The organism is Aeromonas hydrophila subsp. hydrophila ATCC 7966 (assembly GCF_000014805.1).
GTDB classification, from domain to species: Bacteria; Pseudomonadota; Gammaproteobacteria; order Enterobacterales; family Aeromonadaceae; genus Aeromonas; species Aeromonas hydrophila.
In genome coordinates this window covers 275,172-331,107 of sequence record NC_008570.1, presented here as the reverse complement: position 1 = coordinate 331,107, position 55,936 = coordinate 275,172, and the positions used below count along the sequence as shown (strand labels likewise).

Here is a 55,936-nt window from a genome sequence, read left to right as displayed (position 1 = left end):
CCGCCCGGAACAGGTGCAGGCCGCCGTTCGCCTGCTGGACGAAGGCGCTACCGTCCCCTTCATCGCCCGTTACCGCAAAGAGGTGACCGGCGGTCTGGATGACAGCCAGCTGCGTACCCTGGAGAGTCGCCTCGGCTACCTGCGCGAACTGGCGGATCGCCGCCAGGTGATCCTGCGCTCCATCGAAGAGCAGGGCAAACTGACCCCGGAACTGGCCCGCGAGCTGAACGACGCCGACAGCAAGACCCGGCTGGAAGACCTCTACCTCCCCTACAAGCCCAAGCGGCGCACCAAGGGGCAGATGGCCATCGAGGCGGGATTGGAGCCACTGGCCGACCTGCTGCTGAGCGACCCGCTGAAAGATCCCGAGCAGGAGGCGGTTCGCTTCCTCAATGCCGAGCAGGGGATCACCGACGGCAAGGCCGCCCTCGACGGTGCCCGCTACATCCTGATGGAGCGCTTCGCCGAGCAGGCCGACCTGCTGGAGAAGCTGCGCGACTACCTGTGGCACAACGCCACCCTGCGTGCTCGCGTGGTGACCGGCAAGGAGCAGGAAGGGGCCAAGTTCAAGGACTACTTCGAGCATGACGAACCGCTGCACAAGGCCCCCTCCCACCGGGTGCTGGCCATGCTGCGCGGTCGCAACGAGGGTGTGCTCAATCTGGCGCTGGTCGCGGGTGACGATGAGGGTGCCAGCCCCTGCGAAGGGATCATTGCTCATCACCTCAAGCTCAACCTGCAAAATCGTCCGGCCGACAAGTGGCTTCAAGGGGTGGTGAGCTGGACCTGGAAGATCAAGCTCTCCTTGCAGATGGAGACCGAGCTGATCGGCCGCATCCGCGAGTCAGCAGAAGACGAGGCGATCAAGGTATTCGCCATGAACCTCAAGGATCTGCTGATGGCAGCGCCGGCGGGCATGCGCTGCACCATGGGGCTGGATCCGGGCATCCGCACCGGGGTCAAGGTGGCGGTGGTCGATGCCACCGGCAAGCTGGTCGATCACGCGACCATCTATCCGTTCGAACCCAAGCGTCAGGTTGACCAGAGTCTCAAGACCCTGAGCGAGCTGTGCCAGAAGCACAGGGTCGAACTCATCAGCATCGGCAACGGCACCGCCTCGCGGGAAACCGACCGCCTGGTGAGCGATCTGTTCGAGCGCTACCCGGCCGCCAAGGCGCAGAAGATTGTGGTGAGTGAAGCAGGGGCCTCGGTCTACTCCGCCTCCGAGCTCGCCTCCCAGGAGTTCCCTGATCTCGACGTCTCCATTCGTGGCGCCGTCTCCATCGCCCGCCGCCTGCAGGATCCGCTGGCCGAGTTGGTCAAGATCGATCCCAAGAGCATAGGTGTCGGCCAGTACCAGCACGACGTCGGCCAGAGCCAACTGGCCCGCCGGCTCGATGCGGTGGTCGAGGATTGCGTGAACGCAGTCGGGGTGGATGTGAATACCGCCTCGGTCGCCCTGCTCAACCGGGTTTCCGGCCTCTCCCAGACCCTGGCCCAGAACATCGTCGCCTACCGGGATGAGAACGGCGCCTTCCAGCATCGTCAGCAGTTGCTGAAAGTGAGTCGGCTCGGGCCCAAGGCATTCGAGCAGTGCGCCGGCTTCCTGCGCATTCGCGGCGGCAGCAATCCGCTGGACGGTTCAGCGGTGCACCCGGAATCCTACCCTGTGGTGGAGCGGATCCTCGCCAAGCTGGAGCAGACCGTGGACAGCCTGCTCGGCAACAGCAGCCTGCTGCGCACCCTCAAGCCCACCGACTACACCGACGAGCAGTTCGGGGTGCCTACCGTCACCGACATCATCGGTGAGCTGGACAAGCCAGGCCGCGACCCGCGCCCCGAGTTCAAGACTGCCACCTTCAAAGAAGGGGTAGAGAAAATCAGCGATCTGGTGCCCGAGATGGTGCTGGAGGGGGTGGTCACCAACGTCACCAACTTCGGCGCCTTCGTCGACATCGGCGTCCATCAGGACGGGCTGGTGCACATCTCCTCCCTGACCGATCGCTTCGTCAAGGATCCCCGCGAGGTGGTCAAGGCCGGTGACATCGTCCGGGTCAAGGTGCTGGAGGTCGACGTACCGCGCAAACGCATCAGTCTGACCATGCGTCTGGATGAAAAAGCCGGCCAGCCGGCACGCAAACCGGCCGAGCCGCGCCACACCGGCAATGCCAAGCCGAAGCAGGCACCGCGTCAGAGCCCCCCGGCCGATGGCGCCATGGGCAACGCCTTCGCGGCTGCCCTGTCGAAACTGAAGAAATAAGCCCCCGGAATGCAAAAAGCCCCTCGCGGGGCTTTTTTGTCGCTGTTGTGCGGCCTTATTGGGCCAGAGCAGCCAGAATGGCGTCAGCCTCCCGATGGGCTGCCAGCACTTCCCGCAGCCGATTGAATGCCTTGCAGGCCTCTTGCGGATACTTGCCATAGGAAACCACGCCGGTATGGCTCCAACCTGCTGCCAGCATCACCTTCTTCTTGAAATGGGTGCCTTCGGTGCCGCCCCCGCCGAGCTGCATCAAGAACTGCTCCATCTGGAGGTGCGGCGGTGGTACACGGGAGAAGGTGGCAAAATCTTCCGGTTTGACTTCATCAAAGTGCATGACGACTCCTGTGAGCGTGGATGGGATTACCCCTCAGATTAGTTGCAAATGCCTGCTCGCGAGGGAAAAAACCGGACGGAAAGACGGTGGAAACCTCAGACACTCAGGTTCAGGTTCTGCTGGGCCGCTGGCTTGACTGCCTGCTGATAACGCTGGGCGATGACCTGGTTGCGCTGCTCCATGTAGCCGTTCAGCACGCCCGTCTTGGCGCTGCCATCGGCAGCCAGGGCGGTATCAGGGTCGGATGAGAGCAGCGCCTTGCGGGCCTGTGCCTCCTTGGCCGCAGCACTTCTGGCCACGCTCAGATCCTGAGAGGAGGGCTCGGCAGGCGCCAGTGCGGCGGCCCGCACCTGTTGCATCTTGGCGATGGTGGCTCTGGGATCACCGGGGATGGTCCCGATGTCGATGGAGACGCCACCGCCGGTCGCGTAACGCTTGCCATCCGGCCCCATGGCGAATTCATAGGTAGGGCTGCCGGCATACTGACCACCGGTGCTCTGGTGCGCCTGCTCGTGAGTGCGCACCTCCTGATCCCTGTCGGCCAGCTCCTTGACCTGCAGCTCCTGCTTCTGTTGTTGCTCCTGCTGCTTGGGATCCTGCTGTTTGTTGCGCTGACCATCCTCACCGGCGGCCTCGACAAAGCGGTTGTCGATCGCCGCCTGCGGGTTGCTGGTCTGGGCACCGTCTCGTGCCTGCTGGGAAGTCTGATTGGGATTGGCCTGGCTGGCTCTGGACTTCTCTTTCTGGGAGCCGACTTCGGACTCGGCGTTGAAAGCCTCGCTCTGGCGGCTCTGGGGGATGAGTGCCGCGCGACGATTGTCAGTGCGTGCCGATTCCGTCTGCGGTTGCAGCTGGTTGGGAATGATGGTCGGCAGACTGACATTGATGTTCATGTCACACCCGGATGTCGATCAGGGTTCCCATCATGTCGCTGGCGGTCTGGATCACCTTGGCAGAGGCGCCGGCCTGCACCTCGGCACTCTTGAGGTTCACCAGTTCTTCGGGCAACTGCACCTTGTCACCGCTCGGGGTATTGAGCCTGGCGATCTGGCTGGACGCCTTGTCGGCGATCTGCTCCGCACGCTGAAAGCCTTGCACACCGCTGTTCAATGCTGAATCTATACGCATGACAACTCTCCTCTGACACTGGATTAATTATCCGCCACGCCAGAGGATTAATGAAGCAAATTGGCTATTTTTCAACCTACAAAATGTTCAATGATTTCAATGAACTGCTGTGGATGGGAAATAAAGGGCGCGTGTGAGGCCTTTTCCAGCACCACACTCCGGCTGCTTGGGTAACGCTCGTCCAGCAGAGGGATCGATGCCTTGGGCACCAGCGAATCCAGCCGACCGTAGACTCGCAGCCAAGGCAGGCTCAATGGTGTTAGCTCATCGCGCAGATCGACCTCGGCCAGCAAACCGAGTCCGGCCTCCAGCGCGGCCAGCTGTGGAGCGGGCCGCTCCGCCAGCCAGTGGCGCAACTGGCGGATGTCGTCCCTGGCGTGTTCGCTGCCCATGGCCTGGATCGCCAGGAAGCGTTCTATGGTCTGCTTGAAGTCCCCTGCCAGCATCTGGTTGAAACCGGCCAGTACCTTGGGGGCGATCCCTGGCCATTCGTCACGGGCCATGAAACAGGGGGAGCTGGCCACCGTGATGAGAGAGTGCAGTCGCTCGGGATGGCTCAAGGCCAACTGGCTTGCCACCAGGCCACCGAGGGACCACCCCAGCAAATGGCACTGCTCCGGCAGGATGGCTGCCACCTCTTCAGCCAGCCAGGGCAGACTGTACTCCACCTCGCCTGCCAGCGGACTGTTGCCAAAGCCGGGCAGATCCACCAGATGGACGCGATAGCGAGACGCCAGGGCCGGCACAATGCCATGCCAGACCGCGCCATTCATTCCCCATCCGTGCAACAACACCAGATCGGGCCCCTGACCAAACCGCTCAACCGATACGCTCATCTAGACTCAGATCCTGTTCACTCTGTTGGGGTCAGCATGTTAAAGCGGCTGCTCGCCAAAGCAAGTCCGATCCTCGGCCGCCATGCCGACTGGCAGGGCAACTGCCTGCTCTGCCAGCAGCCTTGCGATGTTGACCCCTTGCTGTGCAGCTGGTGCCGGCAGGCACTGCAGCAAGCTGACCACACCTGCCGCTTGTGTGCAGCTCCCTTGCCAGCAATGCATGAAGAACGCCTGCCGATCTGCGGTCGCTGCCAGCGCAGGCCGCCGCCATGGGAGCGGCTGCAGGTCATCGGTGACTACCGGCCACCCTACCCCATGCTGATCCCCCGGTTGAAGTATTCCGGCCAGATCCTGCTGGCCCCGCTGCTCGCCCGACTGCTTGCCGATCATCTGGATCTCAGCGATCCGCCAGAGGCCATCATTCCGGTACCGCTGCACTGGTGGCGCCAATGGTGGCGCGGCTTCAATCAGGCGGAAGAGATAGCCCTCACTCTCAGCGAGCTGACCGCCATTCCTTGCAACAACCGCCTGCTGCGCCGGGTCAGGGCAACCGCGCAGCAAACCAAGCTCAGTGCCGGCCAACGGCGGCGCAATCTGCGCGGCGCCTTCCAGATCAGGCCCCACGCCTATCAACACGTGGCGCTGCTCGATGATGTGGTCACCACGGGCGCGACCGCCGGCCATCTCACCCGTTTGCTCCATGAGAGCGGAGTCACAAAGGTGGAAGTGTGGGCCGTCTGTCGTACCCTCAAGCATCTCAAGTAACCATCGGCATGCTACCCAAGCCTTGCCAAGAGAGTTATCATGAATACCCTAGTCGTACACTCAGGTTTATGAGGATAGTGATGATCAGCATTTCCGACACCGCCCAGGCCCATTTCCGTAAACTGCTGGAAAAACAGCCTGATGGCACCAATATCCGGGTGTTTGTGGTCAATCCGGGAACCCAGAATGCCGAGTGCGGCGTATCATATTGCCCACCCGACGCGGTCGATCCGGAAGATCAACACCTGCCCTTCAGCGGCTTCGACTGCCTGGTCGATCCCCTGAGCGCCCCCTTCCTGGTGGATGCCACCATCGATTTCGTCACCGATCAGATGGGCTCCCAGCTCACCCTGAAAGCCCCGAACGCCAAGATGCGCAAAGTGGCCGACGACGCCCCGCTGATCGACCGTATCGAGTACGTGTTGATGTCCGAGGTGAACCCCATGCTGGCCGGTCACGGCGGCAAGGTCACCCTGGTCGAGCTGACCGAGGACAAGCTGGCCATTCTGCAGTTCGGCGGCGGTTGCAACGGTTGCTCCATGGTCGACTACACCCTGAAAGAGGGGATCGAGAAGCAGCTGCTGGAGAAATTCCCCGGCGAGCTCAACGGTGTCAAGGATGCCACCGAGCACCAGCGCGGCGATCACTCCTACTACTGATTTGCTGCCCTTGTCGCAAAGACATGCGGCAAAGAAAAGGCCCCGCCAGCTGGCGGGGCCTTTTGCATTCTGCGGCGAGCGGATCACTCGTCCTTCTTGTCTCGCGACAGCAAAGCGATGGCCGCCTCTTTCGGATTCTTGCCTTCGTACAGCACCTTGAAGATCTGCTCGCAGATGGGCATCTCGACACCGCAGCGGGCCGCCAGCAGATGCACCTCCTTGGTGTTGCGATAGCCTTCCACCACCTGACCGATCTCGGCCATGGCGGTGTTCACATCCTTGCCGGCCCCGAGGGCCAGACCGAAGCGACGGTTGCGCGACTGGTTGTCGGTACAGGTCAGCACCAGATCCCCGAGCCCCGCCATCCCCATGAAGGTCTTGGCGTCGGCCCCGAGCGCGGCGCCCAGGCGCTGCATCTCTACCAAGCCCCGAGTGATGAGCGCGGTCCTGGCGTTGGCGCCAAAACCCAGCCCGTCGGAGAGACCGGCACCGATGGCGATGACGTTCTTGACCGCCCCGCCCAGTTGCAAACCGATGAAGTCCGGATTGGTATAGACCCGGAACGAACGGCCACAGTGCAGCAGCAAGGAGAGATCGTCGGCAAAGTCGTCGTGGGTCGACGCCACCGAGATGGCGGTCGGCAGACCGGCGGCCAGCTCCTTGGCGAAGGTAGGGCCCGAGATGACCGCCAGCGGCATCTCGTCACCCAGCACCTCGCGCGCCACGTCTTGCAGCAGACGGCCGCTGTCCGGCTCCAGCCCCTTGGTGGCCCAAGCGATACGGGTATCCGGGCGCAGGAAGGGTTTGACCTGGGCCAGCACCTGGCCGAACACATGGCTCGGCACCACCAGCAGCAGCACGGGGGCGGCTTGTACCGCCTGTTGCAGATCGGCGGTCAGCTGCAGATCGGCAGGAAAAGGGACATCCGGCAGAAAAGCCTTGTTGCAGCGGTCTTGTTCCAGCTCGGCGACATGGGCAGGGTCGTGACCCCACAGCAGGGTCGGATGACCGTTGCGCGCCAGAGAAATGGCAAGGGCGGAGCCATAAGACCCCGCCCCCAAGACCGAGATAGCGATCTGGTCGGCCATTATCAGGCTTCCGCAGTCGCCTGCTGGGCCTGTGCCTGCGCCATGTGCTGGGCAAACAGGGCATCGAAGTTGACCGGTGCCAGGTTCAGCTGCGGGAAGGAACCCTTGCTCACCAGGTTGGACACCGCTTCGCGAGCATACGGGAACAGGATGTTCGGGCAGAAGGCAGCCAGGCAGTGAGCCAGTTGCGGCTCAGGCAGGTTGCCGATGGTGAAGATACCGGCTTGCTGAACTTCACACAGGAAGGCCGTTTCGGTTTCCAGCTTGCAGGTCACGGTCAGGGTCAGTACCACTTCATAGACGCTGTCGGCCAGGATGTTGGTCTTGGTGTCCATGTCCAGCTTGACGTCCGGCTGCCACTCTTTCTGGAAGATGTGCGGGGTATTCGGCGCTTCGAAGGAGACGTCCTTGGTGTAGACGCGCTGGATGTGGAATTCCGGTTGTACTTCCTGGTTGTTGATCTCTTCAGCCATTTTGTTTGATTCCTTTTTATGAAAATAGGTGGGCGCAGGCCCTTAAATCAGCGTTTTTTGGTCACCGGCAGATTCTCTGCACGCCACTGGGCCATGCCACCGCTGAGCACATACACCTGCTTGAAGCCGGCTTTGCTCAATTGGCGACCCGCGCCACCAGCGGTCATCCCCGACTCGCACACCACTATGATGGGGGCATCTTTATGCTTTTCAACCGGGCCCAGATTATTGCTCTGGATCTGGCTGAGCGGCAGGTGCTGGGCACCGGCCAGATGACCCTTGGCAAACTCTTCCTGACTGCGAATATCCACTACGGTGGCGTTTTCACGGTTGATCAGCAGGGTTGCGGTGTGGTTGTTCACCGACTTCACCGGAGAAAAACGAGCACGCACCGTGGTGTAAACCAGGGTGCCTGCCAGGCCGAACCAGGCTGCGGTCAGCAGCGGGTTGCGGGCCGCAAAATCCAAATACTCTTGCATCTTCTACTATCCAGGGACCAAGACAAGTGCCCGAGTATACATGGGGACCCAGCCAAGATCAGCCATCTTGGCGGCAAAGCGGGAGCGGGCTCCCACCAGACGGGGACGAGGGAAAGCGGCGGCATAAAAAGTGGCATTCGGCCCGCTAGGGCGAGGATTCGTCGAGTGGTGCGACAAGCCGGCGACAAAGAAGAAACAGCTCGGCAACAGCGTGCGGCCCCCGCCGGACGGGGCTTGGCTATCAGGTGACTATTTCGGCAGATGTAGTAATATTACGCTAGTTTCACTTCCCGCAATTCATTCCTATCCGAGAGGACATAGCCTTATGTCAACAGCTAAGAAACCTTTGGTTCTGGTCATCATGGACGGTTGGGGCTACAGCACCAAGCAAGAGCACAACGCCGTCGCTGCCGCCAAGACTCCCAACCTCGACCGTCTCGCCCGTGACTATACCAGCACCCTGATCTCCGGCTCCGGCCTGGACGTGGGTCTGCCGGATGGTCAGATGGGGAACTCCGAAGTGGGCCACGTCAACATCGGCGCCGGTCGCATCGTCTATCAGGAACTGACCCGCATCTCCAAAGACATCCAGGACGGCGACTTCTTCCAGAACGTCGAGCTGGCCAAGGCGGTCGATGCTGCCGTGACCAAGGGCAAGGCCGTGCACATCATGGGCCTGATGTCCCCGGGTGGCGTGCACAGCCACGAAGAGCACATCATGGGTATGATCGAAATGGCCGCCAAGCGTGGCGCCGAGCAGATCTACTTCCACGCCTTCCTGGATGGCCGTGACGTGCCGCCGCGCTCCGCCCAGTCCTCCATCGAGCAGTTCGATGCCCTGTTCGCCCGCCTGGGCAAGGGTCGCTTCGCCTCCATGATCGGCCGTTACTACGCCATGGACCGCGACAACCGCTGGGATCGCGTGCAGCAAGCCTATGACCTGATGACCCAGGGCAAGGGCGAGTTCACCGCCGACAGCGCCAGCGAAGCCCTGGCCGCCGCCTACGCTCGCGACGAGAACGACGAATTCGTCAAAGCCACCCGCATCGGTGCCGCCGCCCCCATGCAAGATGGCGATGCGCTGATCTTCATGAACTTCCGTGCCGACCGTGCCCGCGAGATCACCCGCGCCTTCGTCGACAGCGACTTCACCGGCTTCGCCCGCACCGCTACTCCAGCGCTGAACTTCGTGATGCTGACCGAATACGCGGCCGATATCAAAACCGCCTGTGCCTACCCGCCGACCGCGCTGGTCAACACCCTGGGTGAATGGCTGGCCAAGCAGGGCAAGACCCAGCTGCGCATCTCCGAAACCGAGAAGTACGCCCACGTCACCTTCTTCTTCAACGGCGGCGAAGAGGCCTGCTTCACTGGCGAAGATCGCGAGATCGTCGCCAGCCCGAAAGTGGCCACCTATGACCTGCAGCCGGAAATGAGCTCCGAAGAGCTGACCGACAAGCTGGTCGGCGCCATCAAGAGCGGCAAGTACGACGTCATCATCTGCAACTACCCGAACGGCGACATGGTCGGCCACACCGGCGTGTTCGACGCCGCGGTCAAAGCCTGTGAAGCGGTCGACCACTGCATCGGTCGCGTCACCGACGCGCTGGCCGAAGTGGGTGGCGAGTGCCTGATCACCGCCGACCACGGCAACGCCGAGAAGATGATGGACGAAGAGACCGGTCAGGCCCACACCGCCCACACCAATCTGCCGGTTCCGCTCATCTATTTCGGTCGCAAGGCCGAGGTGGCTGAAGGCGGCAAATTGTCCGATCTGGCCCCCACCATGCTGACCCTGATGGGTCTGCCGGTACCGCCGGAAATGACTGGCAAGCCCCTGATGATTCTGAAATAATCCTTCCCCATGCGGGGATGCGAAGTTATTTCAACCAAAACCAGTCGCGTCGGCCTGTTGGCCGGCGCGCTGTTTTTTTGTCTGTCGTTCGGGCCGGCCACGGCTTGGGCTGCCAACCAGCAGCTCGGTGCCATGCAGTCCCAGATCAAGGAACAGCAGCAGACCATCAAGCTCAGCAGGCAGGAGCTTGCCAAGCTCAATACCCAGCTCAAGGCTGATGAGCAGGCCATCTCGGCCGCCGCCGCCAAGCTCGAGCAGACCAAGCAGCAGCTCAGAGAGAACCAGCAGAAGCTGGTGGGGCTGCAACAGGACAAGCTGGATCTGGAACAGCAGGCCAGCCATCAGAAGCAGTTGCTGGCCAAGCAGGCGGAGAGCGCCTTCACCGCCGGCAACCACGATTACCTCAAACTGCTGCTCAATCAGCAGGATCCGGCCAAACTGAGCCGCTCCCTCGACTACTACGACTACCTCAACAAGGCCCGCATCGAAGCCATCGAGGCGCTGCGTGCCACCCGCACCAAGCTGGCCAAAAACCAGCAGGCCACCAAAGAGACCGAAAGCCGGCTGCAAAGCCTGCTGAGCGAACAGCAGCAACATCATCAGAGCCTGCTGGCCAGCCAGCAGAGCCGCGCCAAGGTGCGCAACCAGCTGCAGCAATCGGTTCAGGATGACGAACAGAAGCTGAGCAAACTGGTCAAGGCGGAAAAAACCTTGAAGGCCCGGCTGGAAGAGCTGCGCCGCCAGCGAGAAGAGCAGGAACGGCGCGAACGGGCCGAGCGGGAACGCCTCGCCAAGCTGAAGGCGGAGCAGGAGCGGCAGCGCAAGCTGGCAGAGCAGCGCCGTGCCGAGCAACAGCAGCCGACCGAGGAAGTGGCCAGCAGCAAACCCGAGCGGGGTTCGGGGATCAGCAGCGCCGGCTATTACAGCGGGCTCAAGACCAACGGCAGCCTGCGCTGGCCGGTGCAGGGCCCTATCCTGATCGCCTACGGCTCGCCGCGCACCGCCGAGTTGAAGTGGAAAGGCACCCTGATCGGCGCCAGTGAAGGTACCCAGGTCAAGGCGGTGGCACCGGGCCAGGTGGTCTATGCCGACTGGCTCGACGGCTTCGGCATGCTGCTGGTGATCGATCACGGCCGCGGCTACATGAGCCTCTACGGTCACAATCAGTCGCTGCTGCGCCAGGTGGGACAGAACGTGGAACAGGGTGAACCGGTGGCGCTGGTCGGCGACAGCGGCGGCCAGGACAGGCCCGGCCTCTACTTCGAGATCCGTTATCAGGGCGAGGCGATCAACCCCACCAAATGGCTGGCCAAGCGCTGATCACCGCCACCCGGCCGCCAACCTGCCATCCAGAAAAGCCTGCATCATGCAGGCTTTTTTGATCGCCGCCAGCAGCGGGCATGACGGCAGATGACGAAAACTTACCTCTTTTCCTGCCAGCTCAGGGGAAGACGATCAGCCCGATCTGCTCCAGCAAGGCCTGCTGCTGATCTTCGTTGATCTGCACCCCGTCCAGATTGACCCGCCGCAGATCCAGCCCCGGCAGATCGCACTGGCGCAGGTCACAACCCTGCAGGTTGACGCTGGCCCAGTCTATTTGGCCAAACTCGGATCCGCTGAGATCGGAGCCCGCCAGCGAGGCACCGAACAGGTTGGCCCCCTGCCAGCGATTGCCGCTCAATTCGCATTGCTCCAGCAGGCACCCTTCGAAATTGGCGTAACTGAAGTTGTTGCCGGTCAGATGGGCCTCGCAGAAGTAGCTCTTGACGGTGATCTGGTTGGCAAAGCTGGCCCGGGAGAAGTTGATCCCCAGCGCCTGACAGTCGCGCAGCTCCAGCCCCAGACATTGACTGCGACTGCAATCGGCCATGGTGAGATCGCAGCGCAGGAAGCTCGCCTCGCGCAGGTCGCAACCCTGCAGCAAACAGCTCTGCTCGCTCTCCCGATCATAGAAGCTGCAGTCGACGAAGCGGCATTCGGCCAGATCGAGCCAGGAGAAGTTGCAGCCGATGAAACGGCAACCCTGGAACTGCTCCCCCTCCAGGTCTTGCTGCTCGAAGCGCACGCCCTCGAAGCACTTGTCCTTGATCATCCCGCGACTCCCCCTGTTGATGGCGTCATATGCTGACTTTGTTAAACAAAAACGGTAATGTTACGTGTAACATTTCTGCCGGATCCCGAGATGAACGACACCCGCAAGCGCCGCCCCACCCTGCAGGACATAGCCGACCTGACCGGGGTCACCAAGATGACCGTCAGCCGCTACCTGCGCGACCCACAGGCCGTGGCCGAGGGCACCCGCGAGCGGATCGCCGCCGCGGTGGAGGAGCTCGGCTACATTCCCAACCGGGCGCCGGACATTCTCTCCAACGCCACCAGCAAGGCGATCGGCATCCTGATCCCCTCCCTCTCCAACCAGGTCTTCTCCGCCGTGGTGCACGGCATCGAATCGGTGACCCGGCCCGCCGGCTACCAGACCCTGCTGGCCCACTACGGCTACAGTCCGGAGCGGGAAGAGGAGCAGGTCGCCTCCCTGCTCTCCTATCACGTGGATGGGCTGATCCTCTCCGACAGCCAGCACACCGAGCGTACCCGCAAGATGATCGCCACCGCCGGCATTCCTGTGGTGGAGACCATGGATCTGCCGCAGAGTCCCATCGACATGGTGGTCGGCATGGATCACCGGGCAGCCGCCCGGGCCATGGTAACAGAGATGCTGCACCGGGGCCGACGCAAGCTGGTCTATCTCGGCGCACGGCTCGACGTGCGCACCCAGCTGCGGATGGAAGGCTACTACCAGGCGATGCAGGATTTCGGCCTGAGCGGCCAGCACCTGCTGACCGAGCAATCCTCCAGCTTCACCCTCGGCGGCCAGCTGCTGGAGCAGGCGCTGGTGCGCTATCCCGACCTGGACGGCCTATTCTGCACCAACGATGACCTGGCGGTGGGCGCCCTGCTGCAGTGTCAGGCCAAGTGGATACCCGTGCCCCAGCAGATCGCCATCGCCGGCAGCAACGCCCTCGACATCGGCCACGCCATGACCCCCAAGCTGGCCAGTATCGTCACGCCGCGCAAGGAGATCGGCCGTGCGGCCGCCACCATGCTGCTGGCCCGCCTCAACGGCCAGCCGCTGGCCGACACCCGGCTCGACATGGGCTTCTCCCTGTACGAGGGGGACAGTCTGGGCTGAGGGCCAGATCCCCGCCATACAACCAGAACAGAGCAGGCCACCCGAGGGTGGCCTGCTTGCTTGGCAAACGGAAGGTCCGGCTCACGCCGGCGTCAAATCAGGATGCGACCAGGGCGACGGCTTCGCGGGAGAGTCGGGTCACCTCTTCCCAGTTACCGTTCTTGACGGCCTCGGCTGGCAGCATCCAGGAGCCGCCGACGGTGGCGACGCACTTGAGCGCCAGGTAGTCGGCCACGTTTTTCGGACCGATACCGCCGGTGGGGCAGAACTTCACCTGGGGCAGCGGCGCGGCGATGGCAGCCAGCGCCTTGGTGCCGCCGTTCGCTTCGGCCGGGAAGAATTTGAGGTGGTCGTAGCCCGCTTCCAGCGCCTGCATCACCTCGGACGGGGTGGCCACGCCCGGGATCAGCGGCGCCGTGCTGTTGGCTGCGTGGGCCAGCAGGGCCGGGGTCATCCCCGGGGAGATGACGAAGCGGGCACCGGCGGCCACGGCCGCGTCAAACTGCGCGCAGTTGAGCACAGTACCGGCACCGACCATGGCATCCGGCATCGCCTTGGCGATGAGGGCGATGGCCTCCAGCGCCACCGGGGTGCGCAGGGTGATCTCGAACACCGAGATGCCGCCGTCCAGCAGCGCCTTGGCCATCGGCAGGGCCTGCTCCAGCTCGTTGATGACCATCACGGGTACCAGCGGGGAGGCGGCAAACACCTCAGCCGGAGTCACTTTCCAGTTCTGCATAGATCTTCCTTAGTCAGCTCTTAATCAAAGATGGTGGCGCCACACTCGGCGCTCGATACCGCGCGACGCATCACGCTGAACAGTTCACGGCCCCACCCCTCTTGTTCCAGAGTGAGGTCGATCTCGGCCTGGGTACGGCCACTCAAATCGGTCAGACAGTCGAGGCTGCCATTTACCGCATCCACCCGCAGCAGGTCGCCATCGGCAAGCAGGCCGATGGCCCCGCCGTGCAGCGCTTCCGGGGTGACGTGGATGGCGGCCGGGATCTTGCCGGAGGCACCGGAGAGACGGCCATCGGTGACCAGCGCCACCTTGTAACCCGCCTTCTGCAGGTTACCGAGCACCGGCATCAGCTTGTGCAGCTCCGGCATGCCGTTGGCGGCCGGGCCATTGTGACGCACCACGATGACAGCGTCCTGATTGAGATCGCCCGCCTTGTAGGCCGCCTCCACCGCATGCTGGGAGGAGAAGACCCGCGCCGGGGCTTCAATCACCCGATACTCGGGAGCCACGGCAGAGACCTTGACCACGGCGCGGCCCAGATTGCCTGCCAGCAACTTGGTGCCGCCGGTAGCCTGAAATACGCTGCCGGAGGGGGACAATACGCTCGCATCGCCGCTCTCACCCACCGGCTGCCACACCAGCTGGCCATCCACCAGTGCCGGGCGGCTGAGGTAATCCTGCATCTCGCCAAACACCGGGGTGGCGTCCAGGTGGATCAACCCTTCTTCGGCCAGCCGGCGCATCAGACCGGGCACGCCGCCCGCCTGTTCGAAGGCGTTGACGTCGGCCGGGCCGTTCGGGTACATGCGCACCAACAGCGGCACCACATCGGAGAGATCGCTGATGTCGTCCCAGGTCAGGTGCAGACCGGCGGCGCGGGCCAGCGCCACCATGTGGATGCTGTGGTTGGTGCTGCCGCCGGAGGCGAGCAGGGCCACCAGACCGTTGACCAGCGAGCGCTCGTCGATCACCGCACTCAGGGGGCGATAGGCCGGGGAACCCGGGATCATGGCGCTGATGCGGCGGGCCGCCTCCTCGGTGAGGGCGCGGCGCAGCTCGCTGTGCGGGTGCACGAAGGCGGAGCCCGGCAGCATCAGACCCATGGCCTCGAATACCAGCTGGTTGGTGTTGGCGGTGCCGTAGAAGGTGCAGGTGCCCGCCGCGTGGTAGGCGCCGCACTCCATCTGCAGCAGGGCGTCACGGCCCACTTCGCCGGCGGCGTACTGCTGGCGCACCTTCACCTTCTCGTCGTTGCTGATACCGCTCGCCATCGGGCCGGCCGGCACGAAGGCGGTGGGCAGGTGGGCGTGGGAGAGCGCCCCCATGATCTGGCCCGGCGCTATCTTGTCGCAGATGCCGAGCAGCAGGGTGGCATCGAAGGTGTTGTGGGAGAGCGACAGCGCGGTCGCCTGGGCGATCAGATCGCGGGAGAACAGGGACATGTCCATCCCCGGCTGCCCCTGGGTCACGCCGTCGCACATGGCAGGCACGCCGCCGGCCACCTGGGCGCTGTGGCCCAGCTCGGCCAGCGCGGCCTTGATGATGTCCGGATAGCCCTGATAGGGCTGATGGGCGCTCAGCATGTCGTTGTAGGCGGTGACGATGCCGACGTTGGCACGGGTCATGTCGAGGATGCGCCCCTTCTCGTCACAGCTGGAGGCGGCCACGGCGTGGGCCAGGTTGCCGCAGGCCAGTGCGGCGCGGGTCTTGCCCTGATCGGCCTGACGCTGGATGCGGGCCAGAAAAGCCTGGCGACGGGCGGCACTGCGCTCGCGAATGCGGGCGGTGACGCTGGAAATGACCTGATGGATCATTGGGCTTGCTCCAATGCTGTGACGGCGCGATCAACCACCTGTTCGAAGGTGCCGTCGATATCGATATGGAATACACCGGCTTCGCCGTCCGGGCGCTCCAGGGTATCGAACTGACTTTGTACCATGCTTTCGCGCATGAAGTGGCCCTTGCGGGCCCGCATCCGTTCGAGGATCAGCGGCTGGCTGCCGTCGAGGAAGAGGAAGCTGACCGACTCGTTGCCTTCACGGATCTGGTCGCGATACTGCTTCTTGAGGGCCGAGCAGACGATGACGCCCACCTCGTTTTTCTGCTCCAGGCTGTAGGCCGCGTCGCGGATCCGCTCCAGCCAGGGGGCGCGATCCTCGTCGTTGAGCGGGTTGCCGCCGGCCATCTTCTGGATGTTGGCCCTGGGGTGCAGATCATCACCGTCGATGAACTTGGCGCCCAGCACGCTGGCCACCTTGAGGCCCACGCTGGACTTGCCGCTACCACATACACCCATCACGATAATGCTCTTACCCGCCATTGTTTGACCTCTATCTCATTTTTCAAAAAACGTGCTGCCGATGGGTTCTAACTTAGCACGTTACCGGTAACATGTTACCGGTAACAACAAGAATTGTGAAGTCTGCCACAGACTGAGCGCACTCATAGTCACCTGGGCAATCGAGTTTGAGCCCTGGCCATAAATCTAAATAAATCATAAAGATATGGTCTGCCGACGGATCGGCAGGGTGTCGACACTGAACTTGGAACAAGGAATGCACAACAATGTCTGACCTCTCCCTGATCATGACGGCCGCCGGCTCCATCGTGCTGCTGCTCTTTCTGGTGATGAAGGCCCGCCTGCACGCGGTCGTCTCCCTCATCCTGGTCTCCATGGTGGCGGGGCTCGCCGCCGGCATGAACCCGGCCGACATCGCCGCCACCATCCAGAAAGGGATGGGCGGCACCCTCGGTTTCGTCGCCGTGGTGGTGGCACTGGGCGCCATGTTCGGCAAGGTGATGGAAGTCACCGGCGCCCTCGACCGGGTGGCTCATACCCTGCTCGGTACCTTCGGCGTCAAGCGCGCCAACTGGGCCATGTCACTGACCGGCTTCATCTGCGCTCTGCCGCTGTTCTTCGACGTGGCCGTGGTGCTGCTGATCGGGGTGGCCTTTGCCATCGTCCGTCGCGGCGGCGGCAGCGTGGTGAAGATAGGCATCGCCCTGCTGGCGGGTATCGCCACCTGCCAGGCCTTCCTGATCCCGGCGCCGGGCCCCATTCTGGTGGCGTCCCAGCTGGGCGCCGACTTCGGCTACATGATCCTGTTCGGCCTGATCGCCGCCGTTCCTGCCCTGATCCTGGCCGGCCCGCTGTTTGGCGAGCTGATCAGCAAGGTGGTGGACGTGCCGCTGCCGGCCGACGCCCAGAGCAGCGCCCACGACGACGGCCAGAACCTGCCCTCCTTCGGGCTGGCCATGGGCCTCATCGGTCTGCCGCTGCTGCTGATCGGTCTCAAGACCATCGTTGGGCGCTTCGTCGAGGCCGGCACACCCCTGCACGGCTGGCTGGAGTTCATCGGCCACCCCTTCACCGCCATCATGGTCGCCTGCCTGGCCGCCTTCTACCTGCTGGGGATCCGTCGCGGCATGTCCCGTGACGAGGTGATGAATGTCTGCAACAGCGCCATCCAGCCAGCCGGCGTCATCATCCTGGTGACCGGTGCCGGTGGCGTGTTCAAGCAGATCCTGGTGGATTCCGGCGTGGGTGCCGCCCTTGGCAACATGCTGGCGGACTCCGGCCTGCCCATCGTCGCGCTGGCCTTCATCCTGGCAGCCGCGGTGCGGGTCATTCAGGGTTCCGCCACCGTCGCCATGCTGACCGCCTGCGGTCTGGTGCTGCCGATGCTGGAGCCGCTCGGCCTGAACGGCGCCCAGCTGGCGGCGGTCACCATCGCCATCGGCGGCGGGGCCATCGTGCTCTCCCACGTCAATGACTCCGGCTTCTGGCTGGCCAACCGCTACCTCGGCCTCACCGAGAAGCAGACCCTGCAGACCTGGACCGTGATGGAGACCATCATAGGCACCACCGGTGGCGTGATGGCGATGATCATCTACAGCTTCCTCTGATCGCAACCGTCCGGAAAAAGGCCTCCAATGTGAGGCCTTTTTCATCTTTATGACGATTCTTTCTTTGGCTAACAGGGCGAGATTGCTAGAATCGCCTATCCATCGCTCCGAGTGGAACGCTTAACGCAGTGATTTCAGGTTTCTCTATGCATTCATCGGCACATTATCGACAGCTGCTGGCGCGCCTGCCCCAGATCGCCGTCGCCGCAGACCAGTTTGAAGTGCTCAACAGCGCCAAGGACTTCAAGAGCCGGATCCTTTCGCTCATCGCCAGCGCGCGTCAGCGCATCTATCTGGTGGCGCTCTATCTGCAGGATGACGAGGCGGGTCGCGAGATCCTCTCCGCCCTCTACGCCGCCAAGCAGCGCAACCCGGCCCTCGACGTCAAGGTGTTCGTCGACTTCCACCGTGCCCAGCGCGGCCTGATCGGCAAGGGCAAGCAAGGCGGCAACCACCTGATGTATCAGGAGATGGCTGCCCGCCACGAGCACCAGATCGCCATCTACGGCGTGCCGGTGAAGGGGCGTGAACTGCTCGGGGTACTGCACCTCAAGGGCTTCATCTTCGATGACACCCTGCTCTACTCCGGTGCCAGCCTCAACGACATCTACCTGCACCAGCAGGATCGCTACCGTTTCGACCGCTATCACCAGATCACCAGCCCGGAGCTGACCCGCAGCATGGTCAACTACGTGGATGACCTGTTCCTGCGCAGCGAGGCGGTGCAGCGACTGGATCGCACCGACATCCCCAGCGCCAAGCAGCTGAAGGGGCCGATCCGCCGCTTCAAGCACAACCTGCGCCTCGGCCAGTACCGCTTCGACACCATGCCGGTCAACAGCCAGGAGGTGGCCATCACCCCGATGAGCGGCCTGGGCAAGCGCGGCAACCAGCTCAACAAGATGATCCGTACCCTGGTGCGGGCCACCGAGCGGGAGATCTTCATCTGCACCCCCTACTTCAACCCGCCAAAAGAGTTGAACAAGGATATCGAGGCCCTGCTCAAGCGCGGCTGCAAGGTGACCATCGTGGTGGGCGACAAGACCGCCAACGACTTCTTCATTCCGCCGGAGGAGAAATTCTCCACCATCGGTGGTCTGCCCTATCTGTACGAGACCAACCTGCGCAAGTTCGCCGAGCGCAACCAGCATCACATCGATGCCGGCCGTCTCAACCTGATGCTCTGGTGCTGCGAGCGCAACTCCTACCACCTCAAGGGGATTTTCGTGGATGACGAGTGGGCCCTGCTCACCGGCAACAACCTCAATCCCCGCGCCTGGGCGCTGGATCTGGAGAACGGCCTGCTGGTCTACGATCGCCGTCACCTGCTGCGGCCCCAGTTCAACGCCGAGCGCGAGAACATCCTGGCCAACACCAAGCGCATCAGCCACTTCGATCAGATCGAGCAGATCCAGGACTACCCGGATCAGGTACGCAAGCTGCTGGCCCGGATCCACAGGGTCAAGGCCCACATCCTGCTCAAGCGCATCATCTGACCGGCGCGCATCGCGCTCTCAGGGATCATGACAAAGGCCTGCCGCACATCGGCAGGCCTTTGTCATTGTGGGCTCAGCTCCCCACCAGCCGACCCCCAACCGCACGACGCGGCTTGCGTCGAGACAGCAATAAACCCTATCATCTGGACATATTTACAGTGTTTTCGGGCATCTAATTGATGAAATTGGATAAAATCTCCCTCGACAGCCTCAAGGGCGTCGGCAGCAAGATGCAGGAAAAGCTCGAGCGGCTGGGGCTGGCCACGGTGCAGGATCTGCTGTTCCACCTCCCCCTGCGCTACGAGGACCGCACCCAGGTGTGGCCCATCGGCGATCTGCCACCCGGCCTGCACGGCGCCGTCGAGGGGGAGATCCAGGACACTCAGCTGGTGATGGGGCGTCGCCGCATGCTGGTCTGCCGCATCAGCGACGGCACCGGCACCCTCACCCTGCGCTTCTTCAACTTCACCGCCGCCCAGAAGAACAGCCTGAGCCCGGGCCGGCTGATGCGCTGCTTCGGCGAGGTGCGCCCCGGCAAGTACGGGCTGGAGATGGCCCACCCCGAGTACAAGCTGCTCGGCGAGGAGCAGGCCGGCCAGACCGAAGAGGCGCTCACCCCCGTCTACCCGACCACCGAGGGGCTGCGCCAGCTCACCCTGCGCAGCCTCACCGATCAGGCGCTGGCCCAGCTCGACCTCTACGGCGTGGAGGAGCTGCTGCCCGCCGGCCTCTATCCCCAGCAGATCGATCTGGCCGCGGCCCTGAAGCTGCTGCACCGTCCGCCCCCCTCTGTCGCGCTGGCCCTGCTCGAGAGCGGCCAGCACCCGGCCCAGCAGCGGCTGGTGCTGGAGGAGCTGCTGGCCCACAACCTCTCGGTCTTGAAGGTGCGGGCCCAGGCACAAACCCAGCTGGCGCGCGCCCTCAAGCCGGCACCTGCTCTGGTAGAACAACTGCTCGGCGCCCTGCCGTTCACCCCCACCGGCGCCCAGAACCGGGTGGTGGCGGAGATCGGCCGGGATCTGCAACAGAGCCACCCCATGATGCGGCTGGTGCAGGGGGACGTGGGCTCAGGCAAGACGCTGGTCGCGGCGCTGGCCGCCCTGCAGGCCATCGGCAACGGCTGTCAGGTGGGGCTGATGGCGCCGACCGAGCTGCTGGCCGAGCAGCACGCCATCAACTTCGCCAAGTGGCTGGAACCGCTCGGCATCGGAGTCGGCTGGCTGGCGGGCAAGCAGAAGGGCAAGGCACGAGAAGAAGCGCTGGCCGCCATCGCCGATGGCAGCGTCAAGATGGTGGTGGGCACCCACGCCATCTTCCAGGAGCAGGTAGTGTTCCAGCGCCTCGCTCTGGTCATCATCGACGAACAGCACAGATTCGGCGTGCATCAGCGGCTCGCCCTGCGGGAAAAAGGGGAGCGGGAGGGGGTACATCCCCATCAGCTGATCATGACCGCCACCCCCATCCCCCGCACCCTGGCGATGACCGCCTATGCCGACCTCGATACCTCCATCATCGACGAGCTGCCACCGGGCCGAACCCCCATCACCACGGTGGCGCTGCCCGACAGCCGCCGCCAGGACGTGATCGAACGGGTCAGGCTGGCCTGCGAGGAGGGCAAGCAGGCCTACTGGGTCTGCACCCTGATCGAGGAGTCGGAGGTGCTGGAGTGCCAGGCCGCCGAGGACACCGCCGCCGAACTGCAAAACCTGCTGCCCGGCCTGCACATCGGGCTGGTACACGGCCGGATGCGACCGGTCGAGAAACAGCGGGTGATGGAGGAGTTCAAGGCGGGCATGCTGCAACTGCTGGTCGCCACCACCGTCATCGAGGTGGGGGTGGACGTGCCCAACGCCAGCCTGATGATCATCGAAAACCCGGAGCGACTGGGGCTGGCGCAACTGCACCAGCTGCGCGGCCGGGTCGGGCGCGGCTCGGTGGCCTCCCACTGCGTGCTGCTCTATCATGCCCCCTTGTCCAAGACGGCCCAGAGCCGGCTCGGGGTGTTGCGGGAGACCAACGACGGCTTCCTCATCGCCCAGCGGGATCTGGAGCTGCGCGGCCCGGGCGAACTGCTCGGCACCCGCCAGACCGGTCTGGCTGACCTCAAGATCGCCGATCTGGTACGGGATCAGCCGCTCATCCCGCAGGTGCAGAAGATGGCGCGCTTCTTGATGGACCGCCACCCGAGCCATGTCGAGCCCTTGATACGGCGTTGGCTCGGCCTGCGGGATCACTATTCCAATGCTTGACCAAGGCAGAGGCAGAAGATGGTCACCTTGCCTGATGGACCGCCACCCTAGCCATGTCGAACCCTTGATACGGCGCTGGCTCGGTCTGCGGGATCACTATTCCAATGCCTGACCAAACAACAGAAACAGGAGGAAAGCACTGATGAATTCCTGGCTGCGCGGCCTGCTCTACACCCTTGCCTTCCTGTTGCTCTTTGTCTGGGTCGGGCTAGGCCTGTTCGACGCCGAGCGGGCCAAAGGGCCCATCGCCAGCTGGCTCAGCCAGCAGACCGGCGTGCCCGTCACCATAGGCCGACTGGTATTCAACCCGCTTCACCCCTACACCCTGCTGGCAGAGCAGGTGAGTTACGGCAACGCCGTGACCCTCGACAAGATCTATCTCGAGATAGAGAGCATCGACTGGCTGAGCCGCGATGTGCGCATCGCCCATCTCGATCTCATCCGCCCGGCCATCAAGCTGCCGCTGCCCAACCAGCTGCCGAGCCTGCCGGTGCACTCCCTCACCATCGCCGACAGCACCATCGACCGGCTCAGCCTGGAGAGCGACGGGCTGACCCTGCGCGGCCTCAACGCCACCCTGAGCGACTGGCAGTTGCTCAATCCGGTGCGCCCGCCCCAGGCCAACCTGACCCTCAACATCAATGAGCTGGCGACCCCGGCCTGGGCCCTCTCCCGCCTCAATCTGGCTGGCCGGTTGGAAGGGCAGGTGCTGAGTACCGACAAGCTGACCGCCAACCTGTTCGACGGTCTGCTCGAAACCGGCATGGTGCTCGACTGGCCCGCCCGCAGCCTGCGGCTGAACAACCTCAAGACCCAGGGCATGCGCATCGAGTGGGGCACCCTTGCCAAAGCCGAATCCCCCCTGCGCCAGGTCAGCCTGGATCTCGGCCAGATCCGGGATCTCAGCTTCAACGACATCGAGCGAGAGCTGGCCCTCAACAACCTCAACGGCCAGCTGACCGCCTTCAACTGGCAGGCCGGCAGCACGCCCAGCGGCTACTTCTCGGGGACCCTCGGCGATCTCGGCCGTGGCCTGTTCCAGCTGGAGGCCATCCAGGGCAAGGTCGCCTTCTCGACCCAGCAGCTGGATGCCGAGTTGCAGGGCAAGGCCTATGAAGGGGAGTTCAACCTGGAGCTATCTCTCGATCCCCTGCAGCAGAAGCTGACCCTCAAGGACATGGCGCTGAGCGGCATGGACATCAGCCTGCCGGAAGGGTGGTGGCAGGATTGGCAGCGCTGGCGCCCGCAGCAGATCGACATCCGCAAGCTGGCCTTCGACAAGCTCAAGGTGCTCTCCTTCGACGATACCCTGCCCTTGTCGCTGACCGGCTGGCAGTTCTATCTCACCGATCTCAGCCTGCGCGGCAATCAGCCGGGGCCGCTGCTGGGCCGGGCCCGCCTCGAGAGCGCCTGGTTCGAACTGGTGTGGGACGGCCTCAGCGCCCGCAACGGCGAGCTGGATGGCGAGCTGACGGCCGGCTCCTGGCAGCTCAACAAGCTCACCAGCTCGCTGCCGGATGAGGGCAGCCTCAGCCTGAGCGGCCAGTGGGGACGCGAGCCGGGCCAGTCCAGCCGGTTGCAGCTCAAGGGCGAGAAACTGGATCTGGTGCAGTGGGGCAAGATCCTCCACTCCCCCGTCTCCTTCGCCGGCAAGATGGATCTGAGCGCCGATCTGCAGGCGCTGCACGGCGGCACCCCGGGCGCCTGGCGCAGCTCCCTGCAGGGGAACATTGCGCTCGATGCCACCGAGCCGTTCTGGGACAAGGTGAAGATAGATCCGCTGCTCGATCAGTGGTTCAAGCAGGCGGCGGCACCGACCCTCAGCCCGGCCGAGCTCTGGCAGGCGATGCAGGAGGGTGACACTCCCTTCTATCGCATCAAGCTGCAGGGCAAGGTGGCGCAGGGCCAGCTGAAGATCGAGCAGGCCGGCGCCTCCACCATCACCCACCTGCTGGGGGTGCAGGGCAGCGTCGATCTGGTCAATGAGCAGTGGCAGCTGGATCTGGGCGTCCTCAACGGCCAGCACTGCACCGAGCTGCTCGGCCAGTGGCGCGGGAAGCTCGCCGAGCCGACCCTCAGCTGGAGCTTCCAGCAAAAACCGGACGGCTGTGGCTGGGAAACCGGTGTACGCTACCCGCCCCAGGGCAACAGCAGCCCGCTCTGGCGACCGGCGCCGAAGGCCCCGGCCGCACAGGCGGTCAACGGCTAACCGACAGAAAGCAACAAGGCCTCGTGATGAGGCCTTGTTGCTTGATGGGAACCAGCGCGGGGCTACTGGCCCGGCCGCTTCACCGGCTGCACCACGTAGTGCCCGAGGAACTCGGCCGCCAGCTTGTCGCCGCTGAACAGCTTGATCTTGAGGCTGAACTTGGCGGATTCGCCAGCCTTGAGCGGCTCGAGCACGGCGGGCATGCCTTCGCGCGCCACCCGCGCCTCCGGTTCCTCTTTGACCGGCCGGTAGTACTTGATGTTGCCCTCCGCCAGCACTGTATCCCCCACCAGCCCCGCCTCCTTGAGCTGCAGCCAGATCAGACCCCAGCCCGCCAGCACGCACTGGCTGTAGATGCTGCCGGCGAACATGGTGTCGTGCACGTTGAGATTGGCCGCCAGATTGGCCTTGAGGTGGAAGGTCTGGCCGTCGTAGTGGGTGATGTGCACCCCCATCTTCTCGCTGATGGGAATGCCGCGCGACCAGCGGGTGGTGAGGTCCTGGCACCACTCCGGCCGGTACTGGATGGTCTGCAGCGGGCTCAGGGACTTGATCATCTGGCGGTGCGGGATGCGGCCGAAGGAGACGGGGCCTTCCCCCACCTCCAGAAAGCCGCACTTGCGGTAGAACTCCACCGCCTCCTGGCGGGCATTCATCACCAGCCGCTTCACCTTCTCGCTGCGGGCCAGCTGTTCGAGATCTTCCACCATGCGGGCACCCAGCCCCTGACCACGAAATTCGGGGCGCAGCGCCATGAAGCGGATCTGGGCCTCGTCACCGCCGACAAACAGCCGCCCCACCGCGATGGGCGTGCCGTCGGGGGCCAGCATCAGCCGGTGAATGGCGACGGTATCGTATTCATCCCGCTCGGAACCGACGGGCAGATTGAAGGGTTTACGCAGTAGTTCCCAGCGCAACTGGTAGTAAGCGTCCAGCTCGGCGGCCGTTTGAGGAGTGACTACCCGGTACATAAAGCGATCCTTGAGTTAGCGCCGACGGACAGACGGAAGGGCTTGCGCACCCATGCCTCCCAGCTCAACTGATAATGGGCATCCGGTTCGGCTGCCGTCTGGGGGGTGACCACCCGGTACATAGTTCCATCCTTGAGTTACACTGGTCGAAAACCATCTTGCCGTGCAAATTCATGGACTTCAATCTGCAAGCGTACCAAGCCGACCACTTATTGCACCTCAGCGCCAAGCCCCAGCGCCGGCTCACCGTACAGGAAAATGCCCATCATCGCTGGCTGGAGATCGACGGCGTGGTGCAGTCGGCCATGTCCCTGACCGAACCCGCCACCCTCTGCCTGCCACATCAGCAGGTGATCGCCTGTCTGTTGCCCGAGCAGGCCGGCAGCATCCTCGAGCTGGGGCTGGGGGGCGGCGATCTCACCCGCCATCTGCACCAGCGCTGGCCCGATGCCCGTCACGAGTGCGTCGACCTCGATGAAGAGGTGATCACCCTCTATCAGCTGTTCTTTCAGCCCGACCAACACCCGCAGCGCACGCCGACCCTGCACCAGGCCGATGCCCTCGCCTTTCTGGAACAGAGCGAGGCGCAATACGACCTCATTCTGCTCGACCTGTTCAGCCAGGACGGCAATCCGCCGCTGCTGTTCCAGGAGCGGATCTATCAGGCGCTGGCCCCCCGCCTGAACGGTGAGCTCATCATCAACCTCCTGCCGCGCACCCGCCTCGAGCTGACCCGGGTGCTAATGCTGCTGGAGCAGTGGGTCGGCCCCACCACCCCCTACCCGGTGCCGGGGCTGCGCAACGTCCTGCTGCACACGGCCCCCCGCTACGAGCTGGCGTCAGACCTGTAGCCAGAAGGTGACCGGACCGTCATTGACCAGCGCCACCTTCATGTCGGCGGCGAAGCGGCCGGTGGCGGTCGGGATGCCGCTGGCAGCGGCCTGCGCCACGAAGTAGTCGTACAGCCGCTCGGCCTCGACCGGATGGGCGCCGCCGGAGAAGCTGGGCCTCATCCCCTTGTTGGTATCCGCCGCCAGGGTGAACTGGGAGACCACCAACAGGCCGCCGCCGGCCTGGCTTACGTTGAGGTTCATCTTGCCATTCTCATCGGAGAAGATGCGGTAACCACTCACCTTGTGCAGCAGCTTGTCGGCCTTGGCCTCGTCATCTCCCTGCTCCACCCCGAGCAGCACCAGCAGCCCCTGGCCGATAGCCCCGGTCATCTCGCCCTCTACCGTTACGCTGGCCTCGCTGACCCGCTGAATCAGTGCAATCACATCCCTCTCCTCTCAAAACGGAACGACCGCCCCCATCTGCTGATGGGGGCGGTCGTCGATGCTAACAGCAAGGGACCGGATCAGGCCAACTCATCGGCACCCGGTCGCTCATATTCGCCGAGGCAGGCGGTGGTTTCCGCACCAAGCAAGACCACCAACCAGCTCAGGTAGACCCAGACAAACAGGATGGGGATGGTCGCCAGCGCGCCATAGATGGCCTGATAGGAGGGGAAGTTGGTGATGTAAATGGCAAAGCCGCGCTTGGCCAGCTCGAACAGGGTGGCCGCCACCAGGGCACCGATGAAGGCGTGCATCAGCCGCACCTTGCAGTTGGGCACCACGGTATAGACCAGCAGAAAGGTGAGCACCGAGAACAGGAACGGCAGGCCACGCAGCAACAGATAGCCGATGCCGAACAGGCTCTCGGCCCCGAACAGCCGCAGCGAGAAAATGTAGGAGGAGATGGCGATGCTTGCCCCGATGAGCACCGGCCCCAGTGTCAGGATCATCCAGTACATGGCGAATGCCTGCGCCAGCGGCCGGCTCTGGGTGGAGCGCCAGATATAGTTGAGGTTTTTGTCGATGGCCGAGATCAGCATCAGTGCCACCACGATCAGAGCGCCGATACCGACAGCCGTGGTGTTGGTGGCGTTGGCCACGAAGCCGTCGATGTACTCCTTGAGCATCTCGCCGGCCGTAGGCACGAAGTTGTGATAGACGAACTGCTCCATCGCCTGCTTCAGGCTCTGAAACACCGGAAAGGCCGACATCATGCCGAATACCACGGCGATCATCGGCACCAGGGAGAGCAGGGTCACATAGGCCAGATAGCCGGCAGTGACCGTCAGCCTGTCCTGCTGGAAACGGCCCCAGACAAACTGGGCAAAGTGGCCGCCATCGTGGCGTAAAAAAGAGAGGGCATGGCCGAGACGGCCGCCGAATTTCTGCTGCATTGTCACTCCCAACGTCTTCATAGTGCAGACATTGTGTCAGATAGCATGGTCATTTGACCACCCATGGGCCGGCCGGGTGCGACTCACATCGGCACCTGCAGCCGCCTGTCGGCGGCGATCAGGCATAAAAAAAGAGGCCCGAAGGCCTCTCTCTGTCTGTCGATGAACAGATATCAAGCACGACCGGCGCGCTTGCGATCCATCTCGGTCAGCAGTTTCTTGCGGATACGGATGCTCTTCGGAGTGACTTCAACCAGTTCGTCGTTGTCGATGAACTCCAGAGCCTGTTCCAGCGACATGCGGATCGGCGGAGTCAGCACCTGGGCTTCGTCGGTACCGGAGGCACGCATGTTGGTCAGCTGCTTGCCCTTCAGGCAGTTTACGGTCAGGTCGTTGGAACGGGAGTGAATACCGATCACCTGGCCTTCGTACACTTCGGTCGCGTGACCGATGAACAGACGACCGCGGTCTTGCAGACCGAACAGGGCATAGGTCAGCGCCTTGCCGGTAGCGTTGGAGATCAGCACGCCGTTCTGACGCTCGCCGATGCTGCCACCCTTGTGCGGACCGTAGTGGTCGAAGGTGTGGTACAGCAGACCGGTACCGGAGGTCAGGGTCATGAACTCGGTCTGGAAGCCGATCAGGCCACGGCTCGGGATCATGAAGTCCAGGCGAACACGGCCTTTGCCATCCGGAGTCATGTTGGTCATCTCGCCCTTGCGCAGGCCGAGTTGCTCCATCACGGAACCCTGGTGTGCTTCTTCCACGTCCACAGTTACGGTTTCGAACGGTTCTTGCAAAACGCCGTCTACGGTGCGCAGGATAACTTCCGGACGGGATACCGCCAGCTCGTAACCTTCGCGACGCATGTTTTCGATCAGGATGGACAGGTGCAGTTCACCACGGCCGGAGACACGGAACTTGTCCGGATCATCGGTCTCTTCCACGCGCAGGGCCACGTTGTGGACCAGCTCCTGGTTCAGACGTTCCAGGATGTTGCGGGAGGTCACGAACTTGCCCTCTTTGCCGGCGAACGGTGAGGTGTTGACCTGGAAGGTCATGTTCACGGTCGGCTCGTCAACGGAGAGCGGCGGCAGCGCTTCAACGGCGCCGTTGTCACAGATGGTGTCGGAGATCTTCAGCTCGCCCAGACCGGTGATGGCGATGATGTCGCCAGCTTGCGCATCGGCAACTTCGGTACGGGACAGACCCAGATAACCCAGCACCTGACCGACCTTGCCGGTACGGGACTTGCCGTCGGCACCGACGATGGTGACCTGCTGGTTGGTCTTGACGCGACCACGGGTGATGCGACCGATACCGATGACGCCAACATAGGAGTTGTAGTCCAGCTGGGAGATCTGCATCTGGAAACCACCGTCGGCATCAGCCTTGGGCGCTTCCACGTTGTCGACGATGGCCTGGAACAGGGGTTCCATGTTATCGGACTCAACGTCCTGATCCATGGTGGCCCAACCGTTCAGTGCAGAGGCGTAAACAACTTTGAAGTCCAGCTGTTCGTCGGTGGCACCCAGGTTGTCGAACAGATCGAATACCTGATCCATTACCCAGTCAGGACGAGCACCCGGACGGTCGATCTTGTTGATGACCACGATCGGCTTCAGACCCTGGGCGAATGCCTTCTGGGTCACGAAACGGGTTTGCGGCATCGGGCCGTCAACGGCGTCAACCAGCAGCAGCACGGAGTCAACCATGGACAGTACACGCTCTACCTCACCACCGAAGTCGGCGTGACCCGGGGTATCAACGATGTTGATGCGGTAGTCGTTCCAGCGGATCGCAGTGTTCTTGGCGAGAATGGTGATGCCACGTTCCCGTTCCAGATCATTGGAGTCCATGATCCGTTCCTGGCCTTCCGTGGAGCGGTCCAGGGTGCCGGACTGCTGCAGCAGCTTATCAACCAGAGTCGTTTTGCCGTGGTCAACGTGCGCAATAATCGCAATATTGCGTAAATTCTCTAACATTCTCGCCTCAATCACCGGGTAAAATTGGGCGCTAATTGTACTCTCGCCTTTGTGATCTGCCTAGCAGAATTGCAGTACATTCGCGCACAACAGGGGATCAGGATCATAGACCTTCCGATCAAAGCCTGCTTAGATGGGTGCTGACCGTATAATGCGCACCATTTTAGTGCACCAAAACGATCCATGGATGCACTACTTTGAGGCGTAACGCGCTGAGATGGCGGGTCTCAGGGCTGGCTTATAGCCCCAAATGCCCTGAAATCAAGCTGTCACAAACTTGGCACGATACTGGCTTATGTGAATGCGATGACGCATTCACCCTAAGAGTTTTAACACCGGAGGTTACTTAGCATGTCAGCCCAGAACGTTTTGGCCCTGATCCAGGAACACGAAGTCAAGTTTGTCGACCTGCGCTTTACCGACACCAAGGGTAAAGAGCAGCACGTATCCATCCCTTCCCATCAGGTTGACGAAGATTTCTTCGAAGACGGCAAGATGTTCGATGGTTCCTCCATCGGCGGCTGGAAGGGTATCAACGAATCAGACATGGTGCTGATGCCGGATGCGGCCTCAGCCAAACTGGATCCGTTCACTGAAGAGACCACCCTGAACATCGTCTGTGACGTGCTGGAACCGGCCACCATGCAGGGCTACGACCGCGATCCGCGCTCCATCGCCAAGCGTGCCGAAGACTTCCTGAAGTCCAGCGGCATCGCCGACACCGTGCTGTTCGGGCCGGAGCCGGAATTCTTCATGTTCGACAACATCACTTTCTCGAACACCATGGGCCACAGCTTCGTGAAGATCGAATCCGAAGAAGCCGCCTGGAACTCCGGTACCGATTACGAGCACGGCAACAAGGGTCACCGTCCTTTCGTCAAGGGTGGCTACTTCCCGGTCGCACCGGTCGACTCCTCTCAGGACATCCGTGCCGCCATGTGTCTGGTGCTGGAAGAGATGGGCCAGGTCGTTGAAGCTCACCACCACGAAGTGGCGACTGCCGGTCAGAACGAGATCGCGACCCGTTTCAACACCCTCACCCTGAAAGCGGATGAAGTGCAGGTACTGAAGTACGTGATCCACAACGTGGCCCACGCCTACAACAAGACCGTCACCTTCATGCCGAAACCCATGTTCGGTGACAACGGCTCCGGCATGCACTGCCACCAGTCCCTGGCCAAGAACGGCGTCAACCTGTTCGCCGGCGACCTGTACGGCGGTCTGTCCGAGATGGCGCTGCACTACATCGGCGGCATCATCAAGCACGCCAAGGCCATCAACGCCTTCGCCAACCCGACCACCAACTCCTACAAGCGTCTGGTACCGGGTTATGAAGCACCGGTCATGCTGGCCTACTCTGCCCGCAACCGCTCTGCCTCCATCCGTATCCCGGTCGTGCCGAGCCCGAAAGCTCGCCGCATCGAAGTCCGCTTCCCGGATCCGGCTGCCAACCCGTACCTGGCCTTCGCAGCCCAGCTGATGGCCGGTCTGGACGGCATCATCAACAAGATCCATCCGGGCGATGCCATGGACAAGAACTTGTATGACCTGCCGCCGGAAGAAGCCGCCGAAGTGCCGACCGTTGCCGGTTCTCTGGACGAAGCCCTGGCCGCGCTGGATGCGGATCGCGAGTTCCTGACCCGCGGCGGCGTATTCAGCGACGACTTCATCAACTCCTATCTGGAGCTGAAGCAGCAGGACGTTGACCGCGTGCGCATGACTCCGCACCCGCTGGAGTTCGAACTGTACTACTCCGTTTAAATCCGGAACCCAGCTCAGAACTTGACCAAACCCGCCGACAGGCGGGTTTTTTCTCTGATAGGATTAAGCAAAATCCCGTCAAGGAGAGATGGATGAAAAACGCCAACCCAGTATGGATGCTGAGCCTGTTGCTGCTGGTCGCCACCGGTGCCCAGGCTGCCAAGGTATACTCCTGGACCGACAGCCAGGGGGTCGTTCACTACACGGATGCCCCTCCCCCCGGCCAGAAAGCCAAGGAGGTCGATCTGCGTGTAGCCCCCTTCATCGGCAGTTCCCCCCGCTCGGTGCAAGTTGACAACTTCAACAGCCTGACCGGCGTCGATGCCAAGAAAGAGAAGGAAGCGGCCAAGCTGGTGATCGAACTGCTCTCCCCGGAACAGGGCAGCACTCTGCGCGACAACACCGGCAACGTGGTGTTTCAGGGTCAGATCAGCCCGCAACCGCCGACCCAGTACGATGTGCGCCTGACCCTGGACGGCAAGGCTGCCCCCATCGTTAAAAACTCGCTCGCCATCCGGGTCGAAAACCTCGATCGCGGTGCCCATGAGGCCCAGCTCGAGCTGCTCGCCAAAGACGGTACGATCCTTGCTAAATCCAAACCAGTCACCTTCTACCTGCACCGGGCCAGCATCAATCCTGCACCCAAAGTGACCCCCCTCAACAACAAGGGGTGATCCTGTGCCTCGATACGGGTAGACTAAATGCACCACATTGGTGCATTGCTGGTGTATAGCACCGTTTTAGGGAGAAACCTGTGCCAACCCGCCCGGATCAAGCCAAGATACTGCTCGATAACTTGCTGACCGCCGTCATCCTGATGGATGAACGGCTCTGCATACAATTCGTCAACCCGGCCGCCGAGCAGCTGCTCTCCCTCAGTCAGCGCCGGCTGATCGGTATCGAGCTACCCCATCTGCTGGAACACATCTCCCTCGATCTGCAGCGGCTCAAGCAGTGCCTCAGCTCGGGGCAGGGCTTCACCGACAGCGAAGTCACCCTGGTGGTGGAAGGGGAGCCCAGACTGGTGGAGATGAGCGTCAGCCCGCTGGCCGATCATGAGCAGCGGCTGATGGTGGTAGAGCTGCGCAAGATCGACCAGCAGAAGAAGATCAGCCAGGAGCTGCAGCAGCATGCCCAGCAACAGGCGGCCAAGGAGCTGGTGCGCGGCCTGGCCCACGAGATCAAGAATCCCCTCGGCGGTCTGCGCGGTGCGGCCCAGCTGCTGCAAAAGGAGCTGCCCGACCCCGCCCTGCGCGAATACACCGGCATCATCATCGAACAGGCCGACCGGCTGCGGGTGCTGGTCGATCGGTTGCTCGGCCCCCAGCGCCCGGGTCGTCACCAGATGCACAACGTGCACTCGGTGCTGGAGCAGGTGCGCCGGCTGGTAGAGCTGGAGCTACCGCCGACGGTACGCATCGAGCGGGATTACGATCCCAGCATCCCGGAGTTCGAGATGGAACCGGACCAGCTGCAGCAGGCCTTCCTCAACATGGTGCGCAACGCCGCCGAGGCCATCGGCGAGCAGACCGGCCTCATCCGCATCAAGACCCGCACCGCGTTCCAGATCACCATCCACGGCCAGCGCTACCGGCTGGCGGCCGAGATCAAGATCATCGACAACGGCCCCGGCATCCCGGATGCCATCCGCGACACCCTCTTCTATCCGATGATCACCGGCAAGGAGGGGGGCACCGGGCTCGGCCTCTCCATCGCCCAGAACCTGATCGACCAGCACAAGGGGCGGATCGACTGCATCAGCTGGCCCGGCCACACCGAATTCACCATCTTTCTACCGCTTCGCAAATAAGGGAACGTCATGACAGCAAAAGTGTGGATCGTCGATGACGACAGTTCTATCCGCTGGGTGCTGGAGCGCACCCTCGGCAGTGAAGGTTTCGAGTGCGAGAGCTTCGCCGATGGCGAGGCGCTGCTGAGCTCGCTGGAAATGCGCTCACCGGACGTGATCCTCTCCGATATCCGCATGCCCGGCATCGACGGCCTCAGCCTGCTGGAGCAGATCCATCGCCGCCAGGCCGATCTGCCCATCATCATCATGACCGCCCACTCGGATCTCGACAGCGCGGTCAATGCCTACCAGCGCGGCGCCTTCGAATACCTGCCCAAGCCGTTCGATATCGACGAGGCGGTCACCCTGGTGCGCCGCGCCGAGAATCACCTCAAGGAGCAACGCACCAAACGCAAGGCTCGCCAGCAGGATCCGGCCAGCAGCCCGGAGATCATCGGCGAGGCACCGGCGATGCAGGAGGTGTTCCGCGCCATCGGCCGGCTGTCGCGCTCCAGCATCTCGGTGCTGATCAACGGCCAGAGCGGCACCGGCAAGGAGCTGGTCGCCCACGCCCTGCACAAGCACAGCCCGCGCGCCCACAAGAACTTCATCGCCCTCAACATGGCCGCCATCCCGAAAGATCTCATCGAATCGGAACTGTTCGGCCATGAGAAAGGGGCCTTCACCGGCGCCAACAACATTCGCCACGGCCGCTTCGAACAGGCCGACGGCGGCACCCTGTTTCTCGACGAGATCGGCGACATGCCGCTAGATGTGCAGACCCGACTGCTGCGGGTACTGGCCGACGGCCAGTTCTACCGGGTTGGCGGCCATCAGCCGGTGCAGGTGGATGTGCGGATCATCGCCGCCACCCACCAGAATCTGGAGAAGCGAGTGGCAGACGGCGAGTTTCGGGAAGACCTGTTCCACCGCCTCAATGTCATCCGGATCCACATTCCCGCCCTCAAGGAGCGGCGTGAGGACATTCCCCAACTGGCCCAGCACTTCCTGCTGCGGGCGGCCAAGGAGCTGAACGTGGAGGCCAAGAGCCTGCATCCGGATACCCAGGCCTACATCAGCCGCCTGCCCTGGCCGGGCAACGTGCGCCAGCTGGAGAACGTCTGCCGCTGGCTTACCGTGATGGCTTCGGGCCAGGAGGTGCTGGTGAGCGATCTGCCCACCGAGCTGCTCACCCCCATCACCAGCACCGCCGAACCGGGTCAGCCGGCCCTGTCTGGCGGCTGGCAGCAGCAGTTGCAGGATTGGGTCGCCGCCAAGCTGGCGCTGGGGGAGACCGACATACTGGCCGATGCCCTGCCCCAGTTCGAGCGGATCATGCTGGAAACCGCACTTGACCACACCCATGGTCACAAGCAGGAGGCGGCACGGCTGCTCGGTTGGGGGCGCAACACCCTCACCCGCAAGCTGAAAGAACTCGACCTCTCCTGAGTCCTTGGGAAAAACGATTCCCATCACGCCTTGGCAAATCACCGACCAATAAGACCCCGTTTGATTTCAAACGGGGTATCTTTTTTGAGATCCCTGCCTAGAATGGCAGGCTTTCACACCCGACTCGAAGAAGGCGCCATCATGATTGACAGATCTCTTCCCCTGACCGACCTGCACCGCCATCTGGACGGCAACATCCGCCCGCAGACCATCCTCGAGCTGGGCCGTCAGCACAACATTCAACTGCCCGCCTTCGAGCTGGAGGCGCTGCGCCCCCATGTGCAGATCGTCGAGAATGAACCGAGCCTGGTCGCCTTCCTCAAGAAGCTGGACTGGGGCGTGGCCGTGCTGGCCGACTACGACGCCTGCCGCCGGGTCGCCTACGAAAACGTGGAAGATCTGCTGCGCGCCGGCATCGACTATGCCGAGCTGCGTTTCAGCCCGGCCTACATGGCGATGGCCCACAAGCTGCACCCGCAGGGCGTGGTCGAAGCCATCATCGACGGCGTGGCGGCTGGCAGCCGCGACTTCGGCATCAAGACCAACCTGATCGGCATCATGAGCCGCACCTTCGGCACCGAGCAGTGCAAGCAAGAGCTGGATGCCTGTCTGGCCCATCGCGATCGGCTGATTGCCATCGATCTGGCCGGCGACGAGCTGGGCTTCCCGGGCGAGCTGTTCACCGACCACTTCCGCCGGGTGCGTGATGCTGGCATGCGCGTCACCGTGCACGCCGGTGAAGCCGCCGGCCCCGAGAGCATGTGGCAGGCCATTCGCGAGCTGGGTGCCGAACGTATCGGCCACGGCGTCAAAGCCATTCAGGATCCGGCCCTGATGGCCTATCTGGCCGAGCACCGCATCGGCATCGAGTCCTGCCTCACCTCCAACATTCAGACCACCACGGTAGCGAGCCTGACCGAACACCCGATCCGCCAGTTCCTGGCCGCCGGCGTGCTGGCTTGCCTCAACACCGACGACCCGGCGGTGGAAGGCATCGACCTGCCCCACGAATACGAGGTGGCGGCCCCGGCTGCCGGCATGACGGTGAGCGAGATCCGCACCGCCCAGCAGAACGGCCTGACCCTGGCCTTCCTGAGCGAGGCCGAGAAGGCCGAGCTGAGTGCCCGCGCAGCCCAGCGCTGAGTGCAGCCAAGCCCAATAAAAAAACCGCCTCTCGGCGGTTTTTTTATTTTCCAACGACATCGACCGGCTTAGATCACCCGGGAGAACTGCTGCTGGCGCGCCTTGTTGCGCAGGTAGACATCGAAGCACATGCAGATGTTGCGGATCAGCAGCTGGCCGGTGGAGATCACCTCCAGCCCCTCTTCAGTCATCCGCACCAGGCCATCATCGATGAAGGTCTGCAGCAGTTTGAGATCCTCCGCGAAGTACTCTCTGAACACCAGGCCATGGGCCTGCTCGACGGCGGCAAAGTTCAGGCGAAAATCGCAGATGAGGCGCTTGATCACCTCGCGGCGGATCAGGTCATCCTGATTGAGAGAGCACCCCTTCCACTGGGCATGCCCCAGCGTTTCCACCTGACCATAGTAGGCCTTGAGCTCTTTCTGGTTCTGGGAATAGGCATCGCCGATCATGCTGATGGAGGAGACCCCCAGCCCCAGCAGATCGCAATCCCCCTGGGTGGTATAGCCCTGGAAGTTGCGGTGCAGCTTGCCCTCACGCTGGGCTACCGCCAGCTCGTCGTCCGGCTTGGCGAAGTGATCCATGCCGATGAACTGATAACCACGGCCGGTCAGGAAGGCGATGGTGTCCTGCAGCATGGCCAGTTTTTCCTGCGGCGCCGGCATGTCCGCCTCTTTCAGCTTGTGCTGGGCGGCAAAACGGCTGGGCAGGTGGGCATAGTTGAAGATGGAGAGGCGGGCCGGATCGGTCTTGAGCACCTCCTCCAGGGTGTGATGGAAGCTCTCCCGGTTCTGGTGCGGCAGACCGTAGATGAGATCCAGGTTGGTGGAACGAAAGCCCAGTTCGCGGGCCCGCTCCAGCATGGCGCGGATGAAGTCGTTGTCCTGCTCGCGGTTGACCGCGACCTGGACCTCCTTGTTGAAGTCCTGCACGCCGAGGCTGATGCGGTTGAAGCCGATTTCCCGCAGCACGTCCAGCATGGAGAGCTCGATCTCGCGCGGATCCACCTCGATGCTGATTTCGCCCTCTTCGGCGAAGTGGAAATGCTCCCGCAACATGGCCATCAGTCGGCGAGTCTGGGGTTCATCCAGATAGGTTGGCGTGCCGCCGCCCCAGTGCAACTGGGTCACCAGCCGCTGCTTGAACAGCGGGGCCTGCGCCTTGATCTCCTGCTCGAGGAAATCGAGGTACTGATCGGCCTTGTGACGGTGACGAGTGATCACCTTGTTGCAGCCGCAGTAGTAGCAGAGCTTGTGACAGAAGGGGATATGTACGTAGAGCGACAGGTTGCGCGCCGGATACTGGCTCGCGGCCTGGACGAAGTCCGGATAACCGAAACCCTCGTTGAACTCCAGCGCAGTGGGATAGGAGGTGTAACGCGGACCGCTGTAGTTATATTTCTCGATCAGGGCCTGATCCCACACAATCTGTTCTGCTTGCACGCTTGCTTCCTCTTTTTTGTTATCGGCTCACCGGCTTAACTGAAAATCCTTCAGTCTGGCCACATCCTCGAGGATCTGCGCCTCCAGCTCGGCCTCATAGCCACTGCGTTCGAGATCCATCTTCATGACTTCATTGCGTTTGAGGGCCCGTCTCACCTCATGAGTCGGCATATCCTTCACCTTCTCGTAGAGACCGTACAAACCCGGAAATTCACCGGCAAAGGCGCGACCGCCCTTGATCTGCAACGCATCCAGCAGATTGGTCAACCGGATGGCGCCCTCGGAGTAGTCGCACTGACCATCCCGTACCGCATGGGCAATCACCCTGACACTCTCGAGGATCCGTTCATTGCGGGCCGCGACAGCCTGCTGCTGACTGTCGTGCTGGCGCTTGAGACGCGCCAGCAAGGTACCAGCATACCAGGCCAGTCCCAACAAAATCAGGCCGCCCAACAAGGCGGCCAGCATCCATCCACTCATCACTTTTTCTTCGGCTCAGGCTTGGGCTCTGGCTGATAGTCGACCTGGGTGAAACGATCCCACAGCTCCTCTTCGGAGGCTGGCTGGCCCGGCTCGTCAAAGTCGGCCTCATCAAAATCAGCCTCGTCTTCGTCATCATCAGTGTCGATGATGCCAAGCTCGTCCATCAGCTCCTGATAACGGTCAACCCGCTGATCGACCCAGGCCTGCTCGGTTGCTTCCAGGGTCTCACCGGCATCGAGCCGATCCAGCAGGTCATTCAGGCGATCATCATTCTCGATGGAGGCCAGTTCCTGCTCCGGCGTCATCACCAGCTTCTTCTCTTTGATCTGCTTGGGTGCGACCGGCTTGCTGCTCTTCTCTTCCACGATCAGGGCAACCGGCTTGCGGGAGCCGATGCGCGGATCCTTGGCCTGTTTGGTGCCACTCTTCTTGCCGGCCTGCTCGACCTGCTGGCGGGATCCTGCCTTCAAGCCCTTGCGCTTGGCGGCGCGTTTGCGCTCACGGCCTTCCTGGGCACTGGCATCTGATTCTTTGCGCTTACCGGCAGGCTTGCGATTGGGTTGTTTAGCCGACATGAATGAATGACTCCGACAAATAACTGGATTGAAACCCGTTTCCGGTTCGAAAAGGTCCGGAAGAGGATGCTGACACGGGGGACGATGGATTAGAAACAGAGCGGGATCCCGCACCAATCCGGCCATAAATGGCCTTCGAATACCGCAGGATCGGCATCCTCTGGGCATGTTGCTGGTATTTTGACACAGAATGACCAAGCGGGTTAATGACCCAAAAGAAAAAAGGCAGCCGAAGCTGCCTTGATATGTTTATGCGAGTCCCATCCCTGGCTGCAAATCACCCTGTCCGTGGTGATACCTCTGCGCATCATATCTTGTGTATGGTCATCCTGACCTTAATTGGTCGATCCTGAATGTACGTGTGCTTGCCTGACCCATGCAGACGACGTCCGGTCATCTTCTGGGGTGGTTGCTTCCCGCAGCCCCGCTCTTCCTGAACGGTCACCATCCTGGTCTTTCAATTCATTGCCTGCCACTCGCGTGGCCCTTGGCATCCAGCCTCATCGACATCCTGTCTTCACGACATCCCGGTCGTGAACCGCCGCGTTGGTCATTCCATGCATCCACTGTATCAATTTAATAAAGTGACTCAATCCATCAGGAACGTTTTCAAACGGAGATAAATGACTTATTGTCATTTAACATATTGAAATTAATGAATTACTAAGCATTTTTCTAAAAATGTTTAAGCCCTGGCCAGGCTGATGAATGGGAGATCTCTTACAACAATGCGAGAAAAAATTGGCCAAATGGTGTTAAAGGCCAAAAAGAAACGAGGAGCCGGCGGCTCCTCGTCAATATCAATGAGATAATATCATCCGGCTTGATCAGTGCAGACCTGCCACATATTTGGACAGTACTTCGATATCCTGATCGGTCAGCTTCTTGGCAACGTCCCGCATCATGCTGTTCGGGTCGTTGTCACGGGCAGCGGCCCTAAAGGCCGTGAGCTGGGCCTTGATGTAGGCAGGATGCTGGCCGGACAGGCTCGGATACTTGGCCTGCTCGACGCCCGAACCACGCGGACCATGGCAGGCAGTACAGGCAGCCAGACCACGGCTCATGTCCCCTCCCATGTACAGCGCCTTGCCTGCAGCGACGGCGTCATCGGGTACCGCGAGCGGCGTCACCTTCTGACTGGAGAAGTAGGCTGCCAGGTCTTCCATGTCCTGTTCAGACAGAGGAAGCGCCATCGGCCCCATGATAGGTGCAACCCGGCCAGTTTGACCAGAAGCTGCAGCCTTCAGTTCAACTAACTGCTTTTTGATATATGATGCGTGCTGACCAGCAATCTTGGGGTACATATCGACTAGGCTGTTGCCGTCCGGTCCATGACAAGCCGCGCAAACGGCAGCCTTGGTTTGTCCCGCAGCGGCATCGCCCTTGGCTTGTGCCATCCCCGTTACGCCAACCATCAGAGCAAGAGTAATGACTAGGTTCTTCATGGCGTTCCAACTTCTCGTTATTAGGCTTCCAGATCCCATGCCGCTGAAGGCATGTTAAAATAAACGCGTTTAAGCGACGCCATTTTACACGATTTCACAAAAAAGTAACTCTATAACCCTCTATCTCTATGGGGAATTTACGTTGGATACACAAACTCTGAATTTCAATAAGGTGCATTTTGTGACCAGCGCACCCGACATCCGTCACCTGCCAAATGATGGGGGTGTCGAGATTGCGTTTGCCGGCCGTTCCAACGCCGGTAAGTCATCTGCATTGAATACCTTGACCAAGCACAAGAACCTGGCTCGCACCAGTAAGACGCCGGGACGCACCCAGCTGATCAACCTGTTTGAGCTGGAACCGGGCAAGCGTCTGGTCGACCTGCCGGGCTACGGTTATGCGCAGGTTCCGCTGGAAATGAAGCTCAAGTGGCAAAAGTCGCTGGCGGAATATCTGCAGCGTCGTGAGTCATTGAAAGGTCTGGTGATCCTGATGGACATCCGCCATCCGCTCAAAGATACCGATATGAATATGCTGGAGTGGAGCTCTCACCGCAAACTGCCGGTCATGCTGCTGCTGACCAAGGCCGACAAGCTGAGCCCAGGTCCGCGCAACAATCAGGTCATCAAGGTACGTCAGGCCGTAGCCGAGCTGGGTCCGCAGATCCAGGTGGAAGCCTTCTCTTCCCTGACCCAGATCGGGGTCGAAAAACTGGCACAGACGCTGACTGGCTGGTACCTGGCGGGCGCCGATGACATGACTGACGGTGAGCAAGCACCGCTCGAGGAGTAGGCTACGTCCTGTATACACCACAACCAAACCCTGCAATTGGCGGAGCAGCTCCTCCGCTGATTGAAAGGCTTTCAGTCTGCTTGCCATAACCCCTCTCGCCAGTGACATCGCCCACTCCCTTCGATGAGTTCTTGAAACACTATTTTTATCAATGGGATAAATAGTTAATTCTATATAACAATTAACTTTTCATCCCATTGGCAACGTTTTCAAAAATAGATGCCGGCGGGGGCGTTTCCTCACCAAATAAGTACCAAAGTGAAATTTTATTACAAAGCAGTCAATGGAAAGGATAAAAATGAGGCCGGTTCTGCAAACGCAGTACCGGCCTTAAACAATCAGTTCAAAAATTGGGAAGAAGCTAAATCTTGAGAACAAAGACGACTGGTTTTCCTCAAGAAGCCCCTTCATTCTAACAAACATTCGTCAACATTAAAGCATTTACTCTAAACGCAACCCATAAAAAAACACCCCGATGATGACTCACCGGGGTCGCTATTCAGCCACATTCAATTACGTGAAATAAAAGGTCTGAAAGATAGAACATCTTACCTCTGTACCCTACGTTGCTAACTGTATAGCAAAGCAGCAGAAAGTGAAAGTAATTTATGTAATTAAGTTTCACGAAAAATGAATTACATAAATCATGTTATTTTTCATATAGATAAAAAAATCCCCAGTACGAATACCGGGGAGTTATAAAGGTGACTAGCTAGCACTTCCTCAACTATCTAGTTAGTCAGCACAATTTGGCGCAAGTTCCGCTGCTTTGAGAAAAAACTTGAAAAAATCAGAGGTAGATGGCGCCATCTTCTGCAAACTCTTGTTCCTCAATGAGTTTTTCAGCAATGTCCTCGATGTCAAAACGCACGCTTTCGAAGGCTCGCAGGATGTCTTCCTCTCTCGCGAGGGAGAGCCCGGTCATTTTCTCCAGACGCCGGCGACTGATGTAGCAATCCACCAGCGCCCCCATCTGCTGGGCAGGGAAGTGGATCCGCTGTTCGTGCGCTTGCCAGTCGGCCAGCTCGGGAAACAAGATGCCTTGGTTCATAGGGTCCCCAGATTTCGTTTCAGTTCTCTCAATACCTGTTTAGTCCCTGGCCGGATTCCGCGCCACACGGTAAAGGCTTCTGCCGCCTGTTCCACCAACATGCCGAGGCCATCTACGGTCTGGCGAGCCCCTTGCCCCTTTGCCCATGCGATAAAGGGAGTATCGGTCGCACCGTACATCATGTCGTAGATGGCGATATCGGCGTGGATCAGGGCAGGCACCAGCGGAGGCAGCTCTCCTTGCAGACTGGCGGAGGTGGAGTTGATGATCAGATCGAAATGGCCGCCCAGCCGCTCATAGGTCTGGGCACTGACCGCCCCCAGATCACGAAACTCGGCAGCCAGCTGCTCCGCCCTGGCGTGAGTACGGTTGGCGATAACCAATGCCTCGGGTTGCTCGGCCAGCAGCGGAGCCAGCGCACCGCGCGCCGCGCCACCCGCACCCAGCAACAGGATCCTGCTGCCGGCAAGTGCCACACCATGCGCCTTGAGATCGGCCACCAACCCGGCACCATCAGTGTTGTCACCCAGCAGTACGCCATCATCGGTCAGCTTGATGGTGTTGACTGCCCCCGCCCGCCGGGCCCGAGGGCTCAGTCGATCGACCAGGGCGAATGCCTGCTCCTTGAAGGGGACGGTGACATTGCATCCCTTGCCACCTTGGGCAAAGAAAGCTCTCAGACTGGTGGCGAACTCTTCGACGGCAGGCTCGGCCAGACCATATTCCAGCTCCTGCTGGGTTTGTCTGGCAAATAGGGTATGAATAAAGGGAGATTTGCTGTGGCGCACCGGGTGGCCAAAAACCAGATAACGATCCATCAAAGAGTTCCTTCAGAGGGCAATCTCCCGATTTAACGGGTTTTCGCACTCAGGAACAAGCCGAATATCGGCCAATAAGAAGGGGCCATCATGGCCCCTCTGGTCACAACCACTCGCGTGGTTTGAGGTAGTCGCTGTAGAGCAATGCCTCCGGGCTGCCCGCGGACGGCTGCCAGTCATATTCCCAGCGCGCCAGCGGTGGCATCGACATCAGGATCGACTCGGTACGCCCGCCTGTCTGCAAGCCGAACAGGGTGCCACGGTCATACACCAGATTGAACTCCACATAGCGGCCACGACGATAGAGCTGGAATTCCCGCTCCCGTTCGCCATAAGCCAGCGCCTTGCGGCGCTCGACAATCGGCAGGTAGGCATCGAGATAGCCCTTGCCGACCGCCTGCATAAAGGCGAAACAGTCGGCAAACGGCCAGCGATTCAGATCATCGAAGAAGAGGCCGCCGACGCCGCGCGTCTCGTCCCGGTGCTTGAGGAAGAAGTAGCGATCACACCAGGATTTGAACTCGGGATAAATGTCGGTGCCGAACGGCTGACAAAGATCGCGGGAGAGCTGATGCCAATGCCGCACGTCCTCTTCGAACGGATAAAACGGGGTGAGATCGAAGCCGCCACCAAACCACCAGATCGGCTCCTCCCCCTCTTTCTCGGCGATGAAGAAGCGCACATTGGCGTGGCTGGTCGGCACGTACGGATTGTGTGGGTGGATCACCAGCGACACCCCCATGGCCTCAAACCGGCGGCCCGCCAGTTCCGGCCGATGGGCCGTTGCCGAGGCAGGCATGGCGTCACCATGAACGTGGGAGAAGTTGACCCCTCCCTGCTCGATCACAGCACCGTGACGCAGCACACGAGTGCGGCCACCGCCACCTCCTTCGCGGCGCCAGGCATCTTCCACAAAGTGTCCGGCGCCGTCGGCCAGTTCCAGACCACGGCAGATCTCGTCCTGCAACTGCAGCAGGAAGGCCTTGACCTGGGCCACATCCGGTTTGCTCATCTTGTCTCCAGTTAGCCAGGATCGTCGCCTGACCCTATTATTGTGATGTCGCCGGATGGGCTAAGCCGATCCGCATTGCCGCTCTTCGAACGGTTCAAGAGGGGCGAATGATGGCGCCGGTTCTGGCATCCTTGATCTCGGACGGATTGGCCTGCCCCCCCACTTCGCCGGGCAGGATATAGGCCAGCTGACTCGCCAGCAATTCGCCGATATCCGCCACCCGGCGGGCAGGCTCTTCACCCGTCAGGTTGGCACTGGTAGAGACCAGCGGCTTGCCAAACGCGCGGCACAAGGCCTGCACCTGCGGATGGGCCGTCACACGCACCGCCAGGGTAGTGAACTGACCGGTCAGCCAGGCCGGGGTATTGCTGCGCGCCGGCATGATCCAGGTGAAGGGACCAGGCCAGCTCGCTTCCACCCGGGCCAGCTGCTCGCTGGTGAGCTGGTCCAGATCGATGTAATCCTGCAACTGAGCCAGATCGGCGGCGATAAGGATCAACCCCTTCTCCACCGGGCGTTGCTTGATCGCCAGCAGACGGTGTACCGCCGACTCGGAGTCAGGATCACAACCCAGGCCAAATACCGCCTCGGTCGCATAGGCAATCACCCCATCGCGCTGGAGGGCGGCCACTGCAAGTTCAAATTCATTGGGCATAAAAAATGCGACAGCCGGGCTGTCGCCTCATCATTGATTAACATTGAGCCTACGAAACGGCGACCCTGGCCCCCCTCCTTCATCGACCAGCGAGAAGCTGATGGCGAACGGGGTGGTGGTTGCCGTCTCGGAGCTTACTTGAGCAGGGCCTGTAAGGCAGCGTCTTTCGCCAGTACCTCGTCGGCATTTTTCTGGCGTTCTGCCTGCACCTTGGCCGCCAGTTCATCATCCGCCACTGCCAGCATCTGAGCTGCCAGATAGCCTGCATTCTTGGCGCCGGCCTTGCCGATCGCCACGGTCGCCACCGGCACCCCACCCGGCATCTGCACGGTGGAAAGCAGTGCATCCAGCCCCTTGAGCGGGCCGCCATCGATGGGCACACCGATCACGGGACGAGTCGTGATGCCTGCCACGGCGCCCGCCAGGTGAGCAGCGAGACCGGCGGCACAGATAAAGACCTTGCAGCCACGGGCTTCGGCGTCGGTCACGTACTGATGAGTAGCAGCCGGTGTACGGTGTGCGGAGGTCACTTTCACTTCTACCGCGATATCGAATGACTTGAGCACCTCGAGGGTGGTCTGCATCACCGGAAAATCAGAATCAGAGCCCATCAATACGGCAACAAAGGGTTTATTCATGGTGGGAATTTCCTTACTCCAAGTGGGGGGTTGAAGTTCGCCGAAAACGTTTCAATTCGCTTGTGGCGGCCGGATTATACCTGCTCGCTCTGGTGGCCGCATTTCTTTTGCGGGCAGATCCAGCGCAGTGCTCCCCTCACCTTTTTCTCGACCATGATACCCCAGCCACATTGCGGGCAAGGCATGGGGACCGGCTTGTCATTCACCACATATTTGCAATGGGGGTAGCCGTCGCAAGAGTAGAACTGCTTGCCATAGCGGGAGGTTCGGCTGATGAGGTGTCCCTTGCCACACTCCGGGCAGAGGATTTGGGTATCGTCGCTCTCCTGCAGGGATTCGATGTGCTGGCAGGCCGGGTACTGGGTGCAGCCGACAAACAGGCCATAACGCCCCTTCTTGATCGCCAGCGGTTGGCCGCAATCCGGGCAGGCCGAGCCCTCAAGCACCTTCTCGATGTCACGGCCGGACGGAGTCAGAGAGCGGATGTAATCACAGACAGGATAGGCGGAGCAACCGAGGAAGGGACCATGCTTGCCCTGGCGGATCACCAGCTCGGCACCACACTGCGGGCACGGTTCGCGCTCGAAGGCATGTTCGTGGGCTGAAAAGAGGTGATGATCGATTTTTGACATGGGCCGCGCCTTGAAATCCAGATGACCTGAATTCTACCAGCGCGGCACCGGGCTGTCAGTGGATGACGCCGTCCGACTCATCAAACACCAGCTCTTCCATCTGCTGGTAGGCATTTTCGCTGCCCGGTACGTTGAACAGCACCATCATGACGACCCACTTCAGATCGTCCAGCTCGATATCCGGTTTATCAAGCTCGAGCAGGCGCTCGATGCAGATTTCGCGGGTTTCGGCATTGAGTACCTGGGCTTGTTCCAGAAACAGCAGGAAACCGCGGCATTCGGTACTGAGGCGTGCCAGTTCTTGTGGAGCATAGATACGCATGGAGCCTTGCGCGCTGGCGGCGACGTAGACCTCCCGCTCGCTGTCATGCAGGTTGGCCAGTCGCTCCAGCCAGTTGAGCGCCTTCTCGATCTCGTCTTTGTCGAAACCTGCCCGGCTCAGTTCGTCGGTGAGTTCATTCTGCTCGACCATCACATCTGCATCGCTGTGGATGTAGGTCTCGAAAAGGTACATCAATACATCAAACATGATTCGCCCTCCTCGCTCTGACGTATCCACCGGCTACCGCCATCACTGCACCGGCCAGCTCCAGCTCTACCAACCTGCCCAATACCACTTCGACAGGAAGCTGGGACCGTTCGGCAACGGTATCCACGCTCGTGGTCTCATAATCTACGTTATCCAACAAATCGGCATAAGGCAATTCGCTATTATTCGAATGCTCAGACAAGTCAGCCACTTGCTGCAGCAAACCGACAAATCCGGGCAGCTCTTCCACTATATCGGCCGCGCTCAATACAAGTTTGGCCCCCTGCTGGATTAATTTGTTGCAACCCAGTGCCTGCACGTTTTGCGGGGCACCTGGTACGGCAAAGACCTCTCGCCCCTGTTCCAATGCATAACGAGCTGTGATGAGCGAACCGCTCTGCTCGGCCGCCTCTACCACCAGAGTACCCAGCGACAAGCCACTGATGATGCGATTACGCCGTGGAAAGTGCTCGGCCAGCGGTCCCTTGTCGGGTGCCAGCTCGGAGATAAGCAAGCCGCCCCGCACCAGGATTTCCATAGCCAACCCCTGATGACGCTTCGGATAGAGGCAGTCGAGCCCTGAGCCCAGCACGGCCAGCGTAGTCCCCCCTGCCGCCAGCGCCTGCTGATGACACACCCCATCGATGCCAAGCGCCAGTCCGGAGGTGATGGCCAGCCCGCAGGCGACCAGCTCACTGCAGAGGCGGGCAGCATTGTCCTTGCCGGCATAGGTGGGATGGCGCGTGCCGACCATCGCCAACTGAGGAACAGACAGGGCAGCCAGGTTGCCCCGGCAGTAGAGCAACAGCGGGGCGGCAGGGATCTCTTTGAGCAAAGCGGGATAGGCGGGATCATCCGGACACAGGAGATGATTGCCGGGCTCGGCGGCCCAGCTCAGCGCCTGCTCGACAACCGGCTGGGGCCACCTCATCTGCTGGACTTGAACGCTCTGCAGACCAAGAGCTCGCAGGGCGCCGTCGTCGGTGTCGAACAGGGTGACGATGTCACCGCCAAAATGGGCCAGCAGGCGAGCGGCGGTGACCGGACCAATGCCGGTGACGGCATCCAGCGTCAACCACAGCGCGAGTCGCCCGGATGGAAGAGGCACGTCAGAAGTTGCTGACCTGATAACCGGTGCTGACCATGTCCTGACTCTGCAGGATCAGGCCATAACTCAGCTTGTCGTACACCTTGAACAACATGACTCGGGCCACGGCCTCTGACGGCAGGGGTGGCTTGCCGGTCGAATAGAAGGCCTTGTCATAGACGGAGGAGTACTCCCGATAGGCGACCTTGCCATTCTTGCTCACCAGCCGGGCGCCGGGCCGCAGTATCTCCAGCACATCGCCGGGGGCAACCTGATCACGTATGCCCTTGTTGATGAGCACGACGTCGAACTTGCCACCGCCGCGAGCCTTGCTCGGCAAGTCGACGATATAGCCGGGCGAGATGATGGGGGCAGCCTTGGGCGTGAACACGGCGGAGAGGCTCTCCTGCGGCGGGAACGGCATCAGCTTGTCCCCCTGATACACCTCGCGCTGGTTGTGGCTGAGGGTAACCCGGGTGCGGCCGTCCGGCAGCAGGGCTTCCGCCCTGGCCGTGCCGACGAAGACCGCCTCTTGCCCCAGCTGTTCGCCACTCTTCTTGTCTTTGTAGATGGTCCCCGGATGATAGATGCCATAGTCCTGACCCGGGATCAGCGAGCCCTGTACGTAGAGGGTATCTCCCTCCAGCATGCCGATGTGCGCCTCATCATTGCCCAGCACATAAGGCAGCTGCTTTGCCTGCTGGCTGTCAGCCAGAATATGGTCGGTTTGCAGGAAAGGGCCGATCTCGCTGAGCGGCAGGGTTGGAATGGGGTTGGCCTTGTTCTCGTAACGACTCTTGGGAGAGAGACGAACAACCTGCTTGCCGCCCTGCATCGCCTTGCCAAGGCGCGGTTCGCCGTTGACCCAGCTCAGGTGCAGCACATCGCCCGGGTAGATCCAGTGCGGATTGGCGATCTGCGGGTTGATGTTCCAGAGCCTTGGCCATAGCCAGGGTTCTGCCAGATACTGGCCGGAAATATCCCAGAGGGTATCGCCTTTTTGCACCACATAGGTCTCGGGATAACCCGCTTTCAGTTTCAGCTGGTCGGCCAGCACGCCCTGGCTCAGGGTGGCCAACAGACAGGCGAGGATGGTTTGCTTCAGATACATAACACTCCCTGTTACTTCTGCGCGCAAAGTGTTGCTGTTTTTTGTCGGCGTAAATGACTAGAATTACGCCAATATTGACTGCATTTATACGAAACTAAAGAAAAAACTATGGCCATTCTAGATGTATTGCGTTTCCCCGATGAGCGTCTGCGTACCGTCGCAGCCCCTGTCGAGACCTTTACACCCGAGTTACAACACATTGTAGATGATATGTTCGAAACCATGTACGCGGAGGAAGGCATCGGCCTCGCCGCCACTCAGGTCGACATTCATCAGCGCATCATAGTGATCGATGTCTCTGAAAACCGTGAAGATCCTCTGGTATTGATCAACCCTGAGATCATCGAACAGGCCGGCAGCACCGGCATCGAGGAAGGGTGCCTCTCCGTGCCCGGCAGTCGTGCTCTGGTGCCCCGCGCCGAGTGGGTCAAGGTGCGCGCCCTGGATCGCCACGGCAAGGCATTCGAGCTGGAAGCAGACGATCTGCTCGCCATCTGCATCCAGCATGAGATGGACCATCTGGTCGGCAAGCTGTTTGTGGATTACCTGTCCCCGCTCAAGCGCCAGCGCATTCGCCAGAAGCTGGAAAAGATGGCCCGTGAAGATCGCAAAGTCCTCTGAGGATCTGCCCCATTGAATAAGCTGAAACTGATTTTTGCCGGTACTCCCGACTTCGCCGCCCGTCACCTGGCGGCGTTGTTGTCTTCCGACCACGAGGTCGTCGCCGTTTATACCCAGCCCGACAAGCCTGCCGGCCGCGGCCAGAAGCTCACTGCCAGCCCGGTCAAGGAGTTGGCGTTGGCCCACAATCTGCCGGTCTATCAACCCGCCTCCCTGCGCAAGGAAGAGGCCCAGGCCGAACTGGCCGCCCTTGGCGCCGACCTGATGGTGGTGGTCGCCTACGGCCTGATCCTGCCCAAGGCCGTGCTCGATACCCCACGGCTGGGCTGTATCAACGTGCACGGCTCCCTGCTGCCGCGCTGGCGCGGTGCCGCCCCGATCCAGCGTTCCATCTGGGCGGGCGATGCCGAAACCGGCGTCACCATCATGCAGATGGATGTAGGGCTGGATACCGGCGCCATGATCCGCAAGGTGAGCTGCCCCATCGCCGCCGACGAAACCTCTGCCAGCCTCTATGACAAGCTGGCCGGGCTGGGCCCGCAGGCACTGGTTGATACCGTCAATGCCATGGCTGCTGGCAACACCGCCGCCGAAGCGCAGGACGATGCGCAGGCCAACTACGCCGAGAAGCTCTCCAAGGAAGAAGCCCGCATCGACTGGTCGATGGAAGCCGTCGCCATCGAGCGCTGCACCCGCGCCTTCAACCCCTGGCCCATCAGCTGGTTTGAAGTCGCCGGCCAGACCGTCAAGGTATGGCAGGCCGAGGTCGTCGCACAGGATCACGGCCAGGCGGCCGGTACCCTGCTCAAGGCTGACAAGCAAGGGATCGACATCGCCACCGGCAAGGGCGTGCTGCGCCTGCTGACCCTGCAGCCGCCCGGCAAGAAGGCCATGTCCGTGACGGACCTGCTCAACTCTCGCCGCGACTGGTTTGAACCCGGCACGCAATTGAATTGAACTGAATTGACACAAGGCGGGGCCCAGGCCCCGACTTGCGCATCTAAGGTAACACTATGAAAACACGCGCACAGGCTGCTCTCGTCATTCAACAGGTGCTGGATCAGGGCCAGTCCCTCTCCGCCGTCCTGCCTGCTGCCCAGGAGAAGGTTGCGCCCCGCGATCGCGCCCTCCTGCAAGAACTCTGCTACGGCACCCTGCGCTGGCTGCCCCGTCTCGATGCGGCGGTCGGCGAGATGATGGACAAGCCGCTCAAGAACAAGAGCCGCATCTTCCACTACCTGATCCTGGTCGGTCTCTATCAGCTCATCTACACCCGCATTCCGGCTCACGCCGCGGTGGCCGAGACCGTCAACGCCGTCAAGCTGCTCAAGGGCACCTCCTTGCGCGGCCTCATCAACGGTGTGCTGCGCAACTTCCAGCGCAGCGCCGAAGTCATTCTGCTGCGCATCGACCGTGTCCCCAGCATTCGTCTCGGCCACCCGGAGTGGCTCACCAAGCGGCTGCGCCAGGCCTATCCGGATGAGTGGGAATTCATCATGGAGGCCAACAACCAGCGCCCGCCCATGTGGATCCGCAACAACAGCCAGCGCCAGAGCCGCGAGCAGATGCTGGTCCGCATGGCCGAGGCCGGCATCAATGCGATGGCCGGTGAAGAGGGCGAGGATTGCATCCTGCTGGAACGTCCCTGCGACGTGACCAAGCTGCCCGGCTTCGAGGCCGGCGACTGTTCGGTACAGGATGGCGCAGCACAACAGGCCGCCGCGCTGCTCGACCCGCAGCCGGGCGAGTGGGTGCTGGATGCCTGCGCCGCCCCCGGTGGCAAGACCGCCCATCTGCTGGAGCGCCAGCCCGCGCTGGCCGGCGTGGTGGCGGTCGATGCCGACGACAATCGCCTCAAGCGGGTGCAGGAGAACCTGGATCGCATCGGCCTCACCGCCAAGGTGATCCACGGCGATGCCAGCACCCCGGATCTGTGGTGGCCAGAGGGTCAGTTCGACCGCATCCTGCTGGATGCCCCCTGCTCCGCCACCGGCGTCATCCGTCGCCACCCCGACATCAAGTGGCTGCGTCGGGATCAGGACATCCGCGAGCTGGCCGAGCTGCAACACCGCATCCTCGGCGCCCTCTGGTCGAAACTGAAAAGCGGCGGTACTCTGCTGTATGCCACCTGCTCCGTGCTGCCGGAAGAGAACCGCGACCAGATCCGCGCCTTCCTCGCGGCCACCCCGGATGCCACCCTGGTGCCGCTGCATGCGCAGGACACCCCGGAGTGCCCGGGTCGCCAGTTCCTGCCGGGCGAGGCCGAGATGGACGGCTTCTACTATGCCAAGCTGATCAAGCGGTAAGCAGGGCCATCATCACGACGGGTGCCGCTTGCGGCACCCATTACTGCCCAACATCGAGCGCGATTTCCCTATGAGATTCATCCTGTTGATGACCGTCCCCACGCACCCTGGCCGCCGTTGCAACGACGACGCTCATGAGGCCATCCTATGAAGATCATCATTCTGGGCGCCGGTCAGGTCGGCGGCACCCTGGCCGAGAACCTGGCCGGCGAGAACAACGACATCACCATAGTCGACACCGACAGCGACCGGCTGCGCGAGCTGCAGGACAAGTTCGATCTGCGGGTGGTGAACGGCCACGGCGCCCATCCCAAGGTGCTGCGTGAAGCGGGTGCCCAGGATGCCGACATGCTGGTCGCGGTCACCAACAGCGACGAGACCAACATGGTCGCCTGCCAGGTGGCCTACTCCCTGTTCAACACTCCCAACAAGGTGGCGCGGATCCGTTCGCCGGCCTATCTGGTGGAGCGTGACCGGCTGTTCCTGCCCGAATCCGTGCCGGTGGATCACCTGATCGCCCCCGAGCAGCTGGTGACCGACTACGTGCGCCGGCTGATCGAGTACCCGGGCGCCCTGCAGGTGGTGGACTTCGCCGGCGGCAAGGTGGGTCTGGTGGCGGTCAAGGCCTACTACGGCGGCCCGCTGGTGGGCAACGCCCTCTCCACACTGCGCGATCACATGCCCAACATCGAGACCCGGGTGGCGGCGATCTTTCGTCAGGGCCGCTCCATCCGTCCGCAGGGCACCACCATCATCGAGGCCGATGACGAGGTGTTCTTCGTGGCGGCGGCGGGCCATATCCGCGCCGTGATGTCGGAGCTGCAGCGGCTCGAGAGCCCCTACCGGCGCATCATGATCGTCGGCGGCGGCAACATCGGTGCCGGCCTCGCCCGCCAGCTGGAGAAGCGCTACAGCGTCAAGCTTATCGAGCGCAACCAGAAGCGGGCGGAGCAGCTCTCCGAGGTGCTGGAAAACACCATCGTCTTCTGCGGCGACGCGGCGGATCAGGAGCTGCTGGCGGAGGAGCACATCGACCAGATCGACGTCTTCATCGCGGTGACCAACGAGGACGAGGCCAACATCATGTCGGCCCTGCTCGCCAAGAAGATGGGCGCCAAGAAGACCATGGTGCTGATCCAGCGCAGCGCCTACGTGGATCTGGTGCAGGGCGGTTCCATCGACATCGCCATCTCGCCGCAGCAGGCCACCATCTCGGCCCTGCTGACCCACGTTCGCCGGGCCGACATTGCCAACGTCTACAGCCTGCGCCGCGGGGCGGCCGAGGCCATCGAGGCGATCGCCCACGGTGACGAGAACACCTCCAAGGTGGTCGGCAAGACGGTGGGTGAGCTCAAGCTGCCGCCCGGCACCACCATAGGCGCCATCGTGCGCGGTGACGAGGTGCTGATCGCCCACGACCGGACCCAGATCCAGCAGGATGACCACGTGGTGATGTTCCTGGTGGACAAGAAGTACATTCCGGAAGTGGAACGTCTGTTCCAGCCAAGTCCCTTCTTCCTGTAATCTGCCCATGCACCCAGGCAGCACAACCCAGACCCGGCACAGCCTCTACCAGGGATTGTCCGGGTCTTTTGTCAATCAACGACCAGGTTATCTTGCATGATCAAGCTGCGTCCCATCATCTTCACCCTCGGGCTGGTGCTCTCCAAGCTGGCCCTGTTCATGTGGCTGCCCACCCTGCTGGCCCTGCTGACCGGCTCCGAGGGGTTCGTCGAGTTTCTCAAGTCGGTGCTGATCACCCACGGCGCGGCCCTGCTCTGCCTGCATTACGGCCGCAAGGCGGTGTTCCACCTCGGCGTGCGGGAGATGTTCCTGCTCACCACCTCGGTCTGGGTGGTGGCCTGCATCTTCGGCGCCCTGCCCTTCTTCTTCATCAACCACATCGACTTCACCGACGCCTACTTCGAGACCATGTCGGGGGTCACCACCACCGGCTCCACGGTGCTGTCGGGGCTCGACGGCATGGCCCACAGCATACTGCTGTGGCGCTCCATCCTGCAGTGGCTGGGCGGGGTGGGCTTTATCGTGATGGCGGTGGCGGTGCTGCCCTACCTCAACGTGGGCGGCATGAAGCTGTTCCAGACCGAGAGCTCGGATTGGTCCGACAAGAGTGCGCCACGCGCCAAGACGGTGGCCAACAACATAGTGCTGGTCTATCTGGTGCTCTCCATGCTCTGCTTCCTGGCCTACTGGGTGAGCGGCATGACCCTGTTCGAGGCGGTCAACCACTCGATGACCACCCTCAGCACCGGCGGCTACTCCACCTCCGATCAATCCATGTCCCACTTCTCCAACTCGGCGCACTGGATCGGTACCGTCTTCATGTTCCTCGGCGGCCTGCCCTTCCTGCTCTACGTGCAGAGCCTGAGCCGGCGTGACAACAGCCTGCTCAAGGATGCCCAGGTACAGGGTTTCTTCTGGCTGGTGGTCTGGGTCACCGTGGTGGTCACCTTCTATCTGTGGCTAAGGGACATCTACGGCTTCATGGATGCTCTGCGCATCAGCTGCTTCAACATCGTCTCCGTGCTCACCACCACCGGCTTCGGGCTCGGTGACTTCGGCACCTGGGGCCCGCTCACCAGCATCATCTTCATCATCCTGCTGGCCCTCGGCGCCTGCTCCGGCTCCACCGCCGGCGGCCTCAAGATCTTCCGGGTACAGGTGGCGTTCGCCCTGTTCAAGAAGCAGATGCGCCAGCTGATGCACCCCTCCGGCGTCTTCCCGCAGAAGTACAACGGCCGCCCGGTCAACGACGCCATCATCCGCTCGATGATCTCGTTCGTATTGGCCTACTTCGCCGTCATCCTGCTGATCGCCGCCCTGCTCGCCGCCATCGGGCTGGATCCCCTGACCGCCATCTCGGGCTCCATCACCGCCGTGGCCAACGTGGGTCCGGGCATGGGACCGATCATCGGCCCCAGCACCAACTTCGCCACCCTGCCCGACTCGGCCAAGTGGATCCTGTCGTTCGGCATGCTGCTGGGACGGCTCGAGATCCTGACCGTGGCGGTGCTCTTCTTCCCCTCCTTCTGGAAGCAGTAGCCGGCAAGCGCGCGAGATCGAATGGCGAAGGGTATCAAGACGAAGAAATGCAGAAGGGCAGCCAGTGGCTGCCCTTCTTGTTGCTTGAGCGAATGAGGCGCGGCTTCACTCGGCCGGGTCTTCCCGCTCCAGCGCCCGGTTGACCAGCGGCTCGGGCAGGGTCTTGGTCACCTCCACCCCCAGCTCGCGAAAGCGCTCCACCTGGGCGATCAGGTTGCCGCGCCCGTTGACCAGCCGCCCCATCGCCTTGTCGTAGCTCTCCTGCGCCCGGTGCAGGCTGCCACCCAACTGCTGCATCTCCTCCACGAACAGCCGCAGCTTCTCGTAGAGGCGGCCGGCCCGCTCGGCGATCTGGCGGGCATTCTGGTTCTGCCGCTCGTAACGCCACAGGTTCTCTATGGTGCGCAGCGCCACCATCAGGTTGGTGGGGCTCACCAGCAGAATGTTGTTGTCGAGACCGAATCGCACCAGCGAGGGGTCAGCCTCCACCGCGGTAAGGAAGGCGGGCTCCACCGCCACGAACATCAGCACGTAATCGAGGGTGCGCACCCCGGGCAGCTGCTGGTAATCCTTGCGGCCCAGCTCGCGGATATGGTTGCGCACCGAGGCGACGTGCTCTTTCAGCGCCACCGCCTTCTCCAGCTCGTCATCGCTGTTGTACCAGCGCTCGTAGGCGGTCAGCGACACCTTGGCGTCGATGATGATGTCCTTGTCCTGCGGCAGGTGGACGATGACGTCGGGCTGGTAGCGCTTGCCCCTGTCCACCTCGATGTTGACCTGGGTGTGGTACTCGTGGCCCTCGCGCAGGCCGCATTCGCTGAGGATCCGCGCCAGCACCACCTCGCCCCAGTTGCCCTGCTGCTTGCTGTCGCCCTTGAGGGCGCGGGTCAGCGCCGCCGCCTCCTCGGTCATGCGGGCGTTGAGCTCGGCCAGGCGCTCCAGCTCGAACTTGAGGCTGTGGCGCTGGGCCGTCTCCTGGGCGTGGGTCTCCCCCACCTGGCGGCGAAAGCCCTCGAGCTGCTCTTTGAGCGGCGTCAGCAGCAGATCCAGGCTGTTCTGGTTCAGTTCACGGAAGTTGCCCGAGTTTTGCTCGAAGATCCGGTTGGCGAGGTTCTCGAACTGCTGGCTGAGGCGCTGCTCCGCCTCCTGTTGCAGTTGCAGCTTCTCGGCGGCGGCCAGTCGCTCGCTACGCAGGGTGGCTTCGGCATCCTTGAGGCGGGCGGTGAGCTTGATGAGCAGGGTCTGCTGCTGCTCCAGCTTTTGCTGGCTCTGCAACTTTTCATCCTGCAGCTCGTCACAGCGATCCTGCAGCGCCTGCTGGCGCTCCTCGCTCAGCAGCACCTGCTGGGCCAGCTGGGCCGCACCACGCCGGCCCACCAGCCAGCCGAGGCCGACCGCCAGCACGGCGCCAGCCAGCAGCAGGCTCCAGAGCCCGGGCTCGATCATTTGCGGCTCCGCTGACGCAGAAAGAGTTCGAGATAGCGGTTGAGCAGCAGCCAGAGCAGCACGTAGAGCAGATAGGCGGCCAGCACCACCCACTTGTGACTGTTAACGCCGGTGTCGAGCTCGACGAATTCGATCCCCTTGATGCGGCAGTAGCCCCACATCAGCAAGGGGAAGACATAGAGCAGAGAAGCACGCCACAGAAATAACCACATGAGTTCATTCAATCCTGCAAAAAGACCCGCCTAGCTTACACAAGGGCAACCCGGCTTGCGATCCTGGCCGGCGCTATTCTCTGGCTTGCGAAGGGAAACTTGGATAAAATTAACCCCTAATAGGTATCAGGGGTGAGCATGACTCATTTTTTCTGTCGCTGGCTGACGCAAGCATTGGGGGGCTCTCGCAAACCGGAGGTGGTTTGTCACGAAGCGCGTCCCCCCTGGGCCATCGAAGAGTCCCAGTTCCTCTCTCTCTGCTCCCGCTGCGGTGAATGCTTCAAGGCCTGTCCCAACGGCCTGCTCAAACCGGCCAACCAGCCCGAATATGACGACACCCCCATCGCCGGCACGCCCGTGCTGGATCTCGCCTGCGGCCAGTGCAGCTATTGCGGCAGCTGCGCCAGAGCCTGTCCGACCGGCGCCCTCGACCTACAGCTGGGTCGTCAGGTGCAGACCCGGGTACGGATCGAGGCCAGCTGCCAGGCCCGGCAGGGCTTCTACTGCCTGCTGTGTGAAGATGCCTGCCCCCAGCAGGCGATCAAGGCCACCGCCGACGGCGTCAGCATCAACATGGCGGCCTGCGACGGCTGCGGCGCCTGCGGTCTCGCCTGCCTGCACGGCGCCATCACCCTGATCCCCCAGCTCTGAGCCCGAATCCCGGACATGACAAAGGGGCCCGTGGGCCCCTTTGTCATGCTTGCCTGGCTTATGCCATGGCCAGGATCGAGTCCTGTTCGATGCCGAGCAGATGGCAGAGCCGGGTCGGATCGCGCACCGCATCGGCCAGGGTGTACTCCCCCAGCACCTCGAGGAAGGCGTTCATGGCGCGGCGCAGAATACCCTGGATGCGGCAGCCACCGGAGAGGCGGCAGTTCTCGCGCTTGCAGTCCACCGGGCAAAGCACGTGCTCCATGTCCATCACCACGTCACGCAGGTTGATGGAGACGGCGGAGCGGCCGAGGCGGATGCCGCCATGCTTGCCACGCACCGTCTCTATGTACCCCTTGATACCGAGCT

General features: G+C 61.9%; 54 protein-coding genes (2 of these 54 only partly in view). 23 read left to right on the top strand and 31 right to left on the bottom strand.

Annotation, left to right across the window (positions count from 1 at the left end; all coding sequences use genetic code 11):
- Positions 1–2,260: the 3' portion of a Tex family protein gene (locus tag AHA_RS01500; RefSeq protein WP_164927512.1), read on the top strand. The gene continues 47 nt to the left of window position 1, outside the view; the window shows 2,260 of its 2,307 coding nt (coding positions 48–2,307); its start codon lies beyond the left edge, outside the window; it ends in the stop codon at positions 2,258–2,260.
- Positions 2,261–2,315: 55 nt separating this feature from the next.
- Here AHA_RS01500 and AHA_RS01495 read toward each other — a convergent pair whose 3' ends face one another.
- The 4 genes from AHA_RS01495 to bioH form a co-directional block, all read right to left on the bottom strand.
- Positions 2,316–2,594, bottom strand: coding sequence for a hypothetical protein (locus AHA_RS01495; RefSeq protein WP_011704307.1), 279 nt, complete (start codon positions 2,592–2,594; stop codon positions 2,316–2,318).
- A gap of 95 nt (positions 2,595–2,689) precedes the next feature.
- The gene (locus tag AHA_RS01490; protein WP_011704306.1) at positions 2,690–3,487 is read right to left on the bottom strand and encodes a putative metalloprotease CJM1_0395 family protein; all 798 of its coding nucleotides are present in this window, start codon (positions 3,485–3,487) and stop codon (positions 2,690–2,692) included.
- A 1-nt stretch (position 3,488) separates the two neighbouring features.
- Entirely contained in the window at positions 3,489–3,722 is a 234-nt protein-coding gene (locus AHA_RS01485; protein ID WP_011704305.1) for a flagellar basal body rod C-terminal domain-containing protein, read from the bottom strand.
- Positions 3,723–3,793: 71 nt separating this feature from the next.
- On the bottom strand, positions 3,794–4,558 hold the full coding sequence (gene bioH / locus AHA_RS01480) for a pimeloyl-ACP methyl ester esterase BioH (RefSeq protein WP_011704304.1): 765 nt from the start codon (positions 4,556–4,558) through the stop codon (positions 3,794–3,796).
- Positions 4,559–4,594: 36 nt separating this feature from the next.
- Here bioH and AHA_RS01475 point away from each other — a divergent pair, with 36 nt between their 5' ends.
- Together AHA_RS01475 and nfuA are read left to right on the top strand one after the other, a co-directional pair.
- Complete coding sequence (locus tag AHA_RS01475; RefSeq protein WP_011704303.1) at positions 4,595–5,323, top strand: ComF family protein; 729 nt, start codon at positions 4,595–4,597, stop codon at positions 5,321–5,323.
- Between the two features lie 80 nt (positions 5,324–5,403).
- Positions 5,404–5,982, top strand: a complete 579-nt coding sequence (nfuA, locus tag AHA_RS01470; protein ID WP_011704302.1) for a Fe-S biogenesis protein NfuA — start codon at positions 5,404–5,406, stop codon at positions 5,980–5,982.
- An 83-nt stretch (positions 5,983–6,065) separates the two neighbouring features.
- On the opposite strand, the gene gpsA is transcribed toward nfuA, so the two are convergent.
- From gpsA to AHA_RS01455, 3 genes are read right to left on the bottom strand one after another with little or no spacing between them, the layout of a single operon-like run.
- Positions 6,066–7,070, bottom strand: a complete 1,005-nt coding sequence (gene gpsA / locus AHA_RS01465) for an NAD(P)H-dependent glycerol-3-phosphate dehydrogenase (RefSeq protein ID WP_011704301.1) — start codon at positions 7,068–7,070, stop codon at positions 6,066–6,068.
- Positions 7,071–7,072: 2 nt separating this feature from the next.
- Positions 7,073–7,543, bottom strand: a complete 471-nt coding sequence (gene secB / locus AHA_RS01460) for a protein-export chaperone SecB (RefSeq protein ID WP_011704300.1) — start codon at positions 7,541–7,543, stop codon at positions 7,073–7,075.
- 47 nt (positions 7,544–7,590) lie between these two features.
- Complete coding sequence (locus tag AHA_RS01455) at positions 7,591–8,022, bottom strand: rhodanese-like domain-containing protein (protein WP_005307875.1); 432 nt, start codon at positions 8,020–8,022, stop codon at positions 7,591–7,593.
- 325 nt (positions 8,023–8,347) lie between these two features.
- On the opposite strand from AHA_RS01455, the gene gpmM reads away from it, so the two are divergent.
- Positions 8,348–9,877: a 2,3-bisphosphoglycerate-independent phosphoglycerate mutase gene (gene gpmM, locus AHA_RS01450; protein WP_016349104.1), complete on the top strand. Its 1,530-nt coding sequence runs from the start codon at positions 8,348–8,350 to the stop codon at positions 9,875–9,877.
- A gap of 9 nt (positions 9,878–9,886) precedes the next feature.
- Positions 9,887–11,197: a murein hydrolase activator EnvC gene (gene envC / locus AHA_RS01445; RefSeq protein WP_011704298.1), complete on the top strand. Its 1,311-nt coding sequence runs from the start codon at positions 9,887–9,889 to the stop codon at positions 11,195–11,197.
- 121 nt (positions 11,198–11,318) lie between these two features.
- Here the strand turns inward: envC and AHA_RS01440 are convergent, their stop codons facing one another.
- Complete coding sequence (locus AHA_RS01440; RefSeq protein ID WP_011704297.1) at positions 11,319–11,969, bottom strand: Qnr family pentapeptide repeat protein; 651 nt, start codon at positions 11,967–11,969, stop codon at positions 11,319–11,321.
- 90 nt (positions 11,970–12,059) lie between these two features.
- Between AHA_RS01440 and AHA_RS01435 the strand changes: the two genes are divergently transcribed.
- On the top strand, positions 12,060–13,067 hold the full coding sequence (locus tag AHA_RS01435) for a substrate-binding domain-containing protein (RefSeq protein WP_011704296.1): 1,008 nt from the start codon (positions 12,060–12,062) through the stop codon (positions 13,065–13,067).
- A gap of 97 nt (positions 13,068–13,164) precedes the next feature.
- Here the strand turns inward: AHA_RS01435 and AHA_RS01430 are convergent, their stop codons facing one another.
- The 3 genes from AHA_RS01430 to AHA_RS01420 are packed head-to-tail and all read right to left on the bottom strand — an operon-like array spanning position 13,165 to position 16,129.
- Positions 13,165–13,806 (bottom strand): bifunctional 4-hydroxy-2-oxoglutarate aldolase/2-dehydro-3-deoxy-phosphogluconate aldolase, encoded by a 642-nt coding sequence (locus AHA_RS01430; protein ID WP_011704295.1) that lies wholly within the window; start codon positions 13,804–13,806, stop codon positions 13,165–13,167.
- Positions 13,807–13,826: 20 nt separating this feature from the next.
- Positions 13,827–15,623: a phosphogluconate dehydratase gene (gene edd / locus AHA_RS01425; RefSeq protein ID WP_011704294.1), complete on the bottom strand. Its 1,797-nt coding sequence runs from the start codon at positions 15,621–15,623 to the stop codon at positions 13,827–13,829.
- On the bottom strand, positions 15,620–16,129 hold the full coding sequence (locus tag AHA_RS01420; protein ID WP_005307862.1) for a gluconokinase: 510 nt from the start codon (positions 16,127–16,129) through the stop codon (positions 15,620–15,622). The genes edd and AHA_RS01420 overlap by 4 nt, the downstream gene beginning before the upstream one ends.
- Positions 16,130–16,374: 245 nt before the next feature.
- Between AHA_RS01420 and gntU the strand changes: the two genes are divergently transcribed.
- From gntU to AHA_RS01400, 4 genes are all read left to right on the top strand, one after another.
- Positions 16,375–17,715 carry a gluconate transporter gene (gene gntU / locus AHA_RS01415; RefSeq protein ID WP_011704293.1) on the top strand — a complete coding sequence of 447 codons (1,341 nt, stop codon included), beginning with the start codon at positions 16,375–16,377 and terminating at the stop codon, positions 17,713–17,715.
- Positions 17,716–17,861: 146 nt separating this feature from the next.
- Positions 17,862–19,211: a CDP-diacylglycerol--serine O-phosphatidyltransferase gene (gene pssA / locus AHA_RS01410; protein ID WP_016349097.1), complete on the top strand. Its 1,350-nt coding sequence runs from the start codon at positions 17,862–17,864 to the stop codon at positions 19,209–19,211.
- Positions 19,212–19,390: 179 nt separating this feature from the next.
- Complete coding sequence (gene recG / locus AHA_RS01405) at positions 19,391–21,460, top strand: ATP-dependent DNA helicase RecG (RefSeq protein WP_164927511.1); 2,070 nt, start codon at positions 19,391–19,393, stop codon at positions 21,458–21,460.
- A 142-nt stretch (positions 21,461–21,602) separates the two neighbouring features.
- Positions 21,603–23,669, top strand: a complete 2,067-nt coding sequence (locus tag AHA_RS01400) for an AsmA family protein (RefSeq protein ID WP_011704290.1) — start codon at positions 21,603–21,605, stop codon at positions 23,667–23,669.
- 62 nt (positions 23,670–23,731) lie between these two features.
- On the opposite strand, the gene AHA_RS01395 is transcribed toward AHA_RS01400, so the two are convergent.
- Positions 23,732–24,640: a bifunctional GNAT family N-acetyltransferase/hotdog fold thioesterase gene (locus AHA_RS01395; RefSeq protein WP_011704289.1), complete on the bottom strand. Its 909-nt coding sequence runs from the start codon at positions 24,638–24,640 to the stop codon at positions 23,732–23,734.
- Positions 24,641–24,813: 173 nt separating this feature from the next.
- Between AHA_RS01395 and AHA_RS01390 the strand changes: the two genes are divergently transcribed.
- The gene (locus tag AHA_RS01390) at positions 24,814–25,491 is read left to right on the top strand and encodes a spermidine synthase (RefSeq protein WP_165444122.1); all 678 of its coding nucleotides are present in this window, start codon (positions 24,814–24,816) and stop codon (positions 25,489–25,491) included.
- Here AHA_RS01390 and dtd read toward each other — a convergent pair.
- The 3 genes from dtd to typA form a co-directional block, all read right to left on the bottom strand.
- Complete coding sequence (dtd, locus tag AHA_RS01385; RefSeq protein WP_011704287.1) at positions 25,480–25,917, bottom strand: D-aminoacyl-tRNA deacylase; 438 nt, start codon at positions 25,915–25,917, stop codon at positions 25,480–25,482. The two genes, AHA_RS01390 and dtd, sit on opposite strands and share 12 nt — an antisense overlap.
- Before the next feature lie 80 nt (positions 25,918–25,997).
- On the bottom strand, positions 25,998–26,870 hold the full coding sequence (locus AHA_RS01380; protein WP_011704286.1) for a virulence factor BrkB family protein: 873 nt from the start codon (positions 26,868–26,870) through the stop codon (positions 25,998–26,000).
- 173 nt (positions 26,871–27,043) lie between these two features.
- Positions 27,044–28,855 (bottom strand): translational GTPase TypA, encoded by a 1,812-nt coding sequence (gene typA, locus AHA_RS01375; protein ID WP_011704285.1) that lies wholly within the window; start codon positions 28,853–28,855, stop codon positions 27,044–27,046.
- A gap of 351 nt (positions 28,856–29,206) precedes the next feature.
- Between typA and glnA the strand changes: the two genes are divergently transcribed.
- The 5 genes from glnA to add all read left to right on the top strand — a co-directional run bounded on the left by glnA (position 29,207) and on the right by add (position 34,997).
- Positions 29,207–30,616, top strand: coding sequence for a glutamate--ammonia ligase (gene glnA, locus AHA_RS01370; protein ID WP_011704284.1), 1,410 nt, complete (start codon positions 29,207–29,209; stop codon positions 30,614–30,616).
- Positions 30,617–30,708: 92 nt separating this feature from the next.
- Positions 30,709–31,290, top strand: a complete 582-nt coding sequence (locus AHA_RS01365) for a DUF4124 domain-containing protein (RefSeq protein ID WP_011704283.1) — start codon at positions 30,709–30,711, stop codon at positions 31,288–31,290.
- Between the two features lie 80 nt (positions 31,291–31,370).
- A complete protein-coding gene (gene glnL, locus AHA_RS01360; protein ID WP_011704282.1) occupies positions 31,371–32,426 on the top strand; it encodes a nitrogen regulation protein NR(II) in 1,056 nt (351 codons plus the stop codon).
- 9 nt (positions 32,427–32,435) lie between these two features.
- Complete coding sequence (gene glnG / locus AHA_RS01355) at positions 32,436–33,854, top strand: nitrogen regulation protein NR(I) (RefSeq protein ID WP_010635441.1); 1,419 nt, start codon at positions 32,436–32,438, stop codon at positions 33,852–33,854.
- Between the two features lie 141 nt (positions 33,855–33,995).
- Positions 33,996–34,997: an adenosine deaminase gene (gene add / locus AHA_RS01350; protein WP_011704281.1), complete on the top strand. Its 1,002-nt coding sequence runs from the start codon at positions 33,996–33,998 to the stop codon at positions 34,995–34,997.
- Between the two features lie 68 nt (positions 34,998–35,065).
- Here the strand turns inward: add and hemN are convergent, their stop codons facing one another.
- The 4 genes from hemN to AHA_RS01330 form a co-directional block, all read right to left on the bottom strand.
- A complete protein-coding gene (hemN, locus tag AHA_RS01345) occupies positions 35,066–36,439 on the bottom strand; it encodes an oxygen-independent coproporphyrinogen III oxidase (RefSeq protein ID WP_011704280.1) in 1,374 nt (457 codons plus the stop codon).
- 27 nt (positions 36,440–36,466) lie between these two features.
- A complete protein-coding gene (locus AHA_RS01340) occupies positions 36,467–36,907 on the bottom strand; it encodes a DUF2489 domain-containing protein (protein WP_011704279.1) in 441 nt (146 codons plus the stop codon).
- A gap of 11 nt (positions 36,908–36,918) precedes the next feature.
- Positions 36,919–37,497: a Der GTPase-activating protein YihI gene (gene yihI / locus AHA_RS01335; RefSeq protein ID WP_041217267.1), complete on the bottom strand. Its 579-nt coding sequence runs from the start codon at positions 37,495–37,497 to the stop codon at positions 36,919–36,921.
- An 827-nt stretch (positions 37,498–38,324) separates the two neighbouring features.
- Positions 38,325–38,942, bottom strand: a complete 618-nt coding sequence (locus AHA_RS01330) for a c-type cytochrome (protein ID WP_016349084.1) — start codon at positions 38,940–38,942, stop codon at positions 38,325–38,327.
- Between the two features lie 142 nt (positions 38,943–39,084).
- Between AHA_RS01330 and yihA the strand changes: the two genes are divergently transcribed.
- The gene (yihA, locus tag AHA_RS01325) at positions 39,085–39,735 is read left to right on the top strand and encodes a ribosome biogenesis GTP-binding protein YihA/YsxC (RefSeq protein WP_011704276.1); all 651 of its coding nucleotides are present in this window, start codon (positions 39,085–39,087) and stop codon (positions 39,733–39,735) included.
- Between the two features lie 790 nt (positions 39,736–40,525).
- On the opposite strand, the gene AHA_RS01320 is transcribed toward yihA, so the two are convergent.
- The 9 genes from AHA_RS01320 to AHA_RS01280 form a co-directional block, all read right to left on the bottom strand.
- Positions 40,526–40,786 (bottom strand): DUF1488 family protein, encoded by a 261-nt coding sequence (locus tag AHA_RS01320; RefSeq protein WP_011704275.1) that lies wholly within the window; start codon positions 40,784–40,786, stop codon positions 40,526–40,528.
- Positions 40,783–41,604: a shikimate dehydrogenase gene (gene aroE / locus AHA_RS01315; RefSeq protein ID WP_011704274.1), complete on the bottom strand. Its 822-nt coding sequence runs from the start codon at positions 41,602–41,604 to the stop codon at positions 40,783–40,785. Before aroE ends, AHA_RS01320 begins: the two co-directional genes overlap by 4 nt.
- 103 nt (positions 41,605–41,707) lie before the next feature.
- Positions 41,708–42,616, bottom strand: a complete 909-nt coding sequence (gene hemF, locus AHA_RS01310; protein ID WP_011704273.1) for an oxygen-dependent coproporphyrinogen oxidase — start codon at positions 42,614–42,616, stop codon at positions 41,708–41,710.
- A 94-nt stretch (positions 42,617–42,710) separates the two neighbouring features.
- On the bottom strand, positions 42,711–43,271 hold the full coding sequence (locus AHA_RS01305) for a Sua5/YciO/YrdC/YwlC family protein (protein WP_011704272.1): 561 nt from the start codon (positions 43,269–43,271) through the stop codon (positions 42,711–42,713).
- Positions 43,272–43,405: 134 nt separating this feature from the next.
- Entirely contained in the window at positions 43,406–43,909 is a 504-nt protein-coding gene (gene purE / locus AHA_RS01300; protein ID WP_011704271.1) for a 5-(carboxyamino)imidazole ribonucleotide mutase, read from the bottom strand.
- A 74-nt stretch (positions 43,910–43,983) separates the two neighbouring features.
- Positions 43,984–44,541 (bottom strand): DNA topoisomerase family protein, encoded by a 558-nt coding sequence (locus tag AHA_RS01295; RefSeq protein ID WP_011704270.1) that lies wholly within the window; start codon positions 44,539–44,541, stop codon positions 43,984–43,986.
- A 55-nt stretch (positions 44,542–44,596) separates the two neighbouring features.
- Positions 44,597–45,070, bottom strand: coding sequence for a DUF494 family protein (locus AHA_RS01290; protein WP_011704269.1), 474 nt, complete (start codon positions 45,068–45,070; stop codon positions 44,597–44,599).
- Positions 45,063–46,178 (bottom strand): DNA-processing protein DprA, encoded by a 1,116-nt coding sequence (dprA, locus tag AHA_RS01285; RefSeq protein WP_011704268.1) that lies wholly within the window; start codon positions 46,176–46,178, stop codon positions 45,063–45,065. Before dprA ends, AHA_RS01290 begins: the two co-directional genes overlap by 8 nt.
- Before the next feature lies 1 nt (position 46,179).
- A complete protein-coding gene (locus AHA_RS01280; RefSeq protein ID WP_011704267.1) occupies positions 46,180–47,268 on the bottom strand; it encodes a LysM peptidoglycan-binding domain-containing protein in 1,089 nt (362 codons plus the stop codon).
- Positions 47,269–47,376: 108 nt separating this feature from the next.
- On the opposite strand from AHA_RS01280, the gene def reads away from it, so the two are divergent.
- The 5 genes from def to AHA_RS01255 all read left to right on the top strand — a co-directional run bounded on the left by def (position 47,377) and on the right by AHA_RS01255 (position 53,258).
- On the top strand, positions 47,377–47,889 hold the full coding sequence (gene def, locus AHA_RS01275) for a peptide deformylase (protein WP_011704266.1): 513 nt from the start codon (positions 47,377–47,379) through the stop codon (positions 47,887–47,889).
- Positions 47,890–47,901: 12 nt separating this feature from the next.
- A complete protein-coding gene (fmt, locus tag AHA_RS01270; RefSeq protein ID WP_011704265.1) occupies positions 47,902–48,846 on the top strand; it encodes a methionyl-tRNA formyltransferase in 945 nt (314 codons plus the stop codon).
- 56 nt (positions 48,847–48,902) lie between these two features.
- Complete coding sequence (rsmB, locus tag AHA_RS01265) at positions 48,903–50,195, top strand: 16S rRNA (cytosine(967)-C(5))-methyltransferase RsmB (protein WP_011704264.1); 1,293 nt, start codon at positions 48,903–48,905, stop codon at positions 50,193–50,195.
- A gap of 147 nt (positions 50,196–50,342) precedes the next feature.
- On the top strand, positions 50,343–51,719 hold the full coding sequence (gene trkA, locus AHA_RS01260; RefSeq protein ID WP_011704263.1) for a Trk system potassium transporter TrkA: 1,377 nt from the start codon (positions 50,343–50,345) through the stop codon (positions 51,717–51,719).
- A 96-nt stretch (positions 51,720–51,815) separates the two neighbouring features.
- A complete protein-coding gene (locus AHA_RS01255; RefSeq protein WP_011704262.1) occupies positions 51,816–53,258 on the top strand; it encodes a TrkH family potassium uptake protein in 1,443 nt (480 codons plus the stop codon).
- 105 nt (positions 53,259–53,363) lie between these two features.
- Here AHA_RS01255 and rmuC read toward each other — a convergent pair whose 3' ends face one another.
- Together rmuC and AHA_RS01245 are read right to left on the bottom strand one after the other, a co-directional pair.
- On the bottom strand, positions 53,364–54,704 hold the full coding sequence (rmuC, locus tag AHA_RS01250; RefSeq protein WP_011704261.1) for a DNA recombination protein RmuC: 1,341 nt from the start codon (positions 54,702–54,704) through the stop codon (positions 53,364–53,366).
- On the bottom strand, positions 54,701–54,916 hold the full coding sequence (locus AHA_RS01245) for a hypothetical protein (protein WP_016349071.1): 216 nt from the start codon (positions 54,914–54,916) through the stop codon (positions 54,701–54,703). Before AHA_RS01245 ends, rmuC begins: the two co-directional genes overlap by 4 nt.
- A 138-nt stretch (positions 54,917–55,054) precedes the next feature.
- On the opposite strand from AHA_RS01245, the gene AHA_RS01240 reads away from it, so the two are divergent.
- A complete protein-coding gene (locus AHA_RS01240) occupies positions 55,055–55,567 on the top strand; it encodes a ferredoxin-type protein NapF (protein WP_011704259.1) in 513 nt (170 codons plus the stop codon).
- 58 nt (positions 55,568–55,625) lie between these two features.
- Here AHA_RS01240 and AHA_RS01235 read toward each other — a convergent pair whose 3' ends face one another.
- Positions 55,626–55,936, bottom strand: the 3' portion of a protein-coding gene (locus AHA_RS01235) for an Rrf2 family transcriptional regulator (protein ID WP_011704258.1). The gene runs 142 nt beyond the window's last position; 311 of the gene's 453 nt are visible here — the last part of the coding sequence; its start codon lies off the right edge, out of view; its stop codon occupies positions 55,626–55,628.

What these genes read in the sequence shown, in the direction of transcription:
- AHA_RS01495 (WP_011704307.1), bottom strand. Translation starts at nt 2,594, where the DNA reads ATGCACTTTGATGAAGTCAAACCGGAAGATTTTGCCACCTTCTCCCGT.
- AHA_RS01490 (WP_011704306.1), bottom strand. Translation starts at nt 3,487, where the DNA reads ATGAACATCAATGTCAGTCTGCCGACCATCATTCCCAACCAGCTGCAA.
- AHA_RS01485 (WP_011704305.1), bottom strand. Translation starts at nt 3,722, where the DNA reads ATGCGTATAGATTCAGCATTGAACAGCGGTGTGCAAGGCTTTCAGCGT.
- bioH (WP_011704304.1), bottom strand. Translation starts at nt 4,558, where the DNA reads ATGAGCGTATCGGTTGAGCGGTTTGGTCAGGGGCCCGATCTGGTGTTG.
- AHA_RS01475 (WP_011704303.1), top strand. Translation starts at nt 4,595, where the DNA reads ATGTTAAAGCGGCTGCTCGCCAAAGCAAGTCCGATCCTCGGCCGCCAT.
- nfuA (WP_011704302.1), top strand. Translation starts at nt 5,404, where the DNA reads ATGATCAGCATTTCCGACACCGCCCAGGCCCATTTCCGTAAACTGCTG.
- gpsA (WP_011704301.1), bottom strand. Translation starts at nt 7,070, where the DNA reads ATGGCCGACCAGATCGCTATCTCGGTCTTGGGGGCGGGGTCTTATGGC.
- secB (WP_011704300.1), bottom strand. Translation starts at nt 7,543, where the DNA reads ATGGCTGAAGAGATCAACAACCAGGAAGTACAACCGGAATTCCACATC.
- AHA_RS01455 (WP_005307875.1), bottom strand. Translation starts at nt 8,022, where the DNA reads ATGCAAGAGTATTTGGATTTTGCGGCCCGCAACCCGCTGCTGACCGCA.
- gpmM (WP_016349104.1), top strand. Translation starts at nt 8,348, where the DNA reads ATGTCAACAGCTAAGAAACCTTTGGTTCTGGTCATCATGGACGGTTGG.
- envC (WP_011704298.1), top strand. Translation starts at nt 9,887, where the DNA reads ATGCGGGGATGCGAAGTTATTTCAACCAAAACCAGTCGCGTCGGCCTG.
- AHA_RS01440 (WP_011704297.1), bottom strand. Translation starts at nt 11,969, where the DNA reads ATGATCAAGGACAAGTGCTTCGAGGGCGTGCGCTTCGAGCAGCAAGAC.
- AHA_RS01435 (WP_011704296.1), top strand. Translation starts at nt 12,060, where the DNA reads ATGAACGACACCCGCAAGCGCCGCCCCACCCTGCAGGACATAGCCGAC.
- AHA_RS01430 (WP_011704295.1), bottom strand. Translation starts at nt 13,806, where the DNA reads ATGCAGAACTGGAAAGTGACTCCGGCTGAGGTGTTTGCCGCCTCCCCG.
- edd (WP_011704294.1), bottom strand. Translation starts at nt 15,623, where the DNA reads ATGATCCATCAGGTCATTTCCAGCGTCACCGCCCGCATTCGCGAGCGC.
- AHA_RS01420 (WP_005307862.1), bottom strand. Translation starts at nt 16,129, where the DNA reads ATGGCGGGTAAGAGCATTATCGTGATGGGTGTATGTGGTAGCGGCAAG.
- gntU (WP_011704293.1), top strand. Translation starts at nt 16,375, where the DNA reads ATGTCTGACCTCTCCCTGATCATGACGGCCGCCGGCTCCATCGTGCTG.
- pssA (WP_016349097.1), top strand. Translation starts at nt 17,862, where the DNA reads ATGCATTCATCGGCACATTATCGACAGCTGCTGGCGCGCCTGCCCCAG.
- recG (WP_164927511.1), top strand. Translation starts at nt 19,391, where the DNA reads ATGAAATTGGATAAAATCTCCCTCGACAGCCTCAAGGGCGTCGGCAGC.
- AHA_RS01400 (WP_011704290.1), top strand. Translation starts at nt 21,603, where the DNA reads ATGAATTCCTGGCTGCGCGGCCTGCTCTACACCCTTGCCTTCCTGTTG.
- AHA_RS01395 (WP_011704289.1), bottom strand. Translation starts at nt 24,640, where the DNA reads ATGTACCGGGTAGTCACTCCTCAAACGGCCGCCGAGCTGGACGCTTAC.
- AHA_RS01390 (WP_165444122.1), top strand. Translation starts at nt 24,814, where the DNA reads ATGGACTTCAATCTGCAAGCGTACCAAGCCGACCACTTATTGCACCTC.
- AHA_RS01380 (WP_011704286.1), bottom strand. Translation starts at nt 26,870, where the DNA reads ATGCAGCAGAAATTCGGCGGCCGTCTCGGCCATGCCCTCTCTTTTTTA.
- typA (WP_011704285.1), bottom strand. Translation starts at nt 28,855, where the DNA reads ATGTTAGAGAATTTACGCAATATTGCGATTATTGCGCACGTTGACCAC.
- glnA (WP_011704284.1), top strand. Translation starts at nt 29,207, where the DNA reads ATGTCAGCCCAGAACGTTTTGGCCCTGATCCAGGAACACGAAGTCAAG.
- AHA_RS01365 (WP_011704283.1), top strand. Translation starts at nt 30,709, where the DNA reads ATGAAAAACGCCAACCCAGTATGGATGCTGAGCCTGTTGCTGCTGGTC.
- glnG (WP_010635441.1), top strand. Translation starts at nt 32,436, where the DNA reads ATGACAGCAAAAGTGTGGATCGTCGATGACGACAGTTCTATCCGCTGG.
- add (WP_011704281.1), top strand. Translation starts at nt 33,996, where the DNA reads ATGATTGACAGATCTCTTCCCCTGACCGACCTGCACCGCCATCTGGAC.
- AHA_RS01340 (WP_011704279.1), bottom strand. Translation starts at nt 36,907, where the DNA reads ATGCTGGCCGCCTTGTTGGGCGGCCTGATTTTGTTGGGACTGGCCTGG.
- yihI (WP_041217267.1), bottom strand. Translation starts at nt 37,497, where the DNA reads ATGTCGGCTAAACAACCCAATCGCAAGCCTGCCGGTAAGCGCAAAGAA.
- AHA_RS01330 (WP_016349084.1), bottom strand. Translation starts at nt 38,942, where the DNA reads ATGAAGAACCTAGTCATTACTCTTGCTCTGATGGTTGGCGTAACGGGG.
- AHA_RS01320 (WP_011704275.1), bottom strand. Translation starts at nt 40,786, where the DNA reads ATGAACCAAGGCATCTTGTTTCCCGAGCTGGCCGACTGGCAAGCGCAC.
- aroE (WP_011704274.1), bottom strand. Translation starts at nt 41,604, where the DNA reads ATGGATCGTTATCTGGTTTTTGGCCACCCGGTGCGCCACAGCAAATCT.
- hemF (WP_011704273.1), bottom strand. Translation starts at nt 42,616, where the DNA reads ATGAGCAAACCGGATGTGGCCCAGGTCAAGGCCTTCCTGCTGCAGTTG.
- AHA_RS01305 (WP_011704272.1), bottom strand. Translation starts at nt 43,271, where the DNA reads ATGCCCAATGAATTTGAACTTGCAGTGGCCGCCCTCCAGCGCGATGGG.
- purE (WP_011704271.1), bottom strand. Translation starts at nt 43,909, where the DNA reads ATGAATAAACCCTTTGTTGCCGTATTGATGGGCTCTGATTCTGATTTT.
- AHA_RS01295 (WP_011704270.1), bottom strand. Translation starts at nt 44,541, where the DNA reads ATGTCAAAAATCGATCATCACCTCTTTTCAGCCCACGAACATGCCTTC.
- AHA_RS01290 (WP_011704269.1), bottom strand. Translation starts at nt 45,070, where the DNA reads ATGTTTGATGTATTGATGTACCTTTTCGAGACCTACATCCACAGCGAT.
- AHA_RS01280 (WP_011704267.1), bottom strand. Translation starts at nt 47,268, where the DNA reads ATGTATCTGAAGCAAACCATCCTCGCCTGTCTGTTGGCCACCCTGAGC.
- def (WP_011704266.1), top strand. Translation starts at nt 47,377, where the DNA reads ATGGCCATTCTAGATGTATTGCGTTTCCCCGATGAGCGTCTGCGTACC.
- rsmB (WP_011704264.1), top strand. Translation starts at nt 48,903, where the DNA reads ATGAAAACACGCGCACAGGCTGCTCTCGTCATTCAACAGGTGCTGGAT.
- trkA (WP_011704263.1), top strand. Translation starts at nt 50,343, where the DNA reads ATGAAGATCATCATTCTGGGCGCCGGTCAGGTCGGCGGCACCCTGGCC.
- AHA_RS01255 (WP_011704262.1), top strand. Translation starts at nt 51,816, where the DNA reads ATGATCAAGCTGCGTCCCATCATCTTCACCCTCGGGCTGGTGCTCTCC.
- rmuC (WP_011704261.1), bottom strand. Translation starts at nt 54,704, where the DNA reads ATGATCGAGCCCGGGCTCTGGAGCCTGCTGCTGGCTGGCGCCGTGCTG.
- AHA_RS01245 (WP_016349071.1), bottom strand. Translation starts at nt 54,916, where the DNA reads ATGTGGTTATTTCTGTGGCGTGCTTCTCTGCTCTATGTCTTCCCCTTG.
- AHA_RS01240 (WP_011704259.1), top strand. Translation starts at nt 55,055, where the DNA reads ATGACTCATTTTTTCTGTCGCTGGCTGACGCAAGCATTGGGGGGCTCT.